This window comes from Methylobacterium longum, from assembly GCF_022179385.1.
GTDB classification, from domain to species: Bacteria; Pseudomonadota; Alphaproteobacteria; order Rhizobiales; family Beijerinckiaceae; genus Methylobacterium; species Methylobacterium longum.
On record NZ_BPQS01000002.1, the window covers coordinates 1 to 55,363 of the forward strand.

General features: G+C 69.8%; 52 protein-coding genes, 1 tRNA gene and 2 pseudogenes (1 of these 55 cut by a window edge). 20 read left to right on the top strand and 35 right to left on the bottom strand.

The window, feature by feature from the left end; all coding sequences use genetic code 11:
• Together MFF58_RS01780 and pgeF are read right to left on the bottom strand one after the other, a co-directional pair.
• Window positions 1-364: pseudogene (locus MFF58_RS01780) on the bottom strand (porin family protein); the annotation flags it as partial.
• 271 nt (window positions 365-635) lie between these two features.
• Entirely contained in the window at window positions 636-1,418 is a 783-nt protein-coding gene (gene pgeF / locus MFF58_RS01785; protein WP_238284883.1) for a peptidoglycan editing factor PgeF, read from the bottom strand.
• Between the two features lie 134 nt (window positions 1,419-1,552).
• Between pgeF and MFF58_RS01790 the strand changes: the two genes are divergently transcribed.
• A complete protein-coding gene (locus MFF58_RS01790) occupies window positions 1,553-1,744 on the top strand; it encodes a fibronectin-attachment protein (FAP) (protein ID WP_238284884.1) in 192 nt (63 codons plus the stop codon).
• A 24-nt stretch (window positions 1,745-1,768) separates the two neighbouring features.
• Here MFF58_RS01790 and MFF58_RS01795 read toward each other — a convergent pair whose 3' ends face one another.
• The 8 genes from MFF58_RS01795 to MFF58_RS01830 form a co-directional block, all read right to left on the bottom strand.
• The gene (locus MFF58_RS01795) at window positions 1,769-2,839 is read right to left on the bottom strand and encodes a class I SAM-dependent methyltransferase (RefSeq protein WP_238284885.1); all 1,071 of its coding nucleotides are present in this window, start codon (window positions 2,837-2,839) and stop codon (window positions 1,769-1,771) included.
• Entirely contained in the window at window positions 2,836-3,738 is a 903-nt protein-coding gene (lgt, locus tag MFF58_RS01800) for a prolipoprotein diacylglyceryl transferase (RefSeq protein WP_238284886.1), read from the bottom strand. Before lgt ends, MFF58_RS01795 begins: the two co-directional genes overlap by 4 nt.
• 95 nt (window positions 3,739-3,833) lie before the next feature.
• Window positions 3,834-4,736, bottom strand: coding sequence for a VOC family protein (locus tag MFF58_RS01805; protein WP_238284888.1), 903 nt, complete (start codon window positions 4,734-4,736; stop codon window positions 3,834-3,836).
• Window positions 4,733-5,635: an SMP-30/gluconolactonase/LRE family protein gene (locus MFF58_RS01810; protein ID WP_238284889.1), complete on the bottom strand. Its 903-nt coding sequence runs from the start codon at window positions 5,633-5,635 to the stop codon at window positions 4,733-4,735. The genes MFF58_RS01805 and MFF58_RS01810 overlap by 4 nt, the downstream gene beginning before the upstream one ends.
• Window positions 5,636-5,645: 10 nt before the next feature.
• On the bottom strand, window positions 5,646-6,095 hold the full coding sequence (locus MFF58_RS01815; protein ID WP_238284891.1) for a cupin domain-containing protein: 450 nt from the start codon (window positions 6,093-6,095) through the stop codon (window positions 5,646-5,648).
• Window positions 6,096-6,520: 425 nt separating this feature from the next.
• Window positions 6,521-8,008, bottom strand: a complete 1,488-nt coding sequence (locus MFF58_RS01820) for a replicative DNA helicase (protein WP_238284893.1) — start codon at window positions 8,006-8,008, stop codon at window positions 6,521-6,523.
• A 281-nt stretch (window positions 8,009-8,289) separates the two neighbouring features.
• A complete protein-coding gene (locus MFF58_RS01825; protein ID WP_238284895.1) occupies window positions 8,290-9,651 on the bottom strand; it encodes a pentapeptide repeat-containing protein in 1,362 nt (453 codons plus the stop codon).
• A 45-nt stretch (window positions 9,652-9,696) separates the two neighbouring features.
• A complete protein-coding gene (locus MFF58_RS01830) occupies window positions 9,697-12,015 on the bottom strand; it encodes an FdhF/YdeP family oxidoreductase (protein WP_238284898.1) in 2,319 nt (772 codons plus the stop codon).
• A 158-nt stretch (window positions 12,016-12,173) separates the two neighbouring features.
• Between MFF58_RS01830 and MFF58_RS01835 the strand changes: the two genes are divergently transcribed.
• Window positions 12,174-12,347, top strand: a complete 174-nt coding sequence (locus tag MFF58_RS01835) for a metallothionein (protein WP_238284899.1) — start codon at window positions 12,174-12,176, stop codon at window positions 12,345-12,347.
• A gap of 67 nt (window positions 12,348-12,414) precedes the next feature.
• Here MFF58_RS01835 and MFF58_RS01840 read toward each other — a convergent pair whose 3' ends face one another.
• On the bottom strand, window positions 12,415-12,702 hold the full coding sequence (locus MFF58_RS01840; protein ID WP_238284900.1) for an MTH1187 family thiamine-binding protein: 288 nt from the start codon (window positions 12,700-12,702) through the stop codon (window positions 12,415-12,417).
• 536 nt (window positions 12,703-13,238) lie between these two features.
• On the opposite strand from MFF58_RS01840, the gene MFF58_RS01845 reads away from it, so the two are divergent.
• Window positions 13,239-13,898, top strand: coding sequence for a carboxymuconolactone decarboxylase family protein (locus MFF58_RS01845; protein WP_238284901.1), 660 nt, complete (start codon window positions 13,239-13,241; stop codon window positions 13,896-13,898).
• A gap of 41 nt (window positions 13,899-13,939) precedes the next feature.
• On the opposite strand, the gene MFF58_RS01850 is transcribed toward MFF58_RS01845, so the two are convergent.
• From MFF58_RS01850 to catC, 5 genes are all read right to left on the bottom strand, one after another.
• Complete coding sequence (locus MFF58_RS01850) at window positions 13,940-14,203, bottom strand: hypothetical protein (protein WP_238284902.1); 264 nt, start codon at window positions 14,201-14,203, stop codon at window positions 13,940-13,942.
• Entirely contained in the window at window positions 14,203-14,346 is a 144-nt protein-coding gene (locus tag MFF58_RS01855; RefSeq protein ID WP_238284903.1) for a hypothetical protein, read from the bottom strand. The genes MFF58_RS01850 and MFF58_RS01855 overlap by 1 nt, the downstream gene beginning before the upstream one ends.
• A 733-nt stretch (window positions 14,347-15,079) precedes the next feature.
• Complete coding sequence (locus MFF58_RS01860; protein WP_238284904.1) at window positions 15,080-16,294, bottom strand: ABC transporter substrate-binding protein; 1,215 nt, start codon at window positions 16,292-16,294, stop codon at window positions 15,080-15,082.
• Between the two features lie 120 nt (window positions 16,295-16,414).
• Window positions 16,415-16,711, bottom strand: a complete 297-nt coding sequence (locus MFF58_RS01865; protein ID WP_238284905.1) for a YciI family protein — start codon at window positions 16,709-16,711, stop codon at window positions 16,415-16,417.
• Window positions 16,712-16,721: 10 nt separating this feature from the next.
• On the bottom strand, window positions 16,722-17,006 hold the full coding sequence (gene catC / locus MFF58_RS01870) for a muconolactone Delta-isomerase (RefSeq protein WP_238284906.1): 285 nt from the start codon (window positions 17,004-17,006) through the stop codon (window positions 16,722-16,724).
• 365 nt (window positions 17,007-17,371) lie between these two features.
• Between catC and MFF58_RS01875 the strand changes: the two genes are divergently transcribed.
• Window positions 17,372-17,653, top strand: coding sequence for a hypothetical protein (locus MFF58_RS01875; RefSeq protein WP_238285313.1), 282 nt, complete (start codon window positions 17,372-17,374; stop codon window positions 17,651-17,653).
• A 16-nt stretch (window positions 17,654-17,669) separates the two neighbouring features.
• Here MFF58_RS01875 and MFF58_RS01880 read toward each other — a convergent pair whose 3' ends face one another.
• From MFF58_RS01880 to MFF58_RS01905, 6 genes are all read right to left on the bottom strand, one after another.
• On the bottom strand, window positions 17,670-17,864 hold the full coding sequence (locus tag MFF58_RS01880) for a ComEA family DNA-binding protein (RefSeq protein ID WP_238284908.1): 195 nt from the start codon (window positions 17,862-17,864) through the stop codon (window positions 17,670-17,672).
• The gene (locus tag MFF58_RS01885) at window positions 17,861-18,298 is read right to left on the bottom strand and encodes a response regulator (RefSeq protein WP_238284909.1); all 438 of its coding nucleotides are present in this window, start codon (window positions 18,296-18,298) and stop codon (window positions 17,861-17,863) included. Before MFF58_RS01885 ends, MFF58_RS01880 begins: the two co-directional genes overlap by 4 nt.
• A gap of 239 nt (window positions 18,299-18,537) precedes the next feature.
• Window positions 18,538-18,611: transfer RNA gene (locus tag MFF58_RS01890), tRNA-Gly, on the bottom strand.
• Between the two features lie 46 nt (window positions 18,612-18,657).
• A complete protein-coding gene (locus MFF58_RS01895) occupies window positions 18,658-19,500 on the bottom strand; it encodes a 3-oxoadipate:acetyl-CoA acetyltransferase (RefSeq protein ID WP_238284910.1) in 843 nt (280 codons plus the stop codon).
• A gap of 331 nt (window positions 19,501-19,831) precedes the next feature.
• Entirely contained in the window at window positions 19,832-21,019 is a 1,188-nt protein-coding gene (locus MFF58_RS01900) for a DUF1501 domain-containing protein (protein ID WP_238284913.1), read from the bottom strand.
• Window positions 21,016-22,539 (bottom strand): DUF1800 domain-containing protein, encoded by a 1,524-nt coding sequence (locus MFF58_RS01905; protein WP_238284915.1) that lies wholly within the window; start codon window positions 22,537-22,539, stop codon window positions 21,016-21,018. The genes MFF58_RS01900 and MFF58_RS01905 overlap by 4 nt, the downstream gene beginning before the upstream one ends.
• A gap of 200 nt (window positions 22,540-22,739) precedes the next feature.
• Between MFF58_RS01905 and MFF58_RS01910 the strand changes: the two genes are divergently transcribed.
• Window positions 22,740-24,353 (top strand): peptide chain release factor 3, encoded by a 1,614-nt coding sequence (locus MFF58_RS01910; RefSeq protein ID WP_238284917.1) that lies wholly within the window; start codon window positions 22,740-22,742, stop codon window positions 24,351-24,353.
• Between the two features lie 120 nt (window positions 24,354-24,473).
• Here the strand turns inward: MFF58_RS01910 and MFF58_RS01915 are convergent, their stop codons facing one another.
• Together MFF58_RS01915 and MFF58_RS01920 are read right to left on the bottom strand one after the other, a co-directional pair.
• Window positions 24,474-24,932: a response regulator gene (locus tag MFF58_RS01915; RefSeq protein WP_238284918.1), complete on the bottom strand. Its 459-nt coding sequence runs from the start codon at window positions 24,930-24,932 to the stop codon at window positions 24,474-24,476.
• Between the two features lie 8 nt (window positions 24,933-24,940).
• Window positions 24,941-25,408, bottom strand: coding sequence for a BLUF domain-containing protein (locus MFF58_RS01920; protein ID WP_238284919.1), 468 nt, complete (start codon window positions 25,406-25,408; stop codon window positions 24,941-24,943).
• Between the two features lie 296 nt (window positions 25,409-25,704).
• On the opposite strand from MFF58_RS01920, the gene MFF58_RS01925 reads away from it, so the two are divergent.
• The 5 genes from MFF58_RS01925 to MFF58_RS01945 all read left to right on the top strand — a co-directional run bounded on the left by MFF58_RS01925 (window position 25,705) and on the right by MFF58_RS01945 (window position 31,256).
• A complete protein-coding gene (locus MFF58_RS01925; RefSeq protein ID WP_238284921.1) occupies window positions 25,705-26,979 on the top strand; it encodes a flagellar hook protein FlgE in 1,275 nt (424 codons plus the stop codon).
• A gap of 34 nt (window positions 26,980-27,013) precedes the next feature.
• Window positions 27,014-28,903 (top strand): flagellar hook-associated protein FlgK, encoded by a 1,890-nt coding sequence (gene flgK / locus MFF58_RS01930; protein ID WP_238284922.1) that lies wholly within the window; start codon window positions 27,014-27,016, stop codon window positions 28,901-28,903.
• A 2-nt stretch (window positions 28,904-28,905) separates the two neighbouring features.
• Window positions 28,906-30,510 carry a flagellin gene (locus MFF58_RS01935; protein WP_238284924.1) on the top strand — a complete coding sequence of 535 codons (1,605 nt, stop codon included), beginning with the start codon at window positions 28,906-28,908 and terminating at the stop codon, window positions 30,508-30,510.
• Window positions 30,511-30,676: 166 nt separating this feature from the next.
• Window positions 30,677-30,937, top strand: a complete 261-nt coding sequence (locus tag MFF58_RS01940; protein WP_238284926.1) for a hypothetical protein — start codon at window positions 30,677-30,679, stop codon at window positions 30,935-30,937.
• A 22-nt stretch (window positions 30,938-30,959) separates the two neighbouring features.
• Window positions 30,960-31,256 (top strand): porin family protein, encoded by a 297-nt coding sequence (locus MFF58_RS01945; protein WP_238284928.1) that lies wholly within the window; start codon window positions 30,960-30,962, stop codon window positions 31,254-31,256.
• Window positions 31,257-31,272: 16 nt separating this feature from the next.
• Here the strand turns inward: MFF58_RS01945 and MFF58_RS01950 are convergent, their stop codons facing one another.
• The 3 genes from MFF58_RS01950 to MFF58_RS01960 are packed head-to-tail and all read right to left on the bottom strand — an operon-like array spanning window position 31,273 to window position 33,266.
• Entirely contained in the window at window positions 31,273-31,746 is a 474-nt protein-coding gene (locus tag MFF58_RS01950) for a hypothetical protein (protein WP_238284929.1), read from the bottom strand.
• On the bottom strand, window positions 31,733-32,104 hold the full coding sequence (locus MFF58_RS01955; RefSeq protein ID WP_238284933.1) for a rod-binding protein: 372 nt from the start codon (window positions 32,102-32,104) through the stop codon (window positions 31,733-31,735). The genes MFF58_RS01950 and MFF58_RS01955 overlap by 14 nt, the downstream gene beginning before the upstream one ends.
• Before the next feature lie 25 nt (window positions 32,105-32,129).
• On the bottom strand, window positions 32,130-33,266 hold the full coding sequence (locus MFF58_RS01960) for a flagellar basal body P-ring protein FlgI (protein WP_238284934.1): 1,137 nt from the start codon (window positions 33,264-33,266) through the stop codon (window positions 32,130-32,132).
• Between the two features lie 240 nt (window positions 33,267-33,506).
• Here MFF58_RS01960 and MFF58_RS01965 point away from each other — a divergent pair, with 240 nt between their 5' ends.
• Window positions 33,507-33,938, top strand: coding sequence for a flagellar assembly protein FliX (locus tag MFF58_RS01965; protein ID WP_238284936.1), 432 nt, complete (start codon window positions 33,507-33,509; stop codon window positions 33,936-33,938).
• 78 nt (window positions 33,939-34,016) lie between these two features.
• Here the strand turns inward: MFF58_RS01965 and MFF58_RS01970 are convergent, their stop codons facing one another.
• On the bottom strand, window positions 34,017-35,513 hold the full coding sequence (locus MFF58_RS01970; RefSeq protein WP_238284937.1) for a helicase HerA domain-containing protein: 1,497 nt from the start codon (window positions 35,511-35,513) through the stop codon (window positions 34,017-34,019).
• A 378-nt stretch (window positions 35,514-35,891) separates the two neighbouring features.
• Here MFF58_RS01970 and MFF58_RS01975 point away from each other — a divergent pair, with 378 nt between their 5' ends.
• Window positions 35,892-37,139, top strand: a complete 1,248-nt coding sequence (locus MFF58_RS01975; RefSeq protein WP_238284939.1) for an Hsp70 family protein — start codon at window positions 35,892-35,894, stop codon at window positions 37,137-37,139.
• A 355-nt stretch (window positions 37,140-37,494) separates the two neighbouring features.
• Here the strand turns inward: MFF58_RS01975 and MFF58_RS01980 are convergent, their stop codons facing one another.
• Entirely contained in the window at window positions 37,495-38,262 is a 768-nt protein-coding gene (locus MFF58_RS01980) for a trypsin-like serine protease (protein ID WP_238284941.1), read from the bottom strand.
• Between the two features lie 121 nt (window positions 38,263-38,383).
• A complete protein-coding gene (gene cysS, locus MFF58_RS01985) occupies window positions 38,384-39,781 on the bottom strand; it encodes a cysteine--tRNA ligase (RefSeq protein ID WP_238284942.1) in 1,398 nt (465 codons plus the stop codon).
• Between the two features lie 311 nt (window positions 39,782-40,092).
• On the opposite strand from cysS, the gene MFF58_RS01990 reads away from it, so the two are divergent.
• A complete protein-coding gene (locus tag MFF58_RS01990) occupies window positions 40,093-40,440 on the top strand; it encodes a hypothetical protein (protein ID WP_238284943.1) in 348 nt (115 codons plus the stop codon).
• Window positions 40,441-40,473: 33 nt separating this feature from the next.
• Here MFF58_RS01990 and MFF58_RS01995 read toward each other — a convergent pair whose 3' ends face one another.
• Complete coding sequence (locus MFF58_RS01995) at window positions 40,474-40,986, bottom strand: CreA family protein (protein WP_238284945.1); 513 nt, start codon at window positions 40,984-40,986, stop codon at window positions 40,474-40,476.
• Between the two features lie 159 nt (window positions 40,987-41,145).
• Here MFF58_RS01995 and MFF58_RS02000 point away from each other — a divergent pair, with 159 nt between their 5' ends.
• The 5 genes and pseudogenes from MFF58_RS02000 (at window position 41,146) to MFF58_RS02020 (ending at window position 47,967) form a co-directional block, all read left to right on the top strand.
• Window positions 41,146-42,213 (top strand): DUF2865 domain-containing protein, encoded by a 1,068-nt coding sequence (locus MFF58_RS02000; RefSeq protein WP_238284946.1) that lies wholly within the window; start codon window positions 41,146-41,148, stop codon window positions 42,211-42,213.
• 79 nt (window positions 42,214-42,292) lie between these two features.
• The gene (locus tag MFF58_RS32730) at window positions 42,293-44,476 is read left to right on the top strand and encodes an OmpA family protein (RefSeq protein WP_238284948.1); all 2,184 of its coding nucleotides are present in this window, start codon (window positions 42,293-42,295) and stop codon (window positions 44,474-44,476) included.
• Between the two features lie 91 nt (window positions 44,477-44,567).
• Window positions 44,568-45,794 carry an MFS transporter gene (locus MFF58_RS02010; RefSeq protein WP_238284950.1) on the top strand — a complete coding sequence of 409 codons (1,227 nt, stop codon included), beginning with the start codon at window positions 44,568-44,570 and terminating at the stop codon, window positions 45,792-45,794.
• Window positions 45,791-46,558 carry a class I SAM-dependent methyltransferase gene (locus tag MFF58_RS02015; protein WP_238284951.1) on the top strand — a complete coding sequence of 256 codons (768 nt, stop codon included), beginning with the start codon at window positions 45,791-45,793 and terminating at the stop codon, window positions 46,556-46,558. Before MFF58_RS02010 ends, MFF58_RS02015 begins: the two co-directional genes overlap by 4 nt.
• A gap of 112 nt (window positions 46,559-46,670) precedes the next feature.
• Window positions 46,671-47,967: pseudogene (locus tag MFF58_RS02020) on the top strand (hemolysin family protein).
• A 1-nt stretch (window position 47,968) separates the two neighbouring features.
• Here the strand turns inward: MFF58_RS02020 and gltX are convergent.
• Window positions 47,969-49,309, bottom strand: coding sequence for a glutamate--tRNA ligase (gene gltX, locus MFF58_RS02025; RefSeq protein ID WP_238284952.1), 1,341 nt, complete (start codon window positions 49,307-49,309; stop codon window positions 47,969-47,971).
• A 143-nt stretch (window positions 49,310-49,452) separates the two neighbouring features.
• On the opposite strand from gltX, the gene MFF58_RS02030 reads away from it, so the two are divergent.
• On the top strand, window positions 49,453-50,730 hold the full coding sequence (locus MFF58_RS02030) for an NAD(P)/FAD-dependent oxidoreductase (protein ID WP_238284953.1): 1,278 nt from the start codon (window positions 49,453-49,455) through the stop codon (window positions 50,728-50,730).
• A 112-nt stretch (window positions 50,731-50,842) separates the two neighbouring features.
• Here MFF58_RS02030 and MFF58_RS02035 read toward each other — a convergent pair whose 3' ends face one another.
• From MFF58_RS02035 to MFF58_RS32175, 3 genes are all read right to left on the bottom strand, one after another.
• Window positions 50,843-53,011 (bottom strand): TonB-dependent siderophore receptor, encoded by a 2,169-nt coding sequence (locus MFF58_RS02035; RefSeq protein WP_238284954.1) that lies wholly within the window; start codon window positions 53,009-53,011, stop codon window positions 50,843-50,845.
• A 347-nt stretch (window positions 53,012-53,358) separates the two neighbouring features.
• Complete coding sequence (locus MFF58_RS02040) at window positions 53,359-53,844, bottom strand: hypothetical protein (RefSeq protein ID WP_238284957.1); 486 nt, start codon at window positions 53,842-53,844, stop codon at window positions 53,359-53,361.
• On the bottom strand, window positions 53,841-54,248 hold the full coding sequence (locus MFF58_RS32175) for a hypothetical protein (RefSeq protein ID WP_279602863.1): 408 nt from the start codon (window positions 54,246-54,248) through the stop codon (window positions 53,841-53,843). Before MFF58_RS32175 ends, MFF58_RS02040 begins: the two co-directional genes overlap by 4 nt.
• Before the next feature lie 585 nt (window positions 54,249-54,833).
• Here MFF58_RS32175 and MFF58_RS02050 point away from each other — a divergent pair.
• Window positions 54,834-55,363, top strand: the 5' portion of a protein-coding gene (locus MFF58_RS02050) for a TadE/TadG family type IV pilus assembly protein (protein ID WP_238284958.1). Its footprint extends 10 nt past the window's final position; only the first 530 of its 540 coding nucleotides appear in the window; the start codon lies at window positions 54,834-54,836; the stop codon falls past the right edge of the window.

A 55,363-nucleotide genomic window follows, 5' to 3' on the forward strand; every position in this document is an offset into this window, starting at 1 on the left:
CGAGGTACTGGGCGTCGGCCTCGATGCCGATGACCACGCCCGAGCCCGGGGTCAGCTGGAAGTTGTAGCCGATCTGGCCACCGCCGGAGAAGCCGTCCTGGCTGCGGTTGCCGAAGGAGGCGAGCACCGGGGCGCCGCTGGCCGTGAAGGCGCCGGGCACCGTGAAGGTGGCGTTGTTGGAGCGGCTGCTGGCGTCGAAGGCGTAGCCGGCGTTGATACCGAAGTAGGCGCCGGTCCAGGTGAACACCGGGACGGGGGTGAACACCGGCGGCGGGGCGGCCCGGCGCGGCAGGTCGGCGGCGAAGGCGGAGCCGGCGAAGGCGATGCCCGCGAGGGACGTGGTGGCACGGAGCAGGGAAGTCATGGTCTGGTCCTCACTGGTGGGGCCGTGCCGCCCGTCTCGCGGGTCGTCCACGGATCCGGATCTGGTTGCGTTCCAGCGGTTCCAGGGTTGCTTTGCGCTCCGCGGTGTCGCCGACCGCGCATCGCGGCCCCTTATGGCAACCCGCCGTTTTCCCCGGCACCTTAACCCCACAACGCGCTCCAATGGCCAAGGTTCGGTTACGGCCACGCTTTTTCAGCGTGGTTGCATGGACAGAGTGTCGCACCCCTGACCGGTGTCGGACCGACGCGTCTCAGGGCGTGAGCGCGATGGCTGAGATCAGCCGACCGTAATCCGGCTCGCCGCGATGGGTAGTGCGTCGGTAGCTGTAGAACCGCTCGGGGTCGGCGTAGGTGCAGAGGTTCAGCGATGTCGCTTCTCCGACATCCGCTTCCGCAAGGCGGGCCAGGATGAAGCTCGGGAGGTCGAACTGGGCGTGGCCGGGTCGCGTGCCCTGTCCGAGAAACCGCTCCATCCCGGGGGCTTCCGAGCGGAACCGCGCGACAAAATCCGGGCCGACTTCGTAGGAGGCCGGCCCGATTGTGGGGCCGAGCACCGCCACGATCCGGCTCCGGTGCGCGCCCAGAGCCACCATGGCCGCCACCGTCGCGCCGACGACGCCGGTCAATGCTCCCTTCCAGCCGGCATGGGCCGCGCCCACGACACCGTTCTCCGGATCGGCGAACAGCACCGGCCCGCAATCCGCCGTGGCGATGCCCAACGCCAGGCCCGGCACGCGCGTCACCATGGCGTCGGCCTTGGGCCGGTGCGCGTCCGCGAAGGGCGCCTCGACGGTGATGACGTCGGCCGAATGAACCTGATACAGGCTGACGAGCCGGTCGCGCGGCAGACCGAGCCGGGCGCACATCCGCGCCCGATTCTCCGCGACGTGCTCCGGTGCGTCGCGGGAGCCGAGTCCACCGTTCAACGTTGCGAAGATCCCGTCCGAGACGCCGCCTTGGCGTGTGAAGAAGGCGTGACGCACCCCCGCGTGCGAGGAGAGTTCCGACGCCTCGATCGATAGGCCTGCGGTCACGGTCGGCTCCCTTGCGGTTCCCCTGTCGCGGTCCGATACCGCATGGGCGCCCCCTTGACGATGTCGTCTCAGCGTCAGATTCTTGTTGCAATGCAAAATGACGCCGAGCCGGCTTCACTTCGAGAAGGATCACGATGACACGAGGGATCGAATCCGACGTCCTGCCCGAGACGAACGAGGCCGAGGAGCCTCGCACCACGAGCGCGACCGCGCACCCCGTCACGGGCGAACCCGCGGCCTTCGACCCGAACGATCCGAATCCGCCCGCGCCGCCGACTCCGCGGCCGGCGAGCCAGACCGACTCCGGCTTCGGCTCCTTCGGCTGACCCTGGTCTACACGCCGGTATGCCTCAGCCCGTCTGAAATCCCGGGAGCGGCCCGAGTCGCGGGCCGCCCACGGCAAGGACCTTGAACAGGTTGCCCATGCCGAGCCGGCCGGCCTCCGTGAGCCGGTCGGCCGCCGCATCGATCCCGGCGGCCTGTTCGTCGGTCGCGCGCATCTTCAGGCGCTCGGCGCGGGCCTGTAGACCGAGGGCGAGCAAGAAATCACGCTGGTCCACCGGGCCGTAGACGTCTGCCCCCTCGGCAAGCGCCGCCCGGGCGAGGGCGTTGAAATCGACATGGTGGGTCAGGTCCGCCGCGCCGGGGGCCGCGAGCGGATCGGTGAAGCGGTGTCCGGAGAGCGCCTGGAGCGTGTCGCCGAAGCCGGGTCGGACGTGCCCGTAATCGATGGCCAGCAGGATGCCGCTCGCGGATCGCAGGGTCCGGGCCAAGGCGCGGACAAGAGCGAGACCGGCAGCAGGCACGCTCAACAGGGCGCCCTCCGGACCCTCCGCGTCGAGGCCGGGGGTCGCCTCCGGCGACAGACCGAAGGCCAACCCGCCCTCCGGGCCGAGGCCGACCTGGCGTTCGTGCCAGCCGGTCGGGCGACGCTCGAACTGGCGCACCGGCAGACAGTCGAAGAACTCGTTGGCCAGAATGATCGATGGACCGGGGGGCAGGGTCTCGATTCCCGGGTGCCAGACCGCCCCGGTCCCCGCCAGGGTGTGTTCCTGGACGGCCCGCAGCACCGGGCTGGTCTCAACGAGGTGCGGCGCCACGCGCACGCCCGGCGCCGCCGTCCGCAGCGTCCGCAGGATGTCCGCCATCAGCGTTCCGCGGCCGGGCCCGAGTTCCACGAGGGTCAGCGGATCCGGCCGCCCCATCGCGCCGTGGACGTAGGCGGTCCAGGCCCCGATCAGCTCGCCGAACATCTGGCTGATCTCGGGCGCCGTGGTGAAATCGCCCTGGGCGCCGAGGGGATCGCGCGTCCGGTAGTAGCCGTGAACTGGATGGCCGAGGCAGAGAGCCATGTAGCGATCGACGCCGATCGGCCCGTTCTGGCGGATCAGGGCTGCGATCTCGGCTCCGAGGGGCGTCACGCCTCGGCGGGCGCCTCGCGCGCCTCCCCGGCGGCCGGCGCCTCGACGGGATGGCGCGGACGGGTCCGGCCGGTCGCGGCCAGCACGATGTAGGTGAGCCCGACGATCATCATCGGCACGCATAGCAGCATGCCCATGGTCACGCCGCCGCCCATGGGACCGAGATGGTCGCCGAAGAGGAAGCCGAGCTGGCGGTCGGGCTCGCGGAAGAACTCGCAGACAGTCCGCGACAGCGCGTAGCCGAGGACGAAGATGCCGCCGAGAAGCCCCGGCTTGCGGAAGCCGAAGCGGCGTACGGCGATCGCCATCACGATGAACAGCAGCAGGCCTTCCGTAGCGGCTTCATAGAGCTGGCTCGGGTGCCGCGGCAGCGGGCCGCCGCCGGGGAATATGATGGCGTAGGGGAAGTCCGGCGCCGCCCGGCCCCAGAGTTCGCCGTTCACGAAGTTGGCGATGCGGCCGAAGAACAGGCCGATCGGCACGACCACGGCGCCGATGTCGAGAAGCGTGTAGCCGTTGAGGGCCTTGGCGCGGGCGAACAGCAGGAACGCCAGGATCGCCCCGAGGAAGCCGCCGTGGAACGACATGCCGCCGTTGCGGATCGCCAGGATCTCCATGGGATCGGCGATGTACATCGGGAGATTGTAGAAAAGCACGTAGCCGATCCGGCCGCCCAGAACGACGCCGAGGGCGACCCAGACGACGAGGTCGTCGATGTCGATGACCTGTGGGCGCTTCACCACGCCCCAGAGGCTGTCGGCCATGACGAGGCGGCGCGCGTAATACCAGCCGCCGATCAGGCCCGCGATGTAGGCGAGGGCGTACCATTTGATCGTGATCGGCCCGATCGCGAGCGCCACCGGGTCGATGGCCGGAAAGGGCAGGGCGAGGAACGGCATCGGTCTGACCTCCGGGGCGGCCGGATTGGACGCCGGAGGGGCGGCGCGTCAAGTCCGGGACGCTGCGTCCGAAGTTCCGCCTTCGACGTTCCGCGTCAGGCGCGCAGGATCAGAAATCCGTGTCCGTCCGGCCCCTCGCCGTAGGCAGCCGCGCCGTCGTCGGACACGCGCGCGACGAAGCCCGCGGTGCTGACCGCTCCCACGACCTGATCAAGATCGCGCGATTCGAAGACGAAGCGGGTCGAGGCTCGGTCGGCGGGTCCCGGGGCGGCCTGGACGGGGCACCGGATGATCGGCCTTCGATAGTGCAGCAACTCCACGTGCGGCGCCGGGGTCGGCGGTTCCAGCGCGACCACATCGACCTGCGGATCGTCCAGGCCGTCGAGACGCGCCTGCTCGGATCCGCGGTTCAGACCCCGCTCAGCCTGTCTGAGGCCGAGCGGTCCGGTGAGGAACGCCAGGGCGGCGTCGAGGTCGGTCACGGTGATCGCCGAATGGTCGATGCCCAGGAACAGGCCCGGTGCGGTGCGCCAGCGCTGGGCCGGAGGGCCGCCGGAGAAAACGATCAGCTCCAGAGGATGCCCGTCCGGATCACGGAACTTGTAGGCGGTGACGCCGCCCGAGGAGGCCGGCAGGACCTGGGGCCCGCCGCGGCTGATCGCCGTCGCGCCGACCGCCGAGAGCTGCGCCAGCGCGGCGTCCATGTCGCGCACCGGGATGGCGAGATGCTGGAAGAACGGATCCGTGGCCGCGGGATCGGCCGGGTAGGGCGCCCCAAGCGGATCCACCGCGAGGAACGACACGGCCTGATCGCCGAGCCGCATGTGCAACTGCCAGGCGCGCCGCCGCGTCAGCCCCATCGCGGCGGCGAGTGCGGGTGGCAGCGGCTCCGGCGGCGCGACCCGCACGAAGCCAAGCCCGTCGCGGTAGAAGGCCTCGGTGACCGCGAGGTCCGCGACGGTGCGGCTGAAACCCGCGATCGCCCGTATCCCACTCACAGGAGGGGCGCTCCCCGCACGTTGACGTAGATCGCGTAGAGCGTGTGCGAGGCGCACAGGAACAGGCGGCTGTCGTTCCGGCCGCCGAAGGCGAGGTTGGCCACGGTGGAGGGCACCAGGATCTTGCCGATCAGCTCGCCGCCGGGATCGATGCAGTGGACGCCGTCCCCCGCACTCGACCAGAGATTGCCGTGCTCATCGCACCGGATCCCGTCGGCATTGCCCGGCGCGATCGTGCAGAACACGTCGCCCCCGGACAGGCGGCCATCCTCGGCCACGTCGAAGACCCGGACGTGCTGGAGCGGCTCCGCGTCGAACTGCAGGCCGGTTTCCACGATGTAGAGCCGGCGCTCGTCGGGTGAAAAGCAGAGGCCGTTCGGGCCCTGGAAATCGTCTGCGACGACCCGCAGCGAGCCGTCCCGGGGATCAAACCTATAGACCGCGGCGGGCAACTCGGAGTGCTGCTTGCCGCCCTCGTAGTCGGTCTGGATACCGTAGGGCGGGTCTGAGAACCAGATCGTCCCGTCGGACTTGCAGACGACGTCGTTGGGCGAGTTCAGTCTCCGCCCTTGGTAGCCCTCGACCAAGCCGACGATGCGGCCGTCGAGTTCGGTCCGATGGATGCGTCGGCCGCGATGCGAGCACGAGAGCAATCGGCCCTGTCGGTCTCGGGCATGGCCGTTCTCGAAGTCGCTCGCCTCCCGGTAGACGCTGAGGCCGGCATACTCCGCCCATCGCATGACGCGGTTATTGGGCAGATCCGAGAACAGCAGTTCGTCGCGGTCGCCGAACCAGACCGGCCCCTCGGTCCAGCGGAATCCCTCGGCGAGCGTCTCCAGCGGTGCGTTCGGCAGGACGTAGCCCTTGAAGCGCGGCTGCGTCAGCTCGAAACCGTCCATGGGCCAGCTCCTACTTGAAGCGGCCGGGCTGGTTGACGGTCGGCTCGACCTGAAGACCGGTGACGATCATGGTGCAGGGCTCGTCGCCGACCGTGCCGGAGAGGTGGCCCTTCTTGCCGTCCCGCGCGCGGGTATTCTGGTCCTCGCCCATCATCAGCTCCCCCGGACCCATCTCGACCCGGTGGCCGTCCATCGTCTCGACGAACCAGCGGCCCGCGAGGATCGCGATCCATTGCGGCCGCGGGTTCTCGTGCCACTCGCCGACCCAGCCCACCGGCAGCACCGTGAAGGTGACGACCGACGGCGCCGGATCCATCTTGTCGTTCCACTGCGGTGCGGTCTCGGGATTGATCCCCTCGAACGCGAAGCGCTCGAGATGGAACTGCTCCTGCCGGCTCATCCCCTCCGCGTCGGTGTAGACGTGCCAGTACGGCATCTTCGGAGGGGTGGGCTCGCTCATCGTCGCTCCTGCGGCGGCGGGATAATCGTCCTCGCTCAACGGCCGATGCCCGCGATGGTTCGCGCCCATCCCGGCCTTGCCCTGCCGAAGCCAGGGCCATCCGCGGGTACAGTCGCGCTCAAGCTCCGACCGACGACGACCCCTCGCGCCGCCCGGTTACCGGGCGTATGCGCCCGCGCGGCAGCCGGGACACCGAACGATCCGGGATCGCGACCAGTTTAAGGGGACTGGAAAACGCGGAGCCGTCCTCGCCGAGGCCGGCCTCCGCGGCGACCTCGATCCAGGCGCGCCCACACGCCCCGGAGACGAAGGATCGCTCCGCGCGCGGCCCGGTGCCGTCTGCAAACGACCGCGACCCCGGCGGCCACGCGGGAGAATTCGCCGCGTCGTCCCGCCCGCCTGTCCCCAGAGGCGGTGGCAGCCGATCACATCTGTTCCGGGATGCGGTCGGTCTGCGCGAGGTTCGAGAACCGGGTGATGTTGGCGTCGAATTGCAGCTCCACGGTGCCGGTCGGTCCGTGACGCTGCTTGCCGAGAATCACCTCGGCCTTGCCGTGGACGCGCTGCATCTCGGCCTCCCAGGCGAAGAACTCCTCCGTCCCCTCGCGCGGCTTCTTGTTGCCGACGTAATACTCCTCCCGGAACACGAACATCACAACGTCGGCGTCCTGCTCGATCGAGCCCGATTCGCGGAGGTCGGCGAGCTGCGGTCGCTTGTCGTCGCGGTTCTCCACCTGACGGGAGAGCTGGGACAGAGCGACAACCGGCACCGCCAGCTCCTTGGCCAGCGCTTTCATGCCGGTGGTGATCTCGGTCATCTCCTGCACGCGGTTGTCGCTGCGCTTGCCCGAGCCCGAGAGCAGCTGCAGGTAGTCGACGATCAGCAGGTCGAGACCCTTCTGGCGCTTGAGGCGCCGGGCGCGGGCGGAGAGCTGAGCGATCGAGATGCCGCCGCTCTGATCGATGTAGAACGGGATCGTCTGCATGTCCCGAGCGGCATCGGTGATCTTGTAGAAATCCTCCGGCCGAATGTCGCCGCGACGGATCTTGTAGGAGGGCACGCCGGACTGCTCGGCGATGATACGGGTGGCGAGCTGCTCGGCCGACATTTCGAGGGAGAAGAACCCGACGATGCCGCCGTTCACCGTCTTGGTCGTACCGTCGGGCTGCTTCTCGCCGCGATAGGCCTTGGCGATGTTGAAGGCGATGTTGGTCACCAGCGAGGTCTTGCCCATGGCCGGGCGGCCCGCGAGGATGATCAGGTCGGACGGCTGCAGGCCGCCCATCTTGGCGTCGAGATCGCTGAGGCCGGTGGCGATGCCCGAGAGCTTGCCGTCGCGCTGGTAGGCCTTGGCGGCCATGTCGACCGCGGCCGTGAGCGCGTCCGAGAACTTCTGGAAGCCGCCGTCGTAACGCCCGGCCTCGGCCAGCTCGTACAAGCGGCGCTCGGTCTCCTCGATCTGATCCCGGGGGGCCTGCTCCACGGGCGCCTCGTACGCGCCGTTCACCAGATCCTCGCCGATGGTGATCAGCCGCCGGCGGATGGCGAGGTCGTAAATCGTGCGGCCGTAATCGCCCGCGTTGATGACGGTGGTCGCGTCCGCGGCGAGCCGTGCGAGGTACTGCATCACCGTCTGGCCGCCGAAATCGGCGTCGCCCAGATAAGTCTTCAGGGTGATGGGCGTGGCGAGCTTGCCGGCCCGGATGAGCGACGCCGCCACCGTGAAGATCTGCTGGTGGGCATCCTCCATGAAGTGCTCGGGCAGGAGGAAGTCCGACACCCGATAATAGGCGTCGTTGTTCACCAGGATCGCGCCCAGCAGCGCTTGCTCCGCGTCGACGTTGTGCGGGGCGACGCGGTACTCGGCCTGGACCGCTTCGAGCTTGGCCGTGAGCGCATTGGGCAGGGCCATCGGCGGACGACTCCGTATCTGGCGCCGCGGCGGGCGCACCAGGATCACACCGCAAGACCTTGGCCCCGGTATGGTTACCGAAGCATAGCCGACCGCTCCCCTATCCAGCTCGATGCCGGACAAACGAGCGCCCTTCGACTCTCTCCACGGACGGGGGGCCATGCTGGAACAAAACTGGAACGTGTCAAGCCTCGGGGCCGGTCATCCCCATTGTTCACCGGTATACAGGCCGAGTCGATGTCCGTCGGTACCGCGCGAGGATTGCTCCTCGACCGCTCTCATCACCGCCGCAACCGGTTGCCGAGGACGAACCCGTAGAGCCCCATGAGGATGATGCCGACCCCGCCCTCGATGCCGACCAGCAGGTTGGTGACGCGGCCGGTCGGCTTCAGCCCGATCTCAGGCGGGTTCGCGGTCATCATGTTGAGCGCGCTGTAGCTCAGGAGGTCGAGGGGGTTGTAGGTCGGGCCGGCCTCCGGCCCCTCTGAGATGAACAGACCGCCGGTCAGACCGTAGAGGCCGGCGAAGAGCATGATCAGCAACGCGAACGCCCGGGCGATGCGCGACAGGCTCTCGCCGTAGTCGCACAGCCACTCCACGAATCGGTCGGCCGTCCAGCGGTAGCCGTGCCGTAGCACCCCGGGCCCGTTCCGGTCGCTCACGGCCGTGCGAAACTGGCGCCCCGCATGGAAGCGGCCCATTCGGCGGCCGCGCTTGTAGGCCCAGCTCGCTGCATCGTGGCTGCCGATGCTCTTCCAGTTCTGTTCCAGGGCGAGGTAGCTCGCCTGTGCCGCCTCGTAGGTGCCGGCCACTTCCTCGCCGACGGCGCCGCCGAGCTGATCGACGCTCATCCGCGTGCCGTTCAGCCAAGCGCCGGCGAAACGGGCATGCCGCAGACGGCAGGTGCCGAGATTGAGTCGGACGAGGTCGGTGTCCGAGAGGTCGGCGCCGGAGAGGTCCGCGCCGTCGAGCTTTGCTCCGGTGAAGTTCGCCCCCCGCAGCCGCGAGCCCGCCAGCGTCGCCTTGGCGAGGCTCGCGCCGGCAAAATCCGCGTGGGTCAGGTTGGCGTCGGCAAGCTTGGCTTCGTCGAGCCGTGCGTCGCGGAACACGGTGTCGTCCGCATCCGCCCCGGAGAAATCGGCGCCCCAGAGGTCGGCGCCGGCGAAATCCGTCCCGTCGAGGAGGGCGCCCGACAGGTCGGCGAAACGCATCGCGGCCTGCCCGAACCGTGCATCCTCCAGCATGGCCCCGGCGAACCTGACCTGACCCGCCACGATGCCCGTGAAGTCCGCTCCGGAGAGGTCGGCCTCGGAGAGGTCCGCCTCCTCCAGGATCGCGCCGACGAAGCGGGTCGAGCGCCCGACCGCGCCGGAAAGGTTGGCGCGGCGCAGATTCGCGCCGGCGAGGTCGGCCTCCTCCATCCGGGCACGGGACAGGTCGGCCTCCGCGAGCGGCAGGCCGCCGGATTCGGGATCGACGGTGGCCCGATGCGCGGCGAGCACGTCGCGCGCAGCGCTCAGGCCCGACAAGTCGGATCCCGGGCCCCGGACGGGCGCTCCGGCGGCGATCCGATCGAGGAGGACGCGCAGTCGTGGGTCCGCCTGCGCGTCCGGCCGCGCATCGGGTGGGGTCGCCTGATCCATGGCCGATCCTTGCCGGAGCGCGCGCCCCGAAGCCAGCCGCTTCCCTCAGCCCGGGTGGGTCGAAGCCGTCACCCGTACGGTGATCGCCTTCGCGGCCGGTGTCTTGGATTGCTCGTCGTAGTGCCAGAGAGGAAGCAGCACGTTCAGCTCCGGATAATAGCCGCCGCAATTCCCCTCCGGGATGTCGTAGGCGATCACCCGGAGACCGCCGACACGCCGCGGCACCGCATCGTCCGCTTCCGTCTCAACGTCGACGCTGGCGCCGTCGGCGAGCCCCAGGCGGGCGATGTCGCGGCGATTCATGAACAAGATGTCGCGGGTTCCCTTCACGCCGCGGAATCGATCGTCGTAGCCGTAGACCGTGGTGTTGAACTGGTCGTTTGACCGGAGGGTGATCAGGTCGAGCACGTTGGGCCCGGGCGGCGGCAGGTCCGGATCGGCCTCGAGACCTTCCGGCACCGCGAAATTGGCCTTGCCGGTCTCCGTTTCCCACTTTCGGTCGCGGGCGCCCAGCGGCTTGGTGATCCCGCCCGGCTGGAACATCCGCCCATTCAGGTCTTGGAAGACCGTCGGGTAGGTCGCCTCGATCGCGGAGCGCACGCGACCGTAATCGGCGACCCAGGCATCCCAGTCGATCCGCGGGTTCGGGGGCAGCGTCGCCTTGGCGATCTCCGCCACGATCCAAGGCTCGGAGCGCACATGCGGCCCGACCGGATCGGATACGCCCCGTGAGCCATGGAAGCGCGCCGTCGAATCCTCCATCGAGACCGCCTGCGGCCCGCTCGCCTGCCGGTCGATCTCGATGCGACCGAGGCAGGGCAGGATGTAGGCCACGGCCCCGTTCACGAGATGCGAGCGGTTGAGCTTGGTCGAGATCTGCACGGTCAGGCGCTGGCGGCGCCACGCCGGCTCGATCCGGCCGGTATCGGGAACGGCGCGGAGGAAGTTGCCGCCCAGGCTTACGAAGGCCTTGACGCTGCCGTCGAGGACGCCCTCGCAGGTCTCGACGGTGTTGAGCCCCTTCTCGCGCGGCGGCTCGAAATCGTAGAGTTCCTTCAGCTTGTCGAGGGGCGCCAGCTCCGGCTTCTCGGTGATGCCGACGGTGCGCTGGCCTTGGACGTTCGAGTGGCCGCGCACCGGGCAGATGCCGGCGCCGGGCTTCCCGATATTGCCGCGCAGGAGCAGGAGGTTGACGAGCATCCGCACCGTCTCGGTGCCCTTGCGGTGCTGCGTCAGGCCCATCCCGTAGATGCCGATCACCGCCTTGGCGCGGGCGTAGGCTCCTGCCGCCTCCTCGAGCGCCGTACGCGACAGGCCCGAGCGCCGCTCCAGCACCGCCCAGTCCTGCCCGTCGCAGAACCGGACGAACTCGTCGAAGCCATGCGTGTGCTCGGCGATGAAGGCATGGTCGAGCACGCCGTGCCGGCCGGCCGCCGTAGCCTCCCGGTCCAAGGCGAACAGGGCCTTGCACAGGCCGGTGATCGCCGCGAGGTCACCACCGGCCTTCACCTGATGGTACTGCGTGGAGATCCGGGTGGAGGAGCGCGTCAGCATCTCCACGGGTGATTGCGGATCGGTGAAGCGCTCTAGGCCGCGCTCGCGCAACGGGTTGAAGGTGATGATCTGCGCCCCCCGGCGCCGGGCCTCCTGAAGGGGGTGCAGCATCCGGGGTGCGTTCGAGCCGACATTCTGTCCGAAGAAGAAGATCAGGTCGGTGGTCTCGAAATCCTCCAGAAGAACCGTGCCCACGGGAGCGCCGATCGATTGCGGCAGCGCCACGGAGGTCGGCTCGTGGCACATGTTCGAGGAGTCCGGCAGGTTGTTGTTGCCGTAGAGCCGCGCCATCAGGGCCCACATATAGCTGGTTTCGAGGGAAGCCCGACCGGACGCGTAGAAGACCGTCGATTTCGGGTCCTCCGCGCGCAACGCCTTCAGCTCTCGCCCGATCTCTCCGATGGCCTCCGACCAGGAAACCGGCCGGTAGCGATCGCTGGCGGGATCGTAGCGCATCGGATGGGTGAGGCGGCCCTGCTCCTCCAGGGCGTAATCGCTCCACGAGAGCAGCTCCGTGACGGTGTGCTCAGCGAAGAAATCCGTTGTCGCGCGGCGCCGGGTTTGCTCCCAGGCAGTCGCCTTCGCGCCGTTCTCGCAATACTCGAAGGCCAGGGGCTTGGCAGGCTTGGCCCAGGCGCAGGACGTGCACATGTAACCGTCCGGCTTGTTCTGCTTCAGCAGCATCGCCGAGCCGGTAACCGGTACGCCCTCGCGGGTCAGGATCTCGACGAGGGATCGCGCCGAACCCCAGCCGCCGGCCGGGCCATCGTAGGGCTCGATCCGTACCTCACCGGTTTCTTGCTCGGCCATGCTGCCCTCCCACCCAGCGCGTCAGGCACCGGATGAAGGGAACGCGCGAGGCAGGGTTGGGATCACGGGCGCGTCACTGCGACCTCGGCCGGCTTCCTTCTCCGTCGAACGAGATCTAACATGTCGACTCGTGAACGGAGCCAAACCCGGAGCGGATCATGGCGAGCGTCGACGTCGAGATGGTGAAGTGTGCCTGCCAGGACTGCGTCTGCGTGATTCCGGTCGCCAAGGCGGTGTCCCGGGACGGCAAGGCTTATTGCTGCGACTCCTGCGCCGAGGGGCATAAGGATCATCCCGGCTGCGATCATGCCGGCTGCGCCTGCCACGGCTGAGACTGCCTGAGCGCCGGATCCGCGCGGCGGCGCCGCGCGGCCCGTCGGGCAGGGTCGGCGCGCCGGCTCAGGATACGGCGGCCAGCTTGTCGGCCATGGACTGATCCTTGTCGCGGCGCGTCGAGAAGATCAGCGTGAAGAAGGTCCGTTGGACACCCAACTCGGCGAGCCGCGCTTCACACCGCTCCGCGAGCGCGCAGATCTCCGCGAGTTCGCCGTCGATGTTGGTCCCGTTGGGATGCATCGTGGCCGACAGGCCGCTCGCTTCGATGAGCGCCTTGATCTCCCGCACGTAGGGCGAGACCGACGGACCGACGCCCATCGGGACGATGCACAGATCGGCCGATACCTTCATGATGTTTGCCTGATTTGGGGCGCGCGTCGGCGCGGAATAGGTATGGGGTTCGTTCCCGCGCGGTCTGATGACATCGCGCCGGGTTCCGACATTCTAACACTTCGCGAAGGCACGGCGCACCGGCTGACGGACCATCGTCTCCGACAGTTCTCCGGGTCCGTATCGCCCCGGCGTGCCCGAACCTGGAGCAGCGCCCGGAGACGATCGTGCTCCGATATCCGTGCCTTCGGAGGCTGCAATCCGGGTTCGCCCGCGGCGCTCCGGGACGTTCGCGGAGATCATCCGGTGTGTCGCATGGTCTCGGAAAAGGGACCTGCTCACGTCTCTGACCCTGCTCGAGCGTGCGGCTGAAGCCGAGCGCCGCCGCGTCACGGCTGTGACGGCAGCCCACGCGTCATCCGGAGCCGTGGCCCGAGGCGGTTACGGAGGGCGTCGAAGTACAAGTTTGTCCGCTGGAACTCCCGGCACCGCCGGCCGACAATGTCCGGAGACCGCGTGGCTGGCTGCAGGTGGGCCCGCGCCTGGGAGGCTCCAATATGGGCATTCGCGATGCCGGCGGTCGTGCGGCAGTGGCCATTCTCGCGGCCGCGGGAGGTTGGCTGATCGCGCAGACCTCCTGGGGGACCCCTGGTCACGAGCCGCGATTTCCGCAACTGACCCTCGAGACGCTTTCGCCCGCTCAGCGGCCGCTGGGCGAGAAGATCATGAAGATCTCCAGCGTCGGCCTCGCCGGCCCCTACAATCCGATGATCCGCAGCCCCGAGATGGCGCAGCGGATGTACGACCTTCTCGATTATCTGCGCTGGCACACCTCCGTGCCGACCCGGCTGAACGAATTCGCGATCCTGATCCAGGGACGCCTCTGGCGCTCGCAGGTTGAGTGGTACGCGCATTACCCGCTTGCGATCAAAGCCGGCCTCTCCGAACAGGTCGCCGCCGACCTCAAGGCCAACAGGCGGCCCGATGGCATGAAGCCGGACGAGGCCGCGGTATACGATTTCTGCATGGAGCTTTCCACGCAGCACAAGGTCTCGGACGAGACCTTCGCCCGCGCGCAACAGGTCCTCGGCGAACAGGGAGTGGTCGACCTGACTGCGCTGACCGGAACCTACGTGACCGTGGCCATGCTGCTGAGCATGGCCGAAGAAGGCGTGCCACCCGGCAAGGAGCCGCCGTTCAGGGCCGGGGAGCCCTGAGGCCCCGTTTCATGCCCGCCGACGTCCTCCCGGGATCCTGACTATGCCAGGGCTGGCTGGAGATTGATCTGGGGCGCTGCGGGCAGGGACTCCTCCAAGGGCGCAGACCCCGCGCCTTCGGCGATCCCGATCAGGTCGGCTTCCGTCAGAACGGCGCCGTCCGGGCCGACCACCGTTATGTCCCGGCGTTCGGCGGCCACGAAGTCACGCATCTTCCGCAAAGCCCAGTCGGCGGTCGGGCAATTGTAAGTGACGGTGCCGTGCGCTGTGGAGCCCCGGACGACGTAGAGCCGGCGCGCGACCATCAGACCTCCACCCCCGCGGCACCGAGAATGGCGCGCCGTTTCAAAATACCGATCCGGTGCGTGCGAATGGCATGCTCCAGCTCGACCACCCCGGCGCAGTCCTTCTCGCGCAGGATCTGGAGCGCGCTGGCAAGCGCCGCCACGACCTGCTCATCGACCAGGATGCTGAGGGCGATCCTGCAGCGAAGGCGCTCGCAGGAGCAGTCCGTGCTTTCACTTGGATCCGGCATGTCACCCTAACAGCGCAGCTGCATTCTGGTTCGCGGCAGGCTTGGCATCCGACACGGATTTTGGTCGTGCGTGATCTTCGGTCGTGACGATGAACGCCGCATCGGTGCGCGTCCGTCGAGGAGCCGGAGCGCCTTGAATCGAGCTGGGTCGATTCGGCTGTCGCCTCGGAACGGCGAAATCCGCGTTTCCCGCGGGGCAAGGCTTTCAGACCCTCCGTGACCGGCGCGGGCCGTCCGACTGCAGAGGTCGGTTCGGTTCGACGCGCTGACGCGGTCGCCATTCCCCACCAATCGGACCGCCATATTCCGAAGTCGGCGCGTGCCGGTTCCGGTCAGTGGATGACCGGGGGGTCGAGCGTCGCTCTGGTTTCCTACGCGGGGCACCCAGACGACGGGCACGGGCCGCAGCGCTGGTCGGCTTCCATGCTGCCACCGCATCCAGTCATGCGTTACCAGTCAGGGGTTCCATCATTGTAGAAATGATGGAACCCCTGACTGGATGATGATCGTTCGTCGGTCGAAAACGACATGTCGGGATGACCAAGATCGTTGCCGAAAGATCGGGTTCAGCACGCTGGCGAAACCTGACTGACCCTCCGATTTCAGGTTGCAGTAGCTTCGGTGGCGCTTCTCTACCGTTTCCGGATCAACGCTTCACCAAGGCGCAGGTGCTCTCGGACAGCGGCTGGAACGCCTGGTCGCCGGGGATGGTCTTCAGGATCTTGTAGAAGTCCCACGGTCCTTTCGACTCCGACGGTGTCTTCACCTGCGCGAGGTACATGTCGTGGACCATGCGGCCATCCTCGCGGAGCTTGGCGTTGCGGGCGAAACCGTCTTGGATCGGCAATTCGCGCATCTTGGCCATAACCTGCACGCCGTCGTCCGTGCCGGCGGCTTCGGCCGCTCTCAGGAAGTGGAGCACGGCTGAATAATCACCGGCCTGCACCATGGTCGGCATCCGGCCGTCCATCCGCTCGCCGTAGCGTCGTGCGAAGGCGCGGGTCTGCTCATCCATGTCCCAGTAGAAGCCCGTCGTCAGGACCATGCCCTGAGCCGCCGGCAGACCGACGGAATAGATATCGGTCAGGAAGATGTTCAGGCCACCCAGCATCTGGCCGCCCTGCAGGATTCCGAACTCCCCCGCCTGCTTGATCGTGTTGATCGTGTCGGCGCCTGCGTTGGCCATGCCGATGATCTTGGCGCCTGAACCCTGCGCCTGCAGCAGGTGGGACGAGAAATCGGGGTTCGGAAATGGGTGCTTGACGGAGCCCAGCACCTTGCCCCCCTTGGCCTTCACGACACGGGTGACCTGCGCCTCCAGGTCATGCCCGAACGTGTAGTCGGCGGTGATGAAGAACCACGTGTTCTTCGGGTCGTCCGCGAGCGCCGAGGCTGTGCCGGCCGCCAGCGAGTAGGTGTCCCAGGTCCAGTGCGCGCCCGTCGGCGAGCAGGAAGCGTTGGTCAGCGCCATGGAGCCGGCGCCGGAGTTGATGTCGATCTTGCCCTTCGCCCGTGCCACCTCGCGCACCGCCAGGCCTGCGACCGAAGAATTCGTGTCGAAGATCGCGTCGACCCCTTCGGTGTCGAACCAGCGGCGTGCGATCGACGAGGCGATATCGGCTTTGTTCTGGTGATCGGCGAAAATCAGCTCGACCTTGCGACCGTTGATCTCGCGACCGAAATCTTCCACTGCGAGCTGCGCCGCCGTGACGGATCCTTTGCCGGCGAGGTCCGAATAGACGCCGGACATGTCGGTCAGGACGCCGATCTTGATCCCGCCATCGGCGAATTGGGCTGACGCCGGTGCGACGGCAAGGAAGGCCGCGCTCAGGGCAGCGGCGGCGAGTGTCCGGCACGTCATCGGGTACCTCCCATGTTCATCGTTCTCACCGTGGACATCCGCCCGGTGACCGATGGGCCGCGTCGGCGTCGTCCCGGATCGGCCGGCCCAGGGCCGAAGCCGCGCTCGCGCAGTCGGTGATCAGAGATAGCTGCGGCCGTCGAGATAGGCCTTGCGCCAGCGCCTGATCTCGACCCGTTCGAACAGTCCGACCACGTGGAACGGGTCCGCCTGGATGAGCGCCTCGGCCTCGGCGCGCGTCTCGACATCGACCACGTACAGGCCGCCGCCCGCATCGCTGCCGTCGTCGTTCAGCTTGGCGCCGCACGCCAGGAGCCGGTCGCGGATCCTGTCGAGGTAGACGAGGTGCTCGGCGCGATGGGCCTTGCGCAGGTCCAGGCTGCCGGCCTTGTCGAAGGTTTCGATCATGTAGGGCATGGCGCGCCTGTCAGTTCGCTGCGATGGCGGAGGGATGTTGCGCCAGGGGCGTGACGCTGATCGTCATGTACGGGTAGAGCGGCAGCGCCGTCAGGGTCTCGTGAAGGTCATCGTTGCTGGCGACGTCGAACACGCTGTAATTGGCATATTGTCCGGCGATGCGCCAAAGGTGCCGCCACTTGCCCTCCCGCTGAAGCCTCTGGGCGTAGGCCTTCTCGTCTGCCTTCAGGCGATCCGCCTCCCCCTTCGGGAGGGTGGCGGGGATATCGACCAGCATGTGGACCATGTAGAGCACGGATGCTTCTCCTGTGCCGGCCGGGTGTCAGGAACGCCCCTGGCCGGCGATGCGCTTCGACGGCGATCATCGCAGGACCGATGGGTTCCGAGCAGACGGGCGGCGGTGTCGGTCAGGCGATCCCGACCTTCGTGACGGGTGCGCGTCCCATGGTGCTCTTCCGCCTGAGCTTGGACAGGCCCCTGACCGACCCGATCGAGGACGGTTGGACGCGATTGTTCCAGACTTGGGCCCGCGCCGGGTCCGCCGGGCGGCGCAGCCTGTCGGGTCTCGCCCGGCGTCGCAGCAATCTCGCTGATGCTGCGAACGGCGCGGAACGCACCTCGGCAGACGCTGTTACTTCGCCATCAACGCGGAGAAGAAGCATGCGGCTCTTAGCGACGGCATCGGCCCTCACGGTTGCGACACTGCTGAGTGTCGGCACCGCGGAGGCGAAAGGATGCATCAAGGGCGCTATCATCGGGGGAATCGCCGGCCACTACCTCGCCGAACGGGGTGTCGTCGGCGCGGTGGCCGGATGCTTGGCCGGTCGCGCCCTCGCCAATCGCCGCGCCCGCCGCGAAATCGATTACGGCTCCCGTGTGCAGCCGCGTGGGACCGGGTACGGCGCGCCGCAGCCTTATCCGCGCCGCGACTACCAGTACTGACCTCCGGCGCGGGGCGCTAAGTCGGCGCCCCCACGGTGACATGCTCGGCGACGCCGTCGGTCTTGCCGGCGAGGCCCGGCACCTCGTCGAGTTGGCGCAGGTCGGTGAACCGGCCGCGCTCGGCGCGGTAGCGCACGATCTCGAAGCCGTGCCCCTTCAGGACGGCCACGCCGTCCAGTTGCTCTGCGGTCGCCGTATTGAGGTCGATCATCGGGTCTGCTGTCCCTGCTCGGTCATGCTGCGCAGCGGTTCGGGCTTCTGCCCGTCGGGCAAGATCTCCACGAGGTGATCGCGGATCATCTCGGCCGAGAAGGGTTTGCCGACGAAGTGTGCGCCCTCCGGCACATCCCCGGGGCCCGGCCGCGCCTCTCCCGAGGCGATCACGATGGAGATGTGCGGCCATTGGCGCGCCGTCTCGCGGGCGACCGCGAAGCCGTTGCGCGAGCCCGGCATATGCACGTCCGTGAACAGCAGCACGATCATCGCGTGCTGCGCGCCCAGCAGTGCCAGGGCCTCATCGCCGTCCCGCGCCTCGAAGGTGCGAAAGCCGGCTTCTTCGAGGATGTCCATCGCGATCATGCGGACCAGCCCGTCATCGTCGACGACGAGGGCGTAGGGGTCTGAGGACGGGCGCGACTGGCTCATCCTGTCCCAAGTCCTGATTTATGTAAAAAGTTCTGGGTGTCCTGCCGCGTCCCGGTCGCAGCAGGTCTGCTCCGCTCACAACGATCCACGCACCTCACCACGAAGCGCCGGGAGCGTGCGCGTCTTCCATCGTCGGCGACGGCGATCGGCGGGACCCGCGGCGATGGATCACCGCATCCGGCGCGTCACGGTCACGCCATGGGGGCGATCGGGAGCCGGATGTTGAGCGCGCTGGGGGATGGAGCGGGTACCGGGAATCGAACCCGGGTATTCAGCTTGGAAGGCTGCTGCTCTACCATTGAGCTACACCCGCGCGGCCGGATCGTTAGCACGCCGTCCGGCCCGTGAGAAGACGGTGCTCAGGCGAGGCCGAGTGCGGCGCGGGCTTCGGCCGGCGTGGCGACGCGGCGGCCGTGGCGGGAGACGGCCTCGGCGGCGAGACCGACGAGTTCGGCGTTGCTCGCCGCAAGCCTGTCCTTCGTGACCCGGATGTTGTCCTCCAGGCCGGTGCGCACGGCATCGGCCCCGCGGGTGAGTGCCCAGTCCATCACGACGGCCTGGTAGCGGCCGATTCCGGCCGCCGTCCACGTCGCGTCGGGCAGGATCCGCTTCGTCTCGGCGAGCAGGATGTCGAGCAGATGCTCCTCGGCCGGCATCGCGTTCTGAACGCCCATGACGAACTGCACGTGCGGGCGCGCGTCGATCAGGCCGGCGTCCACCAGCCGCTTGGCCCCGTGCAGGTGCGAGAGGTCGAAGATCTCGATCTCGGGCCGGACGCCGTGCTGCTTCATCTGGCCCGCGAGGTCGCTCACGAGGCTGGCGGAATTCTCGTACACGATCGTCGGGAAGTTGACCGAGCCGGTCGACAGCGAGGCCATGTCGGGCCGGTGCTGGAGCGACAATCCCCGGGAGGCGGGATCGCGCCCGCGCCCACCGGTGGAAAACTGCACGATCATCCCGGGGCAATGTCGGCGCAATCCCTCCTGGACGGCTGCGAATCTGTCCGGGTCGGAGGAGGGCGTCTCGTCGTCGTTGCGCACGTGGATGTGGCAGAGCGTGGCCCCCGCCTCGAAGGCCCGATGGGTCGATTCGATCTGCTCGGCCACGGTGACCGGCACGGCCGGGTTGTCCGCCTTGCGCGGCACCGAACCGGTGATCGCCACCGCGATCACCACGGGCGCGTCGCTTCGGGATCCTGCCATCCGCCTGTTCTCCCCGTCGTCGTATCCGGTGTTCGGAATAGCGCTGTGCGCCCGCTTTCTGAACCAGCCGGCGTCCCGAAGAGGTCCCGGCGGGCGACATCTCCGGCGGCCTGACAGGGGTCGCCCGCCTTACGGCCCTCGCGGTCCCGTCGACCGAAGCGCGTCCCCCCCGTCCCCGCGCTTCCGAGGCGCGTTCGCGACGCCGCGGTGGCGGAGGAAGATCCCGCCGGCACCCGCTCTGGGTGCCGCACTCAAGGCCGCGGGGACGGCGATCCTCCCGCAGATGGCTCAGAGGCGCGGTCACGGATGCCGCCTCGCCGGGTCGCCGGCACTACAGGAGGGCCAGATCCGCCGCAGACGCGCTCGGGAAGATCCGGCGCAGGCTGACCTGATCGAGGCCATAGAGGCGCTGGAACAGCCCGCCGAGCAATGCGCGGTAGTCGGTCAGTACGGGAGAATCCCGGTTCTGGAACAGGTGCGCCTCGTCGGCGTGCACCTGCGGCCCCGCGATGCGCCCGCCCCGGACGCCGCCGCCGAGGATCCAGTAGACGCTGCCGTGACCATGATCGGTGCCGCGGTTGCCGTTCTCCCGGAACGTGCGGCCGAACTCCGACAGGACGACCACGACCGTGTCGGACCAGCCGGGTCCGATTTCCTCTACGAAGCCGGAGAGGCCGCGCCCGAGTTCGCCGAGGCGATCGGCGAGGTAGCCGGTGCCGGCGCCCTGATTCACGTGGGTGTCCCAGCCGCCGACATCGACGAAGCCGAGGTTGAAGGTGTCGCGCATCAGGCGCCCGATCCGCCGGGCCGACAGCTCGAAACCCTTGGGCGAAACCGCGCCGCGATCGGCCTGCGCCGCGTGGTCGGAGATCGATTGATAGACGGCGTCGCGGACGCGAAACCCCTCGGCCACGGCGGCGGCCAGCTTGGTGTCGCTGTACATGGCGGCGATGAGGCGCGCCTGCCGGTCGTCGATGCCGGGCTTGCCGACGCCGTTGATGGCGATGTTCGGCACCGTGTCGCCGCCGCGGAAGATCAGCGGCATCTGGTCGGCGAAGGCGATGGGCCGGACCCGGGTGAGTTCCGCGGCGAGCCTCGCCATGAAACCGGAATTGTAGTCGCGGCCCGTGCCGACCGTCTGGCCCATCTCGATCGTGTCCTGCGTCTCGAAATGGCTGCGGGTCAGGTCGTCCGTGCCGGCGAAGGGCACGAAGGCCGCCTGCCCCATGGCATAGAGCGGCAGGATCGTCTCGCGCAGTGCGGGATGCAGGCTCCAGTCGGCGTCGAGCGCCAGCGCCGCCCGGGGATCGGCGCCATCCGGCTTGGTGATCGCGAGGTTCGGCCACGACCGGTAGTAGAAGTCGCTGCCGGTGGGGATCACCACGTTGGCGGCGTCGTAGGCGCCGCGCAGGAAGACCACGAGGAGGCGCGCGTCGGCCTTCGGAGCCGCCCAGACGCGCCCGGCCACGGTGGACAGGCCGAGCGCCGCCGAGGCGCCGATCAGGTCGCGACGGTTCATCGCATGAACTCCGGCGAGGCGAGGTAGAGCGTGTTCCAGTCCTGGGGCGAGACCGCCTGGGCGAGGGCCGCCCGGGTGGGTTCGGAGAGGGTGGCCGACAGCGTCGAGAAGTAGAGACCGTTGGCCAGAACCGGGAAGGCCGGCTGCTCGACCTGGTCCGGGCCCGGCGGCTTGAACAGGCCGGCAGGACCCGAGCCGATCAGCCGGGCGATCTCGAACCGGGCGGCGAGCTGGCCCGGTCCGCTCCAGGCGGCCGCGTCGAGGGGGTAGCCGTCCGGCGTCGAGCGGTTGAACAGGCCCTCGCCGAGGCGGTTGAGCCAACCGAGCACCGGGCTGGCGTTGAGGATCACCCGCCCGTCATAGGCCATGCGAAGGGCCGAGAACACGTAGCGCGCCGGATCCTTGAAGGCGCCGGTGCGATCGGCCGCGAAGGCCGGCTCGCGCACCAGCGCCTCCATCACGGCGGCGATGTCGCCGTCGGTACCGCCGAAGACAGTGGCGAGGTGCGCCACCAAGGCGTCCGCCGGCGGCTGACCCAGGAAGTAGGTGGCGAGCGCCTTGGAGACGTTGGTCGCGGTGGCGGGATGGTGGGCGATCAGGTCCACCGCCTGCTCGACCTCGGGCCATCCCCGTCCCTCGATGTGGGTGCCGAGGAAGGTCTTGTCGCCGTAATCGTGCCGGTTCGGATTGAAGGCGAACAGGCCGTCGCGGCGGAAGTCGGCGGCGTGCTCCGGCTTGAGCTTCGGGGTCTCGGGTTTCAGCGCGATGCCGACACCGCTGAGGATCCGGGCCAGCGCCTCCACGTCCCCCTGCGTGTAGCCGGAGCCGACACCCATCGTGTGCAGCTCCATGATCTCGCGGGCGTAGTTCTCGTTGAGGCGACCGGCGGCGTTGGCGTCGTTGTCGAGGTAGCGCAGCATCGCCGGGTGGCGCAGGCTCGCCATCAGAAGGTCACGGAACCGCCCGAGCACGTGCGGCCGGATCGCCGTATCGAGGTAATCGCCCACTGCGGCCCGCAGGGTCGATTTGCCCTGGTGGATGTTGAAGCGGTTGAACCAGAACCACGTCAGCCGCTCGCGCAGCTGGTCCGGGCTGTAGAGCGCCCGCAGCACCCAGGCGGACGCGGCGTTGCGGGCGGCCGTATTCAGCGCGGCCTGGAACGCCTGCTGGGCGGCCTTCCTGGCCTCGGGATCGGCGAGGTCCTTCGCCGCCCTGGCCTGCGCGTCGAGGGCCTGGGCGCGGTCGAACAGGCTGCCGGGTGGCGTCAGCGCGTCGATCTGCGCCTGCGCGTCCGGCGGAAGGCGCGCCTCGGTCGGCGGGTGGAGCTGCGCCTGCAGCCAGCGCGCCCGGCCCTCGGACGCGAGCTGCGCAAACGCGGAGGGCGTGGCGCCCCAGGTGAGCGCATCGAGGAAGGCGGCGTCGGCCGCGGCGTGCGCGGCCATGTCCGACGCCCGCGGCGCCGGGACCCCCGCGAGCAGCGCGGCGGCGACGAGGAGACAGCGTGTGGCTGCGCGCGACATCGGAGCCTCGCGGTGCGTGGATCGGCCCGGGGAGCGTGTTGCCGATCCCCTGTACCGTGCCTGAAGGCCCGCCCGATGATGCCTGCGTCTTTGCCAATATCGGGGCTTGCCGCTACACGATCCCGAGATCCATCGCTCGGGACTGCGCGAGGCCGCGCGCCGCGCGCCACCACGTTCCGACGACCCAGAGCGCTCGCTCCATGCTGATGCAGACCAAGACCGAGGCGAAGCCGGCCGATCCGGTGTCGCGGCGGCGTACCTTCGCGATCATCTCCCACCCGGACGCGGGCAAGACCACGCTGACCGAGAAGCTGCTTCTGTTCGGCGGCGCGATCCAGCTCGCCGGCGAGGTCAAGGCCAAGCGCAACCGGGTCTCGACCCGGTCCGACTGGATGGGGATCGAGAAGGAGCGCGGCATCTCGGTGGTCACCTCGGTGATGACCTTCGAGTACGGCGACTGCGTCTTCAATCTCCTCGACACGCCCGGCCACGAGGATTTCTCGGAGGACACCTACCGGACGCTCACGGCGGTCGATTCGGCCGTGATGGTGATCGACGCGGCGAAAGGCATCGAGGCGCGCACGCGGAAACTGTTCGAGGTCTGCCGCCTGCGCGACATCCCGATCGTCACCTTCGTCAACAAGCTCGACCGCGAGTCCCGCGACCCCTTCGAGCTGCTGGACGAGATCGAGAAGACGCTGGCGCTGGACGTCGCTCCGGTCACTTGGCCGATCGGCACCGGCCGCAACTTCTCGGGCACGTATGAACTCGGCGGCAACCGCGTGCGCCGGCTCGACGCCGCCGAGGATGCCGGCATGGTAACGGTGTCCGGCCCGGACGATCCGCTGTTCGACGAGCTGCTCACCGAGAACGGCGCCGCCGCGGCATGGCGCGAGGAGGTGGAGCTCGCCGAAGGCGGCCTCAAGCCGTTCGACCTCGACGCGTTCCGCGAAGGCCATCTGACGCCGGTCTTCTTCGGATCGGCCCTGCGCAATTTCGGCGTGCGGGACCTGATCGACGGGCTCGCCAAGGTGGCGCCGCCGCCCCGCGGCCAGGACGCCGACAAGCGCCTCGTGGAGCCCACCGAGCCGCGCATGACCGGCTTCGTGTTCAAGATCCAGGCGAACATGGACCCGAACCACCGGGACCGCATCGCCTTCATGCGGGTCTGCTCGGGCAAGCTCAACCGGGGCATGAAGGCCCGGCTGGTGCGCACCGGCAAGCCGATCTCGCTCTCGGCCCCGCAATTCTTCTTCGCCCAGGACCGCGCCATCGCGGACGAGGCCTATGCGGGCGACGTGGTCGGCATCCCGAATCACGGCACGCTGCGGATCGGCGACACGCTGACCGAGGGCGAGGATCTGCTGTTCCGCGGCGTCCCGAGCTTCGCCCCGGAGATCCTGCGCCGGATCAAGCTGACCGACGCCATGAAGGCCAAGAAGCTGCGCGAGGCGCTCCAGCAGATGGGCGAGGAGGGCGTCGTGCAGGTGTTCGTGCCGCAGGACGGCAGCCAGGCGATCGTCGGCGTGGTCGGCGCGCTCCAGCTCGACGTGCTCAAGGAGCGGCTCCAGGCCGAGTACGGCCTGCCTGTGGATTACGAGACCTCCCGGTTCTCGGTCTGCCGGTGGGTCTCGTCGGATTCGGAGGTCGATCTCGACAAGTTCGTCGACTCGCACGGCTCGGCGATGGCCCGGGATCTCGACGGGGCGCCGGTCTTCATGGCGACCACCGCCTTCTCGCTCCGCTACGAGGAGGAGCGCTACCCTGCCGTGCGCTTCACGGACGTGAAGGATTATCAGAAGCGGGCGGGGTGAAGCCGTCGGACGCGGCTTATCCCATCGACGTCCGCATCCCGCGGCGCCCGCGTCGACCGGCCTCGCTCCGGCACCCCCGGATGAGGGAAGGAGCGGCGGTCTGCCGTTCCGGCGTTGCGGTCAGAACTTCCCCAGCATCGGGAATTCCACGCTCAGGCTCGACTCCGCCGCCATCGGCGCCTCGCGCTTGCGCGGCTTGCGGTTGAGCACCTGCTTGAGCTTCGTCTTCAGCACCGCCATGTCGAACGGCTTCAGGATGAAGGCGTCGGCGCCGGCCTGGTGGGCGAGGTTGATGTCCTCGAAGTCGAAGGACGATTCGGTGAGCATGAAGGGCGTGTTCATCAGCGCGTCGTCGGCGCGGATCTCGCGCAGCAGGCTGATCCCGTCCATCGGCTCCATGTCGAGATCTGAGATCACCAGGGCGTAGCGGCGCTGCCGCAGCCGCTCCAGCGCCTCCGGTGCGCTGGTGACGCCCTCGACATCAGGGAAGCCGATGCGGGTCATCAGCATCACGATCAGGCGGAGAAGCTTCTCCTGATCGTCGACGATGAGGATCGGGTGCGTATCGCTCTCGGACATCGCTCGGCTCAGATGAAGAGGTGATCGATGCCCTGGCGGGCCATCGTGTCGGATTGTAGCGAGAGGCACAGGCCGTGGATCGCCGAGGCCCTCGGGGTGCCGCGCTGGAGCATGGGCAGAAGGTTGGCCTTGGCGAACAGCGTATCGTTGCTGCTGGTCCGCTGGGCGCTCTTGAAGGAGTGAACGAACTCCCGCTTGTTGATCTCACGCCACTCGCTGATCTGGACGTCCCGGTGCCGGCTGTCGGCGCTCACCCGGTCGAAGGTCTCGTGGACCGAGGTACGCTCACCCTCAATCACCTGGCAGGCGAAGTTGCCTTCGATGACCAGGAAGCTCGTGATCACCGCGAATTCATTCTTCTTCTGCGCCGTGCGGCCGATCTCGCCGATCTGCTCGGACCGCTTGGCCGGGTCCGACGACAGGTTCAGGCGCGAGAAGTAGATGATGTGGACGAGGCTCGTCCGTTTCGCCCGCATGATCCCGAGATCCGAAGTCCGCTCAGCGCTTCTCGGCCGGACGCTCCGCGCCCAATCCTAGCCCGCGCCCAGTCTGCGCGCGTGCCGGATAATACCCCGTAAACGCCGGGTCGCTCGCGTCGTCGCGACCGGACGGGACGGGCCCGGCAGGATCTGCCGGGTCGCGCCTTCAGGTCGGCGAAGCCTGCCGGGTCGCGAGCGGGCGATGTTCGATTCACCAGGGACTTAGCGGTGGCACGGCGGTTGCCACCAGCGGAGTCTGCGGGCCGTCGCGGCGCGCATCGGGATCGCTCGCCATGGACCTCTTCACCGCCCTGCAGACCTCGGTCTCCGGACTGCAGGCGCAGTCCTACGCCATCAGCAACATCTCCGGGAACATCGCGAACTCCCAGACGACCGGCTACAAGCGGGTCGACACCAGCTTCGTCGACATGATGTCCGAGACCACGCCCAAGCGCGAGGTCGCCGGCTCGGTGCTGGCTCAGTCGCAGCTGACGAACACGATCGCCGGCAACGTCGTCGCGTCGAGCGTCCCGACCAACATGTCGATCAGCGGGTCGGGTTTCTTCACCGTGGTGCAGAAGACCGGCGACGCGAACGGGGCCGCGACCTTCAGCGGCACGAACGCCTACACGCGCCGGGGCGACTTCGCTCCGACCGCGGAGGGCTACCTGATGAACGGCGCGGGCGGCTATCTCACCGGCAACAACCTCGACCCGCTCACCGGACAGGTCACAGGCGCGGGGCCGATCATGGTCGGCAATCCGACGCTGCCCGCCCAGCCCACCACGACGATCACGTATTCGGCCAACCTCCCGGCGACGCCGACCACGAGCGCCTCGACGACGCCGCCGAACAGCATCGCCGGCCCGTCGATCACGGCCTACACGGCGAGCGGCGCGCCGGTGGCGATCAACACCCGCTGGTCGCAGGTTTCCACCAGCGCGACCGGTTCGACCTGGAAGCTGTCGTACGACAGCGGCACGACGGGCAATCCGACCTGGACCGACGTGGCAACGCAGTTCACGTTCGATCAGACCGGCAAGCTCACGGCCCCGGCCGCGACCGGGACCCCACCGACCAACACCGTGGACCTGAGCGGCGATACGTTTTCCGGCTACACGTTCACGAACCTGAAATTGGACATCTCCGGTGGGCTGACCCAGTACGCCGACGCCACCGGCGCCGTGACCACCAGCACGTTGAGTCAGGACGGCGCGACCTCCGGCACCCTGACGAGCGTCGCTGTGGGGACCGACGGCAAGATCAACGGCACGTTCTCGAACGGGGCCGTGAAGACGCTGGCCACCGTGGGGATCGCGCAGTTCGCCAATCCGGACGGGCTCAAGGCCGATTCGAAGGGCAATTACCTCCAGACGGCCGATTCGGGCCCTCCGCTGGCCGGCCTCGACGGCAGCACCATCACGGGGGCGAGCAACGAGCAGTCGAATACCGACATTGCCACCGAGTTCTCTAAGATGATCGTAACGCAGCAGGCCTACTCTGCGAACACGCGCGTCATGTCCACGGCCCAGACGATGATGTCGGACCTGCTGAACGTGATCCGCTGAGTGAGGGTGCGCAACCGGACGCGGAGGCCGTGAGATGTCGCTGAACGCGCTTTCCACCTCGACCGCGGGGCTCGCCGCGACGCAGGCGGCGATCAACATCGTTTCGCAGAACGTCGCCAACGCCGGCACGGCGGGCTACGTCCGGCGGACGCTCACCCCCGTCGCCGTCGGGCCCAACAACTCGGGCGTCGCGACCGGCACGATCACCCGCAGCTTCGACGCGGCGGCCTTGAAGCAGCTTCGCCTGGAGACGTCCGGGGCCGCCTATACCGCCACGAGGGCGGAGATCACCGGCCAGCTCGACGCGCTGTATGGCACGCCCGGCAGCTCCTCGTCGCTCGACGGCACGCTGAACACCTTCACCCAGTCCCTCCAGGAACTCTCCGCCAACCCGACCTCGGCCGCCGCCCGCTCGACCGTCCTGGGCAACGCCTCGGCACTGGCCAGCCAGATCAACGGTGCCGCCAGCACGGTGCAGAACCTGCGCACCGGGGTCGAATCGCAGCTCGGCGCCGACACGACCGCGGCGGGCGCGCTCCTGAAGAGCATCGCCAGTCTCAACGGCAGGATCCAGAACACGTCCAACGACAGCGCCCTGGCCGACTTCCAGGATCAGCGGGATCAGGCGATCAACAGCCTGTCGAGCTACATGGATGTGAAGACCGTCACGCAGAGCGACGGAACGATCTCGGTCATGACCCAGTCGGGCGCGACGCTGGTCGACCGCAGCAACGCCGCCACGCTCTCCTTCGACGGGCGGGGCACCCTCAATGCCGGTTCGACCTACTCCACCGATCCGACCCAGCGCACGGTCGGCACCGTCACCGCGACGCTGGCGGGGGGCGGCAGGATCGACCTCGGCGAGCCCGGCGTGCTGCGCTCCGGAAGCTTGGCCGCCGGGTTCGAGCTGCGCGACCAGACCCTTCCGCAGGCCCAGCGCCAGCTCGACGACCTCGCGGCCGGCCTCGCCACAGCGCTGACCAACACCAGCACCACCGGCACACTCAGCAGCGGGGCCACGACGATCAGCGTCGGGGCGATGAAGCCGGGCAACACGCTGACGTTCCCGGTCACCGACACCGCCGGCACCGTCCGCAACGTGACGCTGGTGGCTTCGGCGACGTCCAGCGGTAAAATCGTGCCCGCCGCGCAGACCACCGATGCGAACGGCCTCACCCTGACCTTCGATGCCAGCGCCGGTCCCACCGGCTACGCGACGGCGATCCAGGCCGCCTTCGCCACCTTCAGCGCCGATCCGGCCTCCGCCGCCTACAAGCTCCCGCCCCTCGGCGTCACCCCGGGGCCCGCGGCCAGCACCAGCGCGACCCTGACGCTCACGGCGGGCGGCAAGGTCGCGGCCGCCGCGACGGCCAGCGTCTCGGCGGTCTCGGCGACCGACCTCAACACCGGCAACCCCTCGATCGCGCTGTTCGTCGACGGCAACGCCAACGCGCTCTACACGGGCTCCTTCGACAACGGCTCCCAGCTCACGGGCTTCGCCCAGCGCATCACCGTCAACAACAGCATCTCGGCCAGCCCGTCGGCGCTCACCGCGACGAGTGCGACCGATACGAGCGCCTCCGGCGCGCGCGCGCAGAAGCTGTTCGTGGCGCTGACCTCCACGCCCACGACGTTCTCGTCGTCGAGCGGCATCGGCGGCGTCTCGGCGCCCTACAGCACCAGCGTGGTCGGCTTCGCGCAGGACATCATCGCCGCGCAGGGCGCGGCCTCGGCGAACGCCGCGTCCCTCAACGACAGTCAGCAGACCGCCCTGTCCACCGCCCAGGGCCGCTTCGCCGCGGGGGCGGGGGTGAACGTCGATCAGGAAATGTCGAACCTGATCGCCCTGCAGAACGCCTACGGCGCCAATGCCCGGGTACTGAGCGCGGCCCGCGACATGCTCAACCAGCTGCTGCAGATCTGATCATGACGACGATCACGCCCTTCGCGGCCGGCTCCTACCTGACGAACCGGACCGCCTCGAATCTCTCGACGCTGAAGAACCAGCTCAACGACCTGTCGAACCAGATCTCCAGCGGCCTTGCCTCGCAGACCTACGGCGGCCTGGGATCCGGACGGTCGGCGGCGCTCGGCGCCCAGGCCACCTTGAGCGCGCTCGCCGGTTACGCCTCCGGCATCACCGCCGCGCAGACCCGGACGAACCTCGCCGTCACCAGCCTGACGCAGGTCGTGACGATGGGCACGAGCGCGGGTGCGACGCTGAACAACGGCCTCCAGAGCGTGGCGGCGAGTTCGGTCGCGGGCCGCGCGACCGCGCTGGGCGACCTCCAGACGGCATTCGACGCCCTCAACCAGTCGGCGGCGGGCAACTACCTGTTCGGTGGCAGCGACGCCACCACCCAGCCCGTGGCCGACACCAATGCGATCCTGAACGGCGTCACCAACAGCGACGGCTCGATGAAGGCCGGGCTGACCCAGATGATCGCCGAGCAGGTCGGCGCGGACGGCGGACCCGGCAAGGACGGCTGGCTGACGGTGAGCCAGACTGCGCCGACGCAGATCTCGATCGCCGAACCGGGCAACGACGCCGTCCGGGCGAATTTCGGCTTCATCCTGGCGGGCAAGCCGTCTTCGACCACGTCGGCGATCCAGTCGACCTACACGGCCGGTACGGCGACCAGCGCGGGCTCGCTGCAGGTGAACGTGAACGCGCAGCCGGCGGTGGGGGACAGCATCACCCTGACCCTGAAGATGCACGACGGCACCACCACGAGCTTCACGCTCACGGCCGCTGCCAGCGGGTCGTCGCCGGCTTCCTCGGCGACGAGCTTCGCGCTCGGGACCAACGGCGACACCGCCGCCACCGCGAGCAACCTCAACGCGGCGCTCACCAGTGCCATCGCGGCGGCCGCGAGCGGCCCGCTCGCGGTCAGCTCGACGGCGACGGCCTCCTCGCACTTCTTCACGGGGTCCGTGAAGGGTGGCCCTGCGGGGACGGGCGTGATGCCCGACCGCGTCCAGTTCGACGGCAGCGGTACCCCGATCGGATACAGATCGGCGACCCCGCAGGACACGGTGCTCTGGTACCAGGGCGAGAACACCTACAGCGCGCCGACGACCCAAACCCCCGCGATCAACACCCAGTCGGTTCAGGTCAGCGGCAGCTCCAGCATCGGGACGGGCGCCCGCGCCATCGATCCGGCCGTCCAGAACGTGCTCGCCGGCCTCGCCACGATGGCGTTCGGACTTCCGACGACCAGCAACGCCACGACCCGCGCCACCTATCAGGCCGTGATCGACACGGCCGGCGGGCGGCTGGCTTCCGCCAACGGCAGCGGCGGCGTTCAGGATACCGTCACCCAGCTCTCGATCGCGTCGGCGCGCCTCTCGAACGCGAGCACGACCAACAAGGCCACCCAGAGCACCGTGCAGAACACCCTGGACGGGATCGAGCAGGCCCCCACCGAGGAAGTCGTGGCCAAGCTCCTCGACGTGCAGAACCGGCTTCAGGCCAGCTATCAGATCACCTCGACGCTCTCGAAGCTCTCGCTGGTCAATTACATCAGCTGAGATCGCCGTCGCCGGACCTCCGCATGACGACGAAGGCCGGCCGCGCCGATGTGTAGTGACTCGGATCTCGATCAGACCTCTCGATCATAGTCTCGCCGCTTTCCCGCAGTGAATCGCGGCGCGCGGGCGCGGTGATGCGCCGTCGTTCATCCGAGGAGAGGTCCGCATGTCGCTGTCCGAACCGGTCGAACTCGTCCGTCGTCTCGGTGCCACGTCCCGGGTCGGCATTATCGTCATGGTCGAGCAGTCCGTCGACGCGTATTGCGCCGGTTATCCGGGACACGACGACCGCGCCATCGCGTTGGACATCCTGTTGCGCGACCTGGCGCGCCTGCGCGTGCAGGCTCCGGCCCTCGACTGCTTCATCGGGGAGGTCGAGAACTACATCGACCTGCTGCACCGAGACCTCGCGCGCGAAGCCGCCTGAGATGTGCCGGCGGGTCGCTGCCATGGCGGGCGCCGCGCTGCTCCTCGCCGCCCCGGCTGTCGCCATCGAGCCCCAGAAGGCCCCGGTGACGCCCGGGCCGGTGCCGTGCCCGTCCAAGGGGCCGGGCTTCGTCCGCTTCCCCGGGAGCGGCAGCTGCATCCGTGTCTCCGGCCGCGTCGCCGCCGGGATGGACCTGCGCTCCGCGACGGAAAGCGCGGCGACCCCGACCGTGGCCGGACGCCTCGCCATCGACAACCGCGCCGACACGGACCTCGGCGAGGTGCGGACCTACGTGCGGATCGGCAACGGCCGCCGCTGAGTCCGGGGACCGGAGCTCAGAGGTTTCTTGACAGGACCAGCGGCCCGCTGCGGACCCCGCGGCCGTAGGGGGAGGGTGCGGGCGTCTGCCGGCCGTAGCCCGCCGGCATCTGCGCCCGCGCGATCTCCTCGGCGAGCGACTTGATCAGGCCCTCGGAGACGGACCGGGCGCTGTCCAGCACCGTCTGGTTCGCCTCGACGGTCACCGTGAAGCGGCGATGTGCGGCGCGCAGCATCTCCACCCCCTCCGGATGGAAGCGCCTCAGCGCCACGGCGTTCGCCTTGGCGACCTCGAGGCCCTGCATGTAGGCAGCGGCGAGCGCCGCCTTGGGCTCCGCCGACGCCACGCCCTCCCGCAGGCGTCCGGCGCGGATATGCGCGGCCTCCTCGGCCAGCACCGCCTCCAGGGCGGCCATGTTGCCGAGCACGCCCGCGACGAGGGCTTCCGCGGTGACGCGGTCGGCGACGCGCAGCGGTTCAGCCCTTTGCACCGGTCGCTCCATCCATCGGGGTCCCCTGCAGCTTCATGATCTCACGGAACACCGAATCGGCGATGCCGACGCCACCGCTCTTCACGATCTGTCCCGCATATTCCTTGGTCAGCATCGAGCGGTAGACGCCGCCGCCCGTGCCGTTCTCCCCGAGCGGCCCATCCGTGCCCTCCGACTGGGTCAGGCGGTCGAGGCTCGATTCCAGGAACATCGATTCGAACTCGGTCGCGGTCTTGCGCGCCTTGGCCACGTTGGCCGCCTTGAGGATGCCGTCGACGGCCGTGCCGGCGGCGCCGGCTCCGACGCTGGCGGCAGCCTTGGTGGCGACGCTGGCCGCGATGGTGGCGAGCTGCAGCATGGTTCGGCCCTCCTCGTTTACGGGGTCACATCAACTCGATATCGGCCTGGAGCGCGCCGGCCGTCTTGATCGCCTGCAGGATCGAGATCAGGTCGCGCGGGCCGACGCCCAGGGCATTGAGGCCGTCCACCAGCTCGCGCAGGCTCACGCCTTCCTTGACGAGGGCGAGCTTGTTGCCCTCTCCGGTGTCGACCTTCAGGCCGGTGCGCGGCACGACCACGGTGCGGCCGTTCGACAGCGGCGCCGGCTGGCTCACCTGCGGCTGCTCGGTGATGGTGACGGTGAGGTTGCCCTGCGCGATCGCCACCGTGGAGACCCGCACGTCCCGGCCCATGACGATGATGCCGGAGCGCTCGTCGACCACCACGCGGGCGGTCTGGTCGGGTTCGACCTTCAGCTGCTCCACTTCGGTGATGAGGCGGATCATGTTGCCGTTGTAGCGGGCCGGGATCTGGATCGTGACCGTGGCCGGGTCGGTGGGCTCGGCGGTGTCGGCGCCCATGAAGTCGTTGATCGCCGCCGCGACCCGCTTCGAGGTGGTGAAGTCGGGGTTGCGCAGGGACAGGCGCAGCGAACGCGCGTCGTTCAGCTTGAACGCGATCTCTCGCTCGATGTTGGCGCCGTTGGAGATCCGGCCGTTGGTGGGCACGCCCCGGGTGATCTTGGCGGCGTCGCCCTCGGCCGAGAAGCCCGCGATGGCGACCGAGCCCTGCGCCAGGGCGTAGACTTCGCCGTCGGCACCCAGCAGCGGCGTCACCAGCAGCGTCCCGCCCTGGAGGGACTTCGCATCGCCCAGCGACGAGACCGTCACATCGATGCGGGTACCCTGGGCCGCGAACGGCGGGAGGCTGGCCGTGACCATCACGGCGGCGAGGTTCTGCGTGCGCATGGTGGCGCCGCGGGTGTTGACGCCGAGCCGCTCCAGCATGGCCTGCAGGGACTGCTTGGTGAAGGGGATGTTGTTGAGCGTATCGCCGGTGCCGTTCAGGCCGACCACGATGCCGTAGCCGACGAGCTGGTTCTGGCGCACGCCCTCGATCGAGGCGAGATCCTTGACCCGCGACAGGGCGACGGCGGGGCCGGACAACGCGACGAGCAGCAGCGCGCCGGCCAACGTGCCGAGCAGCGATCGCAGGGGACTCATTGCAGGACGCGGGCGCATGCCGGCTTTCAAGAGTGAACGGACCTGCCGCCATCCTGCCAGGGCCGTGCCAACCCGCCCCGAGCCACAAGATGCTGCGCGGATTGAAGTTTTGAGGGAGGGTCCGGAACGCGATCCCGGTCTGACCGGCACCGAACCTGCCGACCCGGCAGCTTCTGCCGCCTCGTTTACCCACGCTTAACCCTGGGGGTCGAAGTTCCGGTTCCGCGCAGGGGCGCTCGGAGCAACGCAGGCGGGATCATGCGCGTCGAGACTCGCCAGCCGATCCAGAATGCCGGCGGCGTCGCGGCCACCCGACGGCCCGAGGGCGGTGCGAGCTTCAGCCTCGGCGCGGCTCCGGCTTCCACCTCGGGCGCCGGCGCGCCCGCGGGCCCCGCGACGCTGGCGGGCCTCGACGCGGTTCTGCTCCTGCAGGCCGAGAGCGAGACGCCGCAGGAGCGCCGCCGCCGCTCGGCCAAGCGCGGCCAGGATCTCCTCGACGGCCTCGACCGGCTCAAGGCCGCCCTGCTCGGCGGCCGGGTCGCAACCCATGAACTCCGCACCATCGCGGGTCGGCTGGCGGAGCGCGGGGGCGCCTCCGGGGATCAGAGGCTCGACGGCCTCATGGCGGAGATCGAGCTGCGGGCGGCGGTGGAGCTGGCCAAACTGGAGACGGCGCGGCGGAGCGCCTGAGCAAACCCCTCTCATCCGCGCCGAGCGGAGCCCTCGGGCGGCGCCCCCCCCGCTCGAAGCCCGTCCCCCCGGGCTTCTCTACACGGCGCGCCGCTTCGGCCCCGCGGGCAGCATCTGCGGCTCGCCCGGGCCCGTCTCGACCCCGAGATCTGGCACCGCGATGATCGGCGCGCCGCGCAGGTCCTTCCGGGTGACGATGGCGCCGCGCTCCTCGAGATAGGCCAGCATCCGCCGGGCGCGGCCGCCCGAACTGGTGCCGTAGGCCTCGGCCAGCATCGCGTCGGTGGGGCAGGGGGCTCCCTCGATGGCCGCCCGGGCGACCACCAGGAAGAGCCCCGCGAGGTCATCGGGCAGCCCGGCCGCGATCTCCTGCGCCCGCTCCCACCCGGAATTGTCCGCCACCGCGCCCCCGGCCTCGGCCCGCGCCACGGCGAGCCGCCGCTTGAACTCGGGCAGGCCCATCGTGTCGCCGCGGAGGCGCCGAATGCGGCAGCGGACCGTGAAATCCTGATAGAGCGTCGCCGGCGTGCAGGCGGCCGCGTCGGCATCCGCCAGCACCGACGCCAGAACCTCGGCGAGTGCCGCCTCGCGGGCCTCCGGGTCCATCGGCTCCTCCTCCGGCTCCTCGACGGGACTCGGCGGCCGGTAGTTCGCCAGCTGGACCAGCACATCCGGCGCCGGCACCGGGCGCGGCTTCGGGCGCGGCATCAGCGGTGCGACGATCTCCTCCGGGCTCGCCGTGAGGATCAGCGACCGTGCATCCTCCATCGCGTCGGGAAGCGGGAGCAGCACCGGCGAGGAGCTTCGACTCACGGTCGCGGTCGGCCCGACCGCGATGGTGAGCGGGCGCCGGGACAGGGCCGGTCCCAGAGCCACGAAATGCCCCCGCGGCAGATCGCGGAAGGTTTCGGCCTGGCGGCGTTCCAGGCCGAGCAAGTCGGCCGCGCGCGCCATGTCGATGTCGAGGAAGGTTCGGCCCATCAGGAAGTTCGAGGCCTCGGCCGCGACGTTCTTGGCGAGCTTGGCGAGCCGCTGCGTGGCGATGATCCCCGCCAGCCCGCGCTTGCGGCCGCGGCACATCAGGTTGGTCATCGCGCCGAGAGAGAGGCGGCGCGCCTCGTCCGAGACCTCGCCGGCGGCGGCCGGGGCGAAGAGCTGCGCCTCATCCACCGCCACAAGCATCGGGTACCAATGATCCCGGTCGGCGTCGAACAGCCCGCCCAGGAAGGCGGCGGCGGCGCGCATCTGATTGTCCGCGTCGAGGTTCTCCAGGGAGAGCACCACCGAGACCCGGTGAGTGCGGACCCGGGCGGCGATCCGCTGCAGGGCGACGTCGTCGCCGTCGGCTTCGACCACCACGTGGCCGTAACGGTCGGCCAGGCTGGCGAAATCGCCCTCCGGGTCGATAATCGCCTGCTGCACGAGCCCGGCGCTCTGCTCCAGCAGCCGCCGCAGCAGGTGTGACTTGCCGGAGCCCGAATTGCCTTGGACCAGGAGCCGCGTGGCGAGCAGTTCGGTGAGGTCGAGGAGCGCGGGGCGCTCGCCGGTCAGGCCGAGATCGATGTCGGAACGCATGGCGCCTCATAGCACGGCCGCGCGCCTCCGGGCGGCTCACGGAGGCGCTGTCCACGCTTCCCGCAGGTCGAGCCTGCAGTCCGGACTCGCGAACCGACACCGAGCGCCGCGGCCTGGCTGTAACCCAAGGGTCTCGCCGGATGCGAGCGATCCGAACCGGGGGGGGCTGCGCGATCTGCCGCGTCGGCGGCTCCAGGCCCCGATTCGGTTGCGCCGCCGCGATGACGGCCCGGAACGCCGGGGCGCGGCGATGAGGCTGTGGCGTGAGCCGTCAACCCCCGTCGCGGAGCCCCGCGCTCCGCTCCAGCGGCCTGGACCGGATCCCTGCGGACCTGTAGGCCCACGGCCCTTCCCGAAGAAACCCGGACCCACGACACGATGGCGGCCTGCGGCCTCGATTTCGGCACGTCGAACACCACCCTCGGGGTCGCCGACCCGGAGGGTCCGATCCTGCTGCCGCTGGAAGGCGCGCACCGGACGATCCCCAGTGCGATCTTCTTCGAGCTCGGCCGGGAGCCGGTGATCGGCCGCGCCGCCACGGCGGCCTATGTCGAGGGCCTGTCCGGCCGTCTCATGCGCGGCCTGAAATCCGTCCTGGGCACGCCGCTCATGGAGGAGGCGACTCCGGTCGGGCGGCAGCGCCTGCGCCTGCGCGACATCATCGCCCGCTATCTCGCCGCCGTGAAGGACCGCGCCGAGACGGCCAGTGGCCGGAGCCTCGACAGCGTGGTCCATGGCCGTCCGGTTCACTTCGTCGACGGAGACCCGGAGGCCGACCGCCGCGCCGAGGATACGCTTCGCGCCATCGCGCGCGACGTCGGGTTTCGGGAGGTCTCATTCCAATACGAGCCGATCGCCGCAGCCCTCGACTACGAGCGGCAGGTCCGGTCCGAGCAGATCGCCCTGGTGGCCGATATCGGCGGCGGTACGTCGGACTTCTCGATCGTGCGCCTGTCCCCCGAGCGGCGCGGCCGCGCGGACCGGGCCGGGGACATCCTGGCCAATGACGGCGTGCGCATCGGCGGCACCGATTTCGACCGCCAGCTCAGCCTGGGCACGGTGATGCCATTACTGGGCCTCGGCAGCCCGATGCGCCGCGGCGACCTAGCGGTGCCGAACGCCTATTTTCACGACCTCGCCACATGGTCGGCAATCAACCGGCTCTACAATTCCAAGACGCTGCGCGAGATCGACGAGGTCGTCCGCGACTGCGCGCGGCCCGACCTCGTCGGCCGGCTGCGCGCGGCGGTCGAGGGCGAGCGCGGGCACGCCCTGGCCGGCGCTGTGGAGAGCGCCAAGATCGCGGCCTCCGAGGACGGCGCGACGGACCTCGACCTCGGTCTCGTCGAGCGCGGGCTGGCGGCGCGGGTCGACCGCGGGTCTCTCTCCGATCAGACCGGCGATCTCGCCCGCGCCGTGGCCGCCCGGATCGACCGCTGCCTCGCGCAGGCGGAGCTGGCGCCGGAGCGGATCGACGCCCTGTTCCTCACCGGCGGCTCAACGGGGTTGCCGCACCTGCGCTCCGCGCTGACGGCCGCGCTGCCCGCCGCCCGGGTCGTGGAGGGCGACACGTTCGGATCGGTGGGTCTCGGCCTGACCATCGAGGCGGCGCGACGCGGGGCTTGAGGCCGGCGCAGCCTGATCTTCACGGGTACGCCACTCACCGACGCGCCGCTTCTTACCCGACCCTGCAGACCCATTCCATCATCCTGGACCGCGCGCGTGGCCGGGACCTCCAGGCCCTTCGAACAGCGTCGCGCCCCCCGCCGCCCAGTTCCGGGGCACTGGCCGTTCCGCGGTCGCGCTTGGCGTGGATCCCCGATCTGCCGCCGCATCGTCACCGGGCGGGCCTGCACGGTCGAGCAGGGTCTGACGCTGTGGTCCCGGTTTTCGTGAGCGCGGCGCAGCGACCCGGACCGGCGAGACTAAGTCCACGCATGGCACCGGTTGCTCCACGCTGCGCGCGGCGACGCCGGAGCCCTCAGCGCGTTCCGCTTCCGGAGAAGACCTGCGCGGCGGGCGCGATCACGACGTAGTTGCCGCAGGGGGCGGCTTGGCTGATGACGGCGCTGGCGACGCCCCAGACGTAGGTTCCGCGCCGGTCCTGCGCGACGACCGGACCGCCGGAATCGCCGAAGCAGACCCGGGCACCGTTCGCGCGGGCGATCGTCAACCCTGTGCTGCTGGCCGCCACTGGCGTCAGGGTCGCGGTGCGCAGGCGCCCGACGGCACGACCCGAGAGCCCCGCCCCGGCGATCCGCAGGCTCTTCGGGACTCGCCCGGGATCGGCAGCCAGGGGCACCGGGCGCCGGTCGCGCACCGGCTCGGTCAGGCGCAGGACCGCAAGATCGAGGGAGAGATCGGAGAGGCTGATGCCGGGCGCCGCATTCGGCAGCATCTCTCCCGGATCGGGACTGTACCGGGCCGCGACCCGCGCCCCGTAGACCGGGCGCGTCGGCTCGGTACCGCGGAAGAACACCACCAGCGCCCCGAGCGGATCCCCGTTCACGCAATGCGCGGCCGTGAGTACCAGATCCGGAGCGATCAGAACGCCGGTGCAGCGGGTCAGCTTCAGCGCCTCCTCGGGCTGCGTGATCGTGCCGATGGCGACGGTGGCCTGCGCCAGGGCATCGCGACCCGCGGGCGCGCCGCCGTCGAGGGCGAGGGCAGGCAGGCTCAGGCCCGATCCGAGCGCGACGGCCGCTCCGGCGCAGAGAAGCCGTGCGCCGAAGGTTCCGAAGATGGTCACGTGCTGCTCCTCCCCCGCCGGACGCCCGGGGACCACAGATGCGGGTCGGCCGCCGCTGTGCAAGCGTACGCGAGGACGCGGGGGTCGTCAGGGCTCCGCCCGCATCGACCGGACGCAGCGCTCAGCGCGCCACCGTCCAGGTGGTCGTACCGTCCTTGTTGTCCTTCACGGCGACCCCGAGCGCGGCGAGCGCGTCGCGCGCCCGGTCGGAGGCCGCCCAATCCTTCGCGGCGCGGGCTGCCCGGCGCTCGGCGATCAGCGCCTCGACCGCCGGGACGTCGATGCCGGACGCGGCGACCTGATCCTGCTCGCGGTCGCTGCGCGTGCGCATCAGGAAGCCGAAGAGGTTGGCGCCCGCGCGCAACGCGCCCGGCTGCGCCTCCGGACCGCCGCTCAACCGGTGCAACTCGTTGATCGCCGCGGGCGTGTTGAGGTCGTCGCACAGCGCATCGACGACACTGCCGGGAACGTCACCGGCGGCGGGCTCGTCGCCGGCCGCGTTGTACCAGCGCTCGAGCACGCGGCTCGATTCCTCGAGTCCGCGCAGAGTCCAGTCGATCGGCTGCCGGTACTGTGTCCTGAGCATGGTGAGGCGTACCACCTCTCCCGGCCAGTCCTTCAGCACGTCGCGGATGGTGATGAAGTTGCCCAGCGACTTCGACATCTTCTCTCCCTCCACCTGGAGGAAGCCGTTGTGCAGCCAGACATTGGCCATCACGCCCGTGCCGAAGCAGCAGCGCGACTGGGCCACCTCGTTCTCGTGGTGCGGGAAGATCAGGTCGATGCCGCCCGCGTGGATATCGAAGGTCTGGCCCAGGTGCTTGGCCGACATCGCCGAGCACTCGATATGCCAGCCGGGCCGGCCGGGTGCCGCGATGCCGGCCGGCGACGGCCACGCCGGTTCGCCGGGTTTGGCGGGCTTCCACAGAACGAAGTCGAGGGGCGAGCGCTTGTAGGGCGCGACCTCGACCCGGGCGCCGGCCTCCATCTCGTCGAGGGGGCGCTTCGAGAGCTGCCCGTATTCCGGCATCGACGGCACGTCGAACAGGACGTGATCGGCGGCCACGTAGGCATGGCCCGAGCGGACCAGCCCGTCGATCATCGTCACCATCTCGGCGATGTGATCCGTGGCGCGGGGCTCGATGAAGCACGGCCGCTCGCCGGGCCGGTTCACATCCTCGGGCGACAGCACGCCGAGATCGCGGACGTCTCCGTGGAATTGCGCCAGCGTCCCGTCGGTCAATTCGCGAATGGTGATGCCGCGCTCGGCGGCCCGCGCGTTGATCTTGTCGTCGACGTCCGTGACGTTGCGCGCGTAGGTGACGTGCGCCGACCCGTAGAGATGCCGCAGCAGCCGGAACAGCAGGTCGAAGACGATGATCGGCCTGGCGTTGCCGATATGGGCCGCGTCGTACACCGTCGGCCCGCAGGCGTAGAACCGGACATGGTCGGGATCGATCGGCGCAAAGGCTTCCTTGGCGCCGGTCAGGGTGTTGTAGAGCCGCAACATCGGCGCCATGAAAATCCTCTCCCCCTGCCGGCATCGCGGCCGTTTCGCGAGGCCGCCATCACGGCGGCAACCGCCTCTGCCCGCGACGATCCTCGGGCTTCGCGCGGTGAAGAGCGGCCGAAACGTGGCGGATCCAGCCGCGCCGCCGCAGCAGCCTGTTGCATCGCCGCGACGGCGCGGCCCGCCCGATGGGGCTAACCCAAAAGGGTGAGGATTTCGAGAAGGCCAGCGCGCGATGCGGGTAAGCCTTCCTTAACCGCGTCGTTGGACCGTCACGACCACGCGCCCCACGCCACAGATCCTGTGCCCAAGGACAACTTATGCGACGCTCGGCCGCCGGTTATCTCATCCTCGCCACTGCCCTCGCCACTGCCGGACTGGCCCACGCCGCCCTGGCCGGAAGCGACGGCGAGACGCCCGCGAAGGCACCGAGTCACGTCGAGAAGACCTTCCTGATCCCCTCGAGCGACGGCTACGGCGTCGGCGAGTGCCTGACGACCCCTGACAGCGCCTGTGGCCAGGTCGTGGCCAACGCGTGGTGCGAGGCGCAGGGCTACGCCGCCGCCAACTCGTACGGCGTGGCCGCAGCCGACGAGTACACCGGAGCGATCAGCCAGCCGATCGCGAGCCCGTCCGAGCGCCCGATCCGCATCACCTGCCGGGACTGAGTGCGGCGGGGCCGCGGGGCCGCGGCACGACCGCTACTTCATGGCATCGGCGCATCGTGGCGCCGGCTGGGCGCCCCAGGGCGCGATCGGCACCGCAGAGGTCGAGTTCTTCGGCGAACCCTGAATGACCCTGTCGGAATAGACCATGTAGATCAACGTGTTACGCTGCGCGTCGCAGCCGCGCACGATCTGCATCGACTTGAAGATCAGCGAACGCCGCTCGCTGAACACGACTTCGCCCTGGCTCAGTTTGCCCTTGAAGGCCACCGGTCCGGTCTGGCGGCAGGCCAGCGAGATGTCCGACACGTCCTCGGCCAGACCCAGCGTACCCTTGATGCCGCCCTTCTCGGGCTGGGTGTACCAGCAGGCGACCCCGGAGACGGCCGGATCGTCGATGCCGTAGACCACGAGCTTGTCGTTGGGCGTGAGCGGGCGCCAGACCGTCGACTTGTCGAAGATCCGGTCCGGCTCCTGAGCCGCTGCGGGTCCGGCCGCCGCGATGCCGAGGGCCATGAGCCCAACACAGGTGAGACTCCGAAACCACATCGCCGTCCAATTCCCCCTCAAGCTTGCCGGCGGGATGTAGGAGGGGTGTCGCCACCTTTCGAGGGGGCGTACAAATGCGGTGCTTCGGTCCCGAAGCGCGGATGCGTCCAAGCCCGGCCTTTCGGGACGACCGCGTAGCCGCTCCATGCGAAGCAGCCTATGCCTCACCGCCCGATCGCCCGCACGTTCGGCCGCCTCATCCTGAGCGCGATGCTGGCCCTCGGATTGTCCGGGAGCCTCGTCGTGCCCGCGGGGGCGCAGGAGCAGCCGGTCGAGCCGCCGGCAGCGGAGGCGAAGCCGGTGCCCCAGGCGCCCTCGCCGCAGTGCCGGCGCTATCGGGCCGAACTCGCCGCGCTCCAGAACGGCGTCAGCACGACGCGCGCACTCAACGACGAGATCGGGCGCCTGGAAGCGTATTTCCGCGGCCTGAACTGCGAGGGGGGCAAGTTCCTGTTCTTCGATACGCGGCCACCGCAATGCGGTGCCGTGGAGCAGCGTATCCGCGCCCTCCGGGCCACCTATGGCGGCGCGGTGATCGATGACAGCGGGCCGCGCAAGCGCGAACTCCAGGGTCTCGTCGCCTCCACCTGCCCGGCTCGGGAAACCTACGCCGCGGGCGGTGAAGCTCACGCCAAGGGTGGTCCGCAGATGGTCTGCGTGCGCACCTGCGACGGCGGCTTCTTCCCCATGAAGAACCTGCCCGACGGTCGCGGGGGCGCCGACGAGATGTGCCAGGCCCTGTGCCCGGGAACCGAGGCGCAGGCCTACTCCATGCCCTACGGGGACGACGCCCTGAAGCACGCGGCCTCGGTGAAGGGCAGCCGCGCCTATCCCAGCCTCGCGAACGCCTTCAAGTTCCGCAAGGAATTCGTCCCCAACTGCTCCTGCAAGCCGGAGGGCAAGACCTGGGCGCAATCGCTCGTGAAGGCGGAGAGCATGCTGGTCCGGCACAAGGGCGACATCTTCGTGACGCCGATGCAGGCCGAGGCTCTCTCCCGCCCGAAGGTGCGCCTGACCCTGGTCGGCCGCGCCGACCGCACGGCGGCGGAACTCGCCGCCGATGCCGCGGGCCGTGCGGGAGTCGACACCAGGGCCGGCCCGACAGCGGACGCCGCCGCGAGGGGCGAGGCCGGGGCGGCCAAGGTCGAGGAGGCCAAGCCGGATCACGTTGCCGTGCGGATTATCGCGCCGAACGTCATCGCTGTACCCCAGCGCCTGACGCCCTGAGGTAGTCCGCGCCCGCCGCGAGGGGGAACCAAAGGCCGCGTTCCGGGTTCGGCTCGTCCTGAACCGACATGGGACCGCGATGCGTCTGCTCCGCCTGATCCTCCTTACCGGCACGGTACTCCCGGCCCTCACGCTCATGCAGCCCGCCGGCGCCCTGGCGGACCGGATCCTCCTCGCGCAGGGCGGACCGGAGGAGCGCGGACCGCGGGGCGGCGAGCCCCCGCATGGCGGCCCGCGTCCGGAACGCCCGCCGCAGGAGCGACCCGGCCCGCCAGCGGCGCGCGAGCGGCCCGAGCCCCCGCAGGAGCGTGCCGCGCCTCAGCGCGAGCGACCAGAACCGCCGGCCCAACGTCAGCCGCAAGCCGAGCCGCAGCCGCGAGAGCGCGCACCCGAGCGCCGCCCCGAGCCGCCGGCGTCACGTCCGTCTGCTCAGGATCGCCAGGATCGTCCGGATCGCCAGGATCGTCCGGATCGCCAGGATCGTCCGGATCGCGAGGAGCGGCGGCGAGAGCCGCAGCAGGAGAGGCCGCAGGATCGGCAGCCGGACCGTGCTCAGCAACGGCGCGATCAGCAGCCGGATCGTCCGGAGCGGATGGATCGGGATTCTCAGGAGCGTGCGGCGCCCGGGCGTCCGGGGATTCAGCGGCAGCAGGCTCCGGATCGTGACGAGGCCCCGCCGTTGCGGCCCGCGCCCGAGCGACCGACGGCACCGCAGCAGCGTCAGGCGCCGGACCGGGAACGCCCCGCCGCCGACGCAGCGCCGAACCGTCCCGGGCAGCGCGACACCGCGCCCGACCGGGGTTCAGGCGGTCAGCGCCCGGGCAATCCAGGTCCGAACACGCCCGACGAGCGCTCGCGGGCGCCGAACACGGCTCCCGGCCAGCCCGGCCGACCGGCGCAGCGCCCGGATGCGCAACCCGAGAACCGTCAACTCGACAACCGATCGCAGCCGAATCCCGCGCCGGGCGCCCAGCCCGCCCGGCCGGCGGCGCCCAATATGGCCCCGGGTGTCCCCGGACAGCCGTTCCAGCCGCGGGAGGGCCGCCCCGACGGTCGCGCACAGCCGCAGCCGAACGGCGCGGTCGGCGCGGAGCCGGGACGGCCGGCGGCGCCCAACACGGCCCCCGGTCTCCCGGGACGCCCGTTCGTCCCGCCGGGACAGGGGACCGCGCCGGGGCAGACGCCGGTGCCCGGAAGCGTTCCGCCGGGTCCCTCGACGGGGGGGACGGGCCCGCAGACCGAACCCGGGCCGGGTACCTTCAACCGGCCGGGCCAACCGGGCTACGTCCCCGGCGGCTTCCGCCAGAACGACAACGTGCGCGATTTCGAGCAGGTGCGCAGCGACCGCCGCGAATATGTCGAGGCGGGCCGGACCTATTACCGGGAGCCGGGTCGCATCATCGTCCGTGATCGCGACAGCTACCTGATCCGGCACGACGAGAACGAGCGCTTCCGCGATCTCGATCCGCGCGGCTACCGCTACGAGCGTCGAGGCGCCGAGTTCTACAGCACCGTCGCGTGGGCCGGCGGAGCGCAGATCGTCACCGTCACCGACGATGACGGGCGGTTGCTGCGGCGCTTCAGCCGCTACCCCGACGGCCGCGAGATCGTTCTGATCGACAACAGCTATGCTGGCCCGCGGCGCCCGATCTACGACGACGTGGTGGCGCTCCCGGCCCCGGAGATCCGGATTCCGCGGGACCGCTACGTGGTGGACTATGCCCAGGCCAACGAAGCGGAGGTCTACGAGGCGCTGACGGCACCGCCGGTGGTCGCAGTCGACCGCCGCTACACGCTCGACCAGATCCGCTACAGCCCGGATCTCCGGGCGCGTCTGCGCTCGGTCGACATCAACACGATCACCTTCGACACCGGGTCGTTCACCGTGCTGCCGGATCAGGCAGCCAAGCTGTCGGTGATCGCCGCCGCGATGAACCGGGCCATCCAGGACAATCCGCGCGAGGTGTTCCTGATCGAGGGCTTCACCGATGCGGTCGGCTCCGACATCGACAACCTGTCCCTGTCGGACCGCCGTGCCCAGTCGGTGGCGACCGTGCTCACCGAGCAGTTTCGCGTGCCGCCGGGTAACCTCACGACCCAGGGTTACGGCGAGCAGTACCTGAAGGTGAACACGCAGGGCCCATCGCGGGAGAACCGCCGGGTTGTGGTCCAGCGCATCACGCCCCTGCTGCAGCAGGGGTCGGGACAGGGACAGGGGCCGGGGCAGGGACCTGCAGTTCCGCCGCCACCGCCGCCGCGCTGATGTCGACGCCGTGCAGGCATGGCCTGCACGGCGCTTGACGGTTCTGGCGCATCGCCTCACCACCGGTTGAAAGCAGCGGCGCGGGACGGTGATGCACGACGAAGCGGACGGGCGGCTGATCCGGTCGGGCACACCGATCTTCCGCCGCACGGCGCTGGCGCTCGCCGCAGCGGGGTTCTCGACCTTCGCGGTCCTCTACGCGGTCCAGCCGCTTCTGCCGATCTACGCGGATGCCTTCGGCGTTTCGCCGGCCGAGAGCAGCTTGGCCCTGTCGCTGCCCTGCGGACTTCTGGCCGTCGCGCTGCTCGTCGTGAGCCCGCTCTCCGAGGTCTGGGGCCGCAAGCCGGTGATGCTCGCCTCGCTCTTCGCATCGGCGGCGCTCACCATCGTGGCCGCGCTGGTGCCGGGCTGGCACGGGTTCCTGGCCCTGCGGGCGCTGACGGGGCTTACCGCGAGCGGCCTGCCCGCGGTGGCCATGGCCTACCTTGCCGAGGAGATGGACTCGCGGGCCATCGGGTTGTCCATGGGGCTGCTCGTGGGCGGCAACGCCCTTGGCGGCATGTCGGGGCGCCTGATCAGCGGTGTGATGGCCGACCACCTCGGCTGGCGGATCGGCCTCGCCACCATCGGCGTTCTGGCGCTGACGGCGGCCACCGCGTTCTGGCGCTGGCTGCCACCCGCGCGCAACTTCGTGCCGCGGCGCATGGCCTGGCGGGAGGTGCCGGGCAGCTTCGGCCACCATTTTCGCGACGCCGGCCTGCCCTGGCTGTTCGCCGTGGCGTTCCTGCTGATGGGCGGCTTCGTCTGCCTCTACAACTACATCGGCTTCCGCCTGCTCGACCCGCCCTTCTCGCTGAGCCAGACCGTCATCGGGCTGATCTTCTCGGTCTACCTCGCCGGGATGGTAAGCAGCCCGGTGACCGGAGAACTGGCGAGCCGCCTGGGCCGGCGGCGGGTCCTGTGGCTTGCCACGAGCCTGGCGCTGGCCGGAATCCTGATGACCCTGTCGAACAATCTCGTGCTGATCGTCGGCGGGGTCGTTGTGACCACGGTCGGCTTCTTCGGGGCACACTCCGTGGCAAGCAGCTGGGTCGGGCGTCGGGCCCTGCGGCACCGGGCGCAGGCCTCCTCGATCTATCTCTGCCTGTATTATCTCGGCTCGTCGGTTCTCGGCACGGCCGGCGGCTGGTTCTTCGCGCATTCCGGCTGGACCGGTGTGGTGCTGTTCGTGGGCAGCCTGTACGGTCTCGCCCTGATGATCGCCCTGCGGCTGTCCCGCCTCGCGCCGCTGGCTCTGGAACCGGGGACTTCCGCATGAACGAGCGTAGTCACGCCCGTCACGTCGTCGACCAGTTCGGGACGCAGGCCGCGGCCTACGTGGCGAGCGCAGTCCACGCGGCGGGCACCGATCTCGACCGGATCGGCGCGCTCGTTCGCGGCATACCGGGAGCGCGCGTGCTCGATCTCGGCTGCGGCGGCGGCCACGTGGCCTTCGCGGCCGCGGCGGCGGGGGCGACCGTGACGGCGTACGACCTGTCCGAGGCGATGCTGTCGGCCGTCGTCGCCGAGGCTGGCCGCCGCGGGCTTGATCGCATCGAGACCCGGCAGGGCTCCGCGGAATCGCTCCCCTTTCCGGGAGCGACCTTCGATGCGGTTCTGACTCGCTACAGCGCGCATCATTGGCGCGAGGTCCCGAGGGCCCTGACGGAGGCCCGCAGGGTCCTGAAGACGGACGGTCTCCTCGTGGTCTGCGACATCGTCTCGGCCGAGGATCCGCTCCTCGACACGCATCTCCAGGCGGTGGAACTGCTGCGCGATCCGTCCCACGTGCGCGATTACCGCGTATCCGAATGGCGGGCGATGTTGGATGCGGCCGGCTTTACCCCGGGTGCCCTGATGGCAAGCCGCCCGCGCATGGAGTTCGCGAGCTGGATCGCCCGGATGCGCACGCCCGGCCCGCAGGTTGCGGCGATCCGCGCGTTGCAGGCGGCCGCGCCCACGGAGGTCATGGAGTATTTCCACATCGAGGCCGACGGTAGCTTCCTGCTCGACTCCGTCCTGATCGAGTCCCGGCCGCGCTGACGCCGCGATGCGCGAAGGCTTGGCCGTTGAACGGCCAGGTCGATGTTCCGATGTCGGCGTCCCACCCCAACAGAGAAAGCCCGGCCCACGGGATTGCGGCTCTGCAAACGGACTGCTCGAGCTCCTCATCGTCGCTCTTCTGATCGCGCTGAACGAGGTTTTTTCTCTCTCGGATCTGGTCCTGATCGGCGCGCAAGAGCCGGGTGCGCGCCCTCGCGGAGGACCGCCGCGCCGGCGCGAAGGCGGCCCTGGTTTTGGCCGAGCAGTCGGGGCGCTTACTCTCCACGGCGCAGATCGGCATCTCGCTGATCGGCATCCTGTCGAGCGTCCTCTCGGGCGCGGCGCTGGGCGATCGGGTTGCCGTCGTGCTGATCGAACTCGGCCCGTCGCGGGGCTGGGCCGATACCCTCGGCTACGGACTCGTCATCGGTTTGATCACCGTCCTGTCGGTGATCATCGGCGAACTCGTCCCGAAGCACTTCGCCCTGCGCAACCCCGAGGGTATCGCCTGCGCGGTGGCACCCGGCATGCGCGTGGTCTCCCAGGTGGCGCTGCCGGCTGTCTGGCTCCTCGATGCCTCGACCCGGGCCGTGTTCCGGCTGATCGGCCAGGAGACGAAGAGCGCCAGCGCAGTGACCGAGGAGGAGATCCGTGGCCTCGTCGCCGAGGCCGAAACCGCAGGCGTCATCGAGGGCGGCGAGCGGGCGATGAGCGCAGGGGTGCTGCGGTTGGGCGACCGGTTGGTCCGCGCGGTGATGACACCGCGCACCGACGTGGTCTGGATCGATCTCGCCGACGACCCGGGGAGCGTGCGGGCGCAGCTCCTGGCGAGCCCTCACGCCCGGTTGCCGGTTGCCGATGGCGGTCCCGACGCGATGATTGGGGTTCTGCAGGTCCGCGATCTGATCGGCCCGCTGTTCCGCGGCGAGCAACTCGATCTGCGCGCCCATATCCGCCGGGTTCCTGTGTTGCCCGATGCCTTGGACGCCCTCGATGCCCTCGGCGCCCTGCGCCGAGCGCCCGTGCCGATGGCGTTGGTGCACGACGAATACGGCCACTTCGGCGGGCTCGTGACACCCACCGACATCCTCGATGCCATCGCGGGCGCCGTCTCCACGGAGACCGAGGAGGCGGACGCAGTCCGCCGTCCGGACGGATCGTGGCTGATCGCCGGTTCGATGCCGGCGGACGAGCTGGCCGACGAGCTGGCCGACGAGCTCGGCCTGCGGCTGCCGCCCTCTCGCGACTACGCCACCGCTGCCGGCCTCGTCATCGCGGCGCTGCAGCACCTGATGGAGACCGGCGAGACCTGCGACATCGCCGGCTGGCGCTTCGAGGTGGTGGATCTCGACGGGCGGCGCGTCGACAAGTTGCTGGCGGCCCGATTGCAGGAAGCCGAGGCGGAGTAGATCAGGCGCTCTCGCCAGCGAGCCGGCGCGCCGCACGCTCCCGCCCGATGAGCGGCAGCAGACCGGCGAGGTCCGGCCCATGCTCCAGCCCGGTGAGCGCGAGGCGCAGCGGCATGAACAGGCCACGGCCCTTGGCGCCGGTGCGCGCCCGGACCTCCGTGGTCCATGCCTTCCAGGTCTCCGGGCCGAACGGCTCGATCGGCAAACTCTCTCGCGCAGCCTCGATGACGGCCGGTTCCGTGATGACGGGTTCCACCGGTCCCACGGTGACCCGCCACCAATCAGCGGCTTCCGAGACTCGACCGAGATTGGGCCGTACCGCCATCCAGAACGCCTCCGCGCGATCCGGCGGGATCCCGAGATCGGCGAGGCGGCGGGCGACCTCGGCGTACGGCATGGCGTGGACGAGGCGGGCGTTGAGGCCGTCGAGCTCCGCGGGGTCGAAGCGGGCCGGTGCGCGGGAGATCTCGCCGAGGTCGACCAACTCGGCCAGCGCATCGAGGTCGGGCACCGCCCTTACGGCCTCGGCCGAACCGGTGAGCACCGCCAGCGAGCGCACGGCGGCGGGCTCGTAGCCGGCCTCGCGCAATCCGCGGAGCGAGAGGTGCCCGAGACGCTTCGACAACCCCTCGCCGTCGGCGGTGGTCAGCAGGTTGTGGTGGCCGAAGACCGGTACAGCGGCCTCCAGGGCCTCGAAGATCTGGACTTGGACGCCGGTGTTGGTGACGTGGTCCTCGCCGCGGATCACGTGGGTGACGCCGAGATCGGCGTCATCGACCACTGAGGGCAGCGTGTAGAGATAGCTGCCATCGGCACGGATCAGCACCGGGTCCGACAGCGACGCGCAATCGACGTGGGCCGGGCCGCGGACGAGGTCGTCCCAGCTCACGTTCCGCGCCTCCAGCAGGAAGCGCCAATGCGGCCGGCGGCCCTCGGCCTCCAGCGCGGCGCGCTCCTCGGCGGTGAGATTGAGCGCCGCGCGGTCATAGATCGGCGGCTGACCGCGCCCGAGCTGGCGCTTGCGGCGGCGCTCCAGCTCCTCCGACGTCTCGTAGCAGGGATAGAGCCGGCCCGCCGCGCGCAGGCGGTCCGCAGCCGCATCGTGCTGGGCCTTGCGGGCGCTCTGCCGGGCGAACAGGTCGGGCTCGATGCCGAGCCACGCGAGATCCTCCCGGATGGCGTCGGCGAAGACCTCGGTGGAGCGCTCGGCGTCGGTGTCGTCGAGGCGCAGAAGGAATCGCCCTCCGGTCCGGCGGGCGAACAGGGCGTTGAGCAGGGCGGGCCGGGCATTGCCGATGTGGAGGTAGCCGGTCGGCGACGGGGCGAAGCGGACGAGGGTCATGCAGCGCTCTTAGCCGATCTTCGGGCGAATGTGCGCGGGTCTTCGCAGGCACCCACATCGGGCCGACCGGGCCCGGGCACGCTATCCCGGGCCGCGAAAACCCGTCAGAAGGCACCGCTCAGCGCGATTGGGAATGGGGCGGCATGGCGGCGGAGGAGACGGCCGACATCGTGGTGATCGGCGGCGGCATGGTCGGGCTCGCCAGCGCCATCGCGCTAAGGGACCGCGGCCTCGACGTCGTCCTGTGCGATCCCGGCGAGGCGCGGGCCCGGACCTCCTACGGCAATGCCGGCGTGGTCAGCCGGGGCTCGATCCTCCCGATGGCGAGCCCGGCGCTCTGGGGCAAGCTGCCAGCCTATCTGCGCAATGCCGATCGGGGGCTGCGGCTGCACCATGCGCATCTCCCGCGCATCCTGCCGTACGCGACGCATTTTCTCGCGGCCGCGCGTACATCCCGATGGCGGCGGGCCGCCGCCGCGCTGCTGCCGCTGACCAGCGCCGCCTACCCGGCCCATGAGCGGCTGGCCGCTCGGGCCGGCACCAACGAGAGGTTGCAGCAGACCGGCTGGCTCAAGACGTACCGGACGCAGGCGGCATTCGAGGCCGCCGCGCTGGAGCGCGAGATCCTGAGCCACCATCGCGTGGCCTTCGAGATCCTCGACGCCGCGGGCCTGCGCGACCTCGAACCGGCCCTGGTGCGCCCCTTCGCCCGGGCGATGCTGCTGACCGAGACCGGATCGGTGCGGGAGCCGGGCCGGCTGATCGAGGCCTGCGAGGCCCTGTTCGCCGGGATCGGCGGACGGCAGAGGCGGGGCAGCGTCGAGCGCCTGACGCCGGAGGCCGGCGGCTGGCGCGTGGCCCACGAGACCGGGTCGGTCCGCGCGAGGCAGGTCGTGCTGGCGGCAGGGGCCGCCTCGGGGGCCATCGCCCGGACCCTGGGATACCGGTTCGCCGTGGCGGCGGAGCGCGGCTACCATCGCCACTACGCCCTCCACCCGGAGAGTCCGCCGCTGACCCGGCCGGTGCTCGACACCGGCGCCGGATCGATCCTGTCGCCGATGGGCGATCACCGGGTCCGGGTCCTGTCCGGCGTGGAGCTCAACGCCCGCCACGCCGCCCCCGACCACACCCAGATCGAGGCGGCCTCCCGCGAGGCGGCCGGGACCCTGCGCCTCGGCGGCCCCCTCGACAACGAGCCCTGGCTCGGGTCGCGCCCCTCCACGCCGGACGGAATGCCCGTGATCGGGCGGGCGCCCCGGCACGACGGCCTGCTCTTCGCCTTCGGCCACGGGCATATCGGCCTGTCCACCGGCCCGATCACCGGCGAGATCGTGGCCGACCTCGCCACCGGACGGGAGCCGCAGGTGCCGGTCGCCCCCTTCGCGCCGGACCGGCTGCTCGGCTGGCCGCGCCTGTTCTGAGATCCGAGCCCGACGGCGCCTGACCGGGTGCGGGCCGCCCGGGTGGATCGCAGCCAGGGCCCGTCCGGGCGGCGGGGCAGGGCGGATACGCGCGTCTCGGCGGCCTCGACGTTCAGAACCGTGCCGCGACGCCGCCCATGAGGGTGCGGGGTGCGCCCGGCGTGGCGTAGCGGTTCTGGAAGGCACGGTCGTAGTAGTGTGCGTCGAGAAGGTTGTCGACGTTGAGGTAGATCCGCACCTCCGGCGTGATCCAATAGTACGAGATCAGGTTGAGCGCCGTGTAGTCCGGCAATTTGAACGTCGATAGGGCGGTCCCGGCGACCCGCTGGCCGACATACGTCACGCCGCCACCGAGGCCGAGGCCGCGCAGCCCGGCACTCTGGAACTCATAAACGCTCTGCAGGGCGAAGCTGTCGGCCGGGACGTTCGCGAGGCGCGTCCCGACGGGCAGCGTGGTGTCGCGGGCGACGGCGGCGTCGACATGCGTGTAGGTGCCGAACACCCGCCAGCCGGGTGCCGGAGAGCCGGCCACTGTCAGGTCGAAGCCTTGGCTGCGCACGGTGCCGGCCGCGACGCTGAAGTTCGGGTCCACCGGATCGACCGTGAGGACGTTGGTGCGCCGGATGTCGAACACGGCCGCGGTGGCGCTCAGGGTGCCGTCGAGCAGATTGAGTTTCGCGCCGGCCTCGTAGCCTTCGCCCTGCTGGAACGCGAAGGGGCGTCCCGAACGGTCCGTACCGGTATTGGGGAAGAAGGAGCGCCCGTAATTGCCGTAGAGCGCGACCGCGTCGGTGAGATCGTAGACGAGGCCGAAGCGCGGCGTCGCCACCGTGTCCTGCAGGCTCGTGGTGCGCCCGGTGCGATAATCGGTCGAGACGAGGCCGAGATCCTCGACGCGCACGCCGACGAGCGCGTGCAGACGCGGCGTGAGGTCGATCTGATCCTGGATGTAGCCGGCGTAGCTCTGGATGTTCTGCAGGAAGTTCGTGATCGAGCCGAGCGGCGGCAGCGCAACCTGTCCGTAGCGGGGTGCCAGCAGGTCGAGGGCGAACGGATTGGTATTCGCGTTGGAGCGGTTGAAGATCTCCCGGTAGCGGTAGCTGTCGTATTCGAGGCCCATCAGCAGGGTGTGGCGAAACGGGCCGGTCTCGAACTTGCCCGCGAGGTTGAGCTGGAGGTCGAGATCGGACCAGCTCAGGTCGCGGTGCTCGAAGGTGCGCCGCAGGGTCCGGCCGTCGCCCAGTACGTTCATGGCACCCACGCCGTCGCCGAGCAGACGGCCCCCGAGCGCCTGCGCACCCGCGGTGACCACCCAGTCCGGATCGAGCCGGTGCTCGATGCGGAGCTGGCCGAGCGCGTTGTCGTTGCGAACCGGCGGGATGCCGGGTTCGCCGATGAAGCGGTTGCGCGGCAGGGCGCGCAGGTTGCCATTGATGGGCACGACGCCGCGGTCGAAGGTCGTCGCGGTGCTCAGCACCTCGCCCTCGAGCGTGATCGTGGTATCGGCCGACGGCTTCCAAGCGATGACCGGCGCGACGTAGTAGCGATCGCCGTGCACGAAGTCGCGGAAACTGCCGTTGTCCTCGACCGCGCCGGTAACGCGGGCGAGCACGTGGCCGTCCTGGTCGAGCGCGCCGGTGGCGTCGAAGGTGCTGCGCTTCTGATTGAAACTCCCGTACTGGGTTCCGAACGCGAAGGTCCGTTCGGCCAGCGGCTGCTTGGTGACGATGTTGAAGGTGCCGCCCGGATCGCTGCGGCCGTACAGGAAGGCCGAGGGTCCCTTCAGGACCTCGATCCGCTCGATCGAGACGATGTCGGGGGAGTTCGGATAGCCCCGGTTGATCGGGAAGCCGTTGCGGAAATACTCGCCGGTGGAGAAGCCGCGGATCGTGAACTCGCTCAGGCCGAGGCCGGCGAAGTTGTTCGCGCGGCCGACACCGGCGAGGTCCAGGGCCGTGTCGATGCGCGTCGCTGCTGCGTCGGTGAGCACCTGATCGGGCACGACCACGACAGTCTGCGGAACCTCGCGCAGGGGCGTGTCGGTGCGCGTCGCGCCGACGCTGTTCCGGGCGAGATAGCCGTCCACGGCGACGCGCGGACCGCCGGTCCCCGCGACCGACAGCTCGTCGAGTTGCACCTCCTGGGTGGCGTCGGCGGCAAGCTGTGCCCGCGCCGGACTCGATCCCAGACCGCTCAGGGTGCCGGTCTGGGCCGCGAGGATGACAGCCGCTGAAACGGCGCGCGCGCTGCTGCGCTTGGGTTTTGTGCTCAGACCGGCCACGAACGCGAACCAACTCAGGGTAAAAAGCGTCCGCTACAGTTCGGAAACATTTCTGGTCAAGCTTGCACGCGCCTGCGCAAAAAATCCTAGTTTGTACGCATTTGAATGTGGCTCGGCCGGATCCTGGAATCGTTGTAACCCGCGGCGTCGCCAGGTCCGCCTGTTGCACCGCCACCACAGCGTTTGCGCCACCTGGACGGGCTGTCGACGCCTGCCGGATACGGATCGGGCGGCCCGCGTGGTCGGCCGACGACCTGCGTCGACCGGCGCGACTCCGGCGTGCCGGTGGCCACGACCGGTGGCGACCGGCCGTCAGAGCGGTCACGCCCGCCGCCGGATCCGCGTTCTCAGCGCCAGTCGTACGGATTGTAGGGGTCGAGCGCCGCCTCGATCCTGCGCAGGATGTCGGGCTGACGCTGGAGATCCGTCTCCCGGGCGAGCGCCCGCAGGAAGGCCTGTGGCCCGTGCTCGAGATCGCGGGTCAGGCCGTTGAAACGGTCGGCCGGTTCGACATGGGGCGGGTTGACGGCCACGCGGTAATCCAGCCCGCAGGTCGGCGGATCGATGCCCAGACGGTAGCAGATCCGCACCCGGGCGAAGGGCGCGTCCGGGCGATAATCCACCTTGTAGCCGCCGAGCCGGAAGGCGCCGCCGGTCGCCCGCTGGGCATAGGCCAGGGTCCGTCCGATCGTCGTGAAGCCGGTCGTGCGACGCTCCCGGACGAGGTCGATCGCCGCGCGCTCGGCGGGCACGAAGGGCTGCGCTCCGGACGCCGAGGAGACCAGCAGGACCAGCAGGAACGCCGGCAGGGCGGCGGGAATCCGGGGTGTCATGGTTTCCTCATGCAGACGGCGACCGGCTGCGCGTCCTTGGCGGCCTTGGCGGTCATGTCGAGGCAGCCCACCGTGGCGACGCCCTCCGTGACGGTCACGGAGGGCACGACTGCCATGCCCCGGCAATAGGCACCGATCAATTCCTCGTCGCGGTGGCAGGCCACGTCGAGCCGGATCTGCGCGTTCATGGCCGGCCCGGCGGCGCCCGGCGGGCCGGCGGGACCGCGCTCGCCCGCAGGGCCGCGCGCGCCGGTGGCACCGTTCAGGCCCGCCGGTCCCTGTGGCCCCGCCGGACCCTGTTCGCCCTTCGGCCCAGGCGGACCAGCCGCTCCCGGCTTCGGGGCCTCGCAGCCGACGAGCGCGAGCGCCGCGCCGGCGACGATCGCGATCCGGGAACATCTCATTCGGCACTCCGGCCCCGCCTGCTGCCGACGAGGTGGCGCTGAGCGACGGCGCGTCAACGGTTCCGGAACGCCGGCAGGGCCGCACCCGGGGACACGATGCGACGGCGAGGCCGGCGTCCACGGACGAAACGGCTTTCCCGTCCCGCCCTCATCCTCGGGTCCCGGAGCCCGGCGAAGGCTTTGCGGGAGCCCGACCTTGCGGCACGCCGCGCGACCGCCTCAGGATGACGGGGAGGCCGGATACCCTGGGATCGGACGGTCGCCGGGCACCGGTCCGGACATGCGATGCCGGCACGGCCGCCGGGGGCCGGCACTGATCCAGGGTCACGACTCTTCGAACCCAAACCGCGAGACGAAGCGGCGTTCGCGCAAGTCGAGGTTGTACCGGGAAATAGCGTGCCGATAGACCGTCGGCACCTCGTGCTTAAGACTTTTGCAAAGTCTCGGCGGCACATCTGCTTGGATGCTTGTTTTCAGCAGCCGCAAAAGCGCATGATTGGTTGGGCAAGATCGCTCCGGTTGGAGTACAAGACTTCAGGTTGCATCCCGGCCCGTTTTCGGAGAAACTCCGACGGCGCGGCTGCGGTGGAGTTCGCCCTCGTCGCGCTCCCCTTCCTCGCCCTGTGCGGCGCGGTGTTCCAGATCGCCTTCCAGATCTGGGCCACGCAGAACTTCGACCGCGCCCTCCAGACCGCCGTCCGCACGATCTTCACCGGCCAGTTCCAGCTGGCGAATTCCGGCCAGACCGATCCGGCCGTGCTGCTCGCGAACCTGAAGACCACGATGTGCGGTCCGCCCAACGCCCTCATCCCGACCCTGTTCAACTGCCAGGGCGTGAAGATCGACGTCGCCACCGCCAACACCTTCGCGGGCGCCGCGCCGGCGACGCCGATCAACGCCGCGACGGGCACGTGGAGCACCGGCTTCGGCACCAACTACGCCTGCGCCAAGCCGGGCACGATCGTCGTCGTCACCGCCGCGGTGCAGTTCCCGACCTTCTTCAACCTGCTGGGCCTGGGCACGCGGCGATTCACCAGCGGGGAAGGGGCCGGATCGAGCCTCCTCACCTCGACGGCCGTGTTCCGCACCGAGCCCTATCAGATCGTCGGAGCCAG

Bases quoted from the DNA above. Each gene is read 5' to 3' on its own strand.
- MFF58_RS01790 (WP_238284884.1), top strand. From the start codon at position 1,553: ATGACACGAGGGATCGAATCCGACGTCCTGCCCGAGACGAACGAGGCC.
- lgt (WP_238284886.1), bottom strand. From the start codon at position 3,738: ATGCCGTTCCTCGCCCTGCCCTTTCCGGCCATCGACCCGGTGGCGCTC.
- MFF58_RS01810 (WP_238284889.1), bottom strand. From the start codon at position 5,635: ATGGACGGTTTCGAGCTGACGCAGCCGCGCTTCAAGGGCTACGTCCTG.
- MFF58_RS01815 (WP_238284891.1), bottom strand. From the start codon at position 6,095: ATGAGCGAGCCCACCCCTCCGAAGATGCCGTACTGGCACGTCTACACC.
- MFF58_RS01820 (WP_238284893.1), bottom strand. From the start codon at position 8,008: ATGGCCCTGCCCAATGCGCTCACGGCCAAGCTCGAAGCGGTCCAGGCC.
- MFF58_RS01825 (WP_238284895.1), bottom strand. From the start codon at position 9,651: ATGGATCAGGCGACCCCACCCGATGCGCGGCCGGACGCGCAGGCGGAC.
- MFF58_RS01830 (WP_238284898.1), bottom strand. From the start codon at position 12,015: ATGGCCGAGCAAGAAACCGGTGAGGTACGGATCGAGCCCTACGATGGC.
- MFF58_RS01835 (WP_238284899.1), top strand. From the start codon at position 12,174: ATGGCGAGCGTCGACGTCGAGATGGTGAAGTGTGCCTGCCAGGACTGC.
- MFF58_RS01840 (WP_238284900.1), bottom strand. From the start codon at position 12,702: ATGAAGGTATCGGCCGATCTGTGCATCGTCCCGATGGGCGTCGGTCCG.
- MFF58_RS01845 (WP_238284901.1), top strand. From the start codon at position 13,239: ATGGGCATTCGCGATGCCGGCGGTCGTGCGGCAGTGGCCATTCTCGCG.
- MFF58_RS01850 (WP_238284902.1), bottom strand. From the start codon at position 14,203: ATGGTCGCGCGCCGGCTCTACGTCGTCCGGGGCTCCACAGCGCACGGC.
- MFF58_RS01860 (WP_238284904.1), bottom strand. From the start codon at position 16,294: ATGACGTGCCGGACACTCGCCGCCGCTGCCCTGAGCGCGGCCTTCCTT.
- MFF58_RS01865 (WP_238284905.1), bottom strand. From the start codon at position 16,711: ATGCCCTACATGATCGAAACCTTCGACAAGGCCGGCAGCCTGGACCTG.
- MFF58_RS01875 (WP_238285313.1), top strand. From the start codon at position 17,372: ATGCGGCTCTTAGCGACGGCATCGGCCCTCACGGTTGCGACACTGCTG.
- MFF58_RS01880 (WP_238284908.1), bottom strand. From the start codon at position 17,864: ATGATCGACCTCAATACGGCGACCGCAGAGCAACTGGACGGCGTGGCC.
- MFF58_RS01885 (WP_238284909.1), bottom strand. From the start codon at position 18,298: ATGAGCCAGTCGCGCCCGTCCTCAGACCCCTACGCCCTCGTCGTCGAC.
- MFF58_RS01895 (WP_238284910.1), bottom strand. From the start codon at position 19,500: ATGGCAGGATCCCGAAGCGACGCGCCCGTGGTGATCGCGGTGGCGATC.
- MFF58_RS01900 (WP_238284913.1), bottom strand. From the start codon at position 21,019: ATGAACCGTCGCGACCTGATCGGCGCCTCGGCGGCGCTCGGCCTGTCC.
- MFF58_RS01905 (WP_238284915.1), bottom strand. From the start codon at position 22,539: ATGTCGCGCGCAGCCACACGCTGTCTCCTCGTCGCCGCCGCGCTGCTC.
- MFF58_RS01910 (WP_238284917.1), top strand. From the start codon at position 22,740: ATGCTGATGCAGACCAAGACCGAGGCGAAGCCGGCCGATCCGGTGTCG.
- MFF58_RS01915 (WP_238284918.1), bottom strand. From the start codon at position 24,932: ATGTCCGAGAGCGATACGCACCCGATCCTCATCGTCGACGATCAGGAG.
- MFF58_RS01920 (WP_238284919.1), bottom strand. From the start codon at position 25,408: ATGCGGGCGAAACGGACGAGCCTCGTCCACATCATCTACTTCTCGCGC.
- MFF58_RS01925 (WP_238284921.1), top strand. From the start codon at position 25,705: ATGGACCTCTTCACCGCCCTGCAGACCTCGGTCTCCGGACTGCAGGCG.
- flgK (WP_238284922.1), top strand. From the start codon at position 27,014: ATGTCGCTGAACGCGCTTTCCACCTCGACCGCGGGGCTCGCCGCGACG.
- MFF58_RS01935 (WP_238284924.1), top strand. From the start codon at position 28,906: ATGACGACGATCACGCCCTTCGCGGCCGGCTCCTACCTGACGAACCGG.
- MFF58_RS01940 (WP_238284926.1), top strand. From the start codon at position 30,677: ATGTCGCTGTCCGAACCGGTCGAACTCGTCCGTCGTCTCGGTGCCACG.
- MFF58_RS01945 (WP_238284928.1), top strand. From the start codon at position 30,960: ATGGCGGGCGCCGCGCTGCTCCTCGCCGCCCCGGCTGTCGCCATCGAG.
- MFF58_RS01955 (WP_238284933.1), bottom strand. From the start codon at position 32,104: ATGCTGCAGCTCGCCACCATCGCGGCCAGCGTCGCCACCAAGGCTGCC.
- MFF58_RS01960 (WP_238284934.1), bottom strand. From the start codon at position 33,266: ATGCGCCCGCGTCCTGCAATGAGTCCCCTGCGATCGCTGCTCGGCACG.
- MFF58_RS01965 (WP_238284936.1), top strand. From the start codon at position 33,507: ATGCGCGTCGAGACTCGCCAGCCGATCCAGAATGCCGGCGGCGTCGCG.
- MFF58_RS01970 (WP_238284937.1), bottom strand. From the start codon at position 35,513: ATGCGTTCCGACATCGATCTCGGCCTGACCGGCGAGCGCCCCGCGCTC.
- MFF58_RS01975 (WP_238284939.1), top strand. From the start codon at position 35,892: ATGGCGGCCTGCGGCCTCGATTTCGGCACGTCGAACACCACCCTCGGG.
- cysS (WP_238284942.1), bottom strand. From the start codon at position 39,781: ATGGCGCCGATGTTGCGGCTCTACAACACCCTGACCGGCGCCAAGGAA.
- MFF58_RS01990 (WP_238284943.1), top strand. From the start codon at position 40,093: ATGCGACGCTCGGCCGCCGGTTATCTCATCCTCGCCACTGCCCTCGCC.
- MFF58_RS01995 (WP_238284945.1), bottom strand. From the start codon at position 40,986: ATGTGGTTTCGGAGTCTCACCTGTGTTGGGCTCATGGCCCTCGGCATC.
- MFF58_RS02000 (WP_238284946.1), top strand. From the start codon at position 41,146: ATGCCTCACCGCCCGATCGCCCGCACGTTCGGCCGCCTCATCCTGAGC.
- MFF58_RS32730 (WP_238284948.1), top strand. From the start codon at position 42,293: ATGCGTCTGCTCCGCCTGATCCTCCTTACCGGCACGGTACTCCCGGCC.
- MFF58_RS02010 (WP_238284950.1), top strand. From the start codon at position 44,568: ATGCACGACGAAGCGGACGGGCGGCTGATCCGGTCGGGCACACCGATC.
- MFF58_RS02015 (WP_238284951.1), top strand. From the start codon at position 45,791: ATGAACGAGCGTAGTCACGCCCGTCACGTCGTCGACCAGTTCGGGACG.
- gltX (WP_238284952.1), bottom strand. From the start codon at position 49,309: ATGACCCTCGTCCGCTTCGCCCCGTCGCCGACCGGCTACCTCCACATC.
- MFF58_RS02030 (WP_238284953.1), top strand. From the start codon at position 49,453: ATGGCGGCGGAGGAGACGGCCGACATCGTGGTGATCGGCGGCGGCATG.
- MFF58_RS02040 (WP_238284957.1), bottom strand. From the start codon at position 53,844: ATGACACCCCGGATTCCCGCCGCCCTGCCGGCGTTCCTGCTGGTCCTG.
- MFF58_RS32175 (WP_279602863.1), bottom strand. From the start codon at position 54,248: ATGAGATGTTCCCGGATCGCGATCGTCGCCGGCGCGGCGCTCGCGCTC.